General features: G+C 37.4%; 47 protein-coding genes and 2 other annotated features (1 of these 49 only partly in view). Of the genes, 13 read left to right on the forward strand and 34 right to left on the reverse strand.

Features of this window, described 5'->3' with window-relative positions; genetic code table 11:
- From BLT_RS0117765 to BLT_RS0117795, 6 genes are all read right to left on the reverse strand, one after another.
- Positions 1–1,278: the 5' portion of an ABC transporter ATP-binding protein gene (locus tag BLT_RS0117765; RefSeq protein WP_017729093.1), read on the reverse strand. The gene continues 465 nt to the left of window position 1, outside the view; only the first 1,278 of its 1,743 coding nucleotides appear in the window; the start codon lies at positions 1,276–1,278; its stop codon lies off the left edge, out of view.
- Positions 1,279–1,484: 206 nt separating this feature from the next.
- A complete protein-coding gene (locus BLT_RS23385; protein WP_017729094.1) occupies positions 1,485–1,646 on the reverse strand; it encodes a Fur-regulated basic protein FbpA in 162 nt (53 codons plus the stop codon).
- A gap of 612 nt (positions 1,647–2,258) precedes the next feature.
- Positions 2,259–3,734: an aldehyde dehydrogenase family protein gene (locus tag BLT_RS0117780; protein WP_017729096.1), complete on the reverse strand. Its 1,476-nt coding sequence runs from the start codon at positions 3,732–3,734 to the stop codon at positions 2,259–2,261.
- 17 nt (positions 3,735–3,751) lie between these two features.
- Complete coding sequence (locus tag BLT_RS0117785; protein ID WP_017729097.1) at positions 3,752–4,852, reverse strand: NAD(P)-dependent alcohol dehydrogenase; 1,101 nt, start codon at positions 4,850–4,852, stop codon at positions 3,752–3,754.
- Positions 4,853–5,207: 355 nt separating this feature from the next.
- Positions 5,208–6,467: a benzoate/H(+) symporter BenE family transporter gene (locus tag BLT_RS0117790; protein WP_017729098.1), complete on the reverse strand. Its 1,260-nt coding sequence runs from the start codon at positions 6,465–6,467 to the stop codon at positions 5,208–5,210.
- Positions 6,468–6,615: 148 nt separating this feature from the next.
- Entirely contained in the window at positions 6,616–8,175 is a 1,560-nt protein-coding gene (locus tag BLT_RS0117795; protein ID WP_017729099.1) for a class I adenylate-forming enzyme family protein, read from the reverse strand.
- Between the two features lie 1,201 nt (positions 8,176–9,376).
- Here BLT_RS0117795 and BLT_RS22310 point away from each other — a divergent pair.
- The 3 genes from BLT_RS22310 (at position 9,377) to BLT_RS0117810 (ending at position 12,316) form a co-directional block, all read left to right on the forward strand.
- Positions 9,377–10,639 (forward strand): benzoate/H(+) symporter BenE family transporter, encoded by a 1,263-nt coding sequence (locus BLT_RS22310; protein ID WP_017729100.1) that lies wholly within the window; start codon positions 9,377–9,379, stop codon positions 10,637–10,639.
- A gap of 276 nt (positions 10,640–10,915) precedes the next feature.
- A complete protein-coding gene (locus BLT_RS0117805) occupies positions 10,916–11,458 on the forward strand; it encodes a PadR family transcriptional regulator (protein WP_017729101.1) in 543 nt (180 codons plus the stop codon).
- 480 nt (positions 11,459–11,938) lie between these two features.
- A complete protein-coding gene (locus tag BLT_RS0117810) occupies positions 11,939–12,316 on the forward strand; it encodes a hypothetical protein (RefSeq protein WP_017729102.1) in 378 nt (125 codons plus the stop codon).
- A 127-nt stretch (positions 12,317–12,443) separates the two neighbouring features.
- Here the strand turns inward: BLT_RS0117810 and BLT_RS0117815 are convergent, their stop codons facing one another.
- From BLT_RS0117815 to BLT_RS0117840, 6 genes are all read right to left on the reverse strand, one after another.
- Positions 12,444–13,472, reverse strand: a complete 1,029-nt coding sequence (locus BLT_RS0117815) for an ABC transporter substrate-binding protein (protein WP_017729103.1) — start codon at positions 13,470–13,472, stop codon at positions 12,444–12,446.
- Between the two features lie 32 nt (positions 13,473–13,504).
- Positions 13,505–14,266, reverse strand: coding sequence for an ABC transporter permease (locus BLT_RS0117820; protein ID WP_394295521.1), 762 nt, complete (start codon positions 14,264–14,266; stop codon positions 13,505–13,507).
- Entirely contained in the window at positions 14,196–15,041 is an 846-nt protein-coding gene (locus BLT_RS0117825) for an ABC transporter ATP-binding protein (RefSeq protein WP_017729105.1), read from the reverse strand. Before BLT_RS0117825 ends, BLT_RS0117820 begins: the two co-directional genes overlap by 71 nt.
- Positions 15,042–15,341: 300 nt before the next feature.
- Complete coding sequence (locus tag BLT_RS0117830; protein ID WP_026105189.1) at positions 15,342–16,436, reverse strand: PRK06851 family protein; 1,095 nt, start codon at positions 16,434–16,436, stop codon at positions 15,342–15,344.
- 83 nt (positions 16,437–16,519) lie between these two features.
- Positions 16,520–17,290: an SDR family NAD(P)-dependent oxidoreductase gene (locus tag BLT_RS0117835; protein WP_017729107.1), complete on the reverse strand. Its 771-nt coding sequence runs from the start codon at positions 17,288–17,290 to the stop codon at positions 16,520–16,522.
- A 588-nt stretch (positions 17,291–17,878) separates the two neighbouring features.
- Entirely contained in the window at positions 17,879–18,976 is a 1,098-nt protein-coding gene (locus tag BLT_RS0117840) for an NAD(P)-dependent alcohol dehydrogenase (protein ID WP_017729108.1), read from the reverse strand.
- A gap of 202 nt (positions 18,977–19,178) precedes the next feature.
- Here BLT_RS0117840 and BLT_RS0117845 point away from each other — a divergent pair, with 202 nt between their 5' ends.
- From BLT_RS0117845 to BLT_RS0117855, 3 genes are read left to right on the forward strand one after another with little or no spacing between them, the layout of a single operon-like run.
- Positions 19,179–20,612, forward strand: coding sequence for a spore germination protein (locus BLT_RS0117845; RefSeq protein WP_017729109.1), 1,434 nt, complete (start codon positions 19,179–19,181; stop codon positions 20,610–20,612).
- Between the two features lie 12 nt (positions 20,613–20,624).
- A complete protein-coding gene (locus BLT_RS0117850; protein WP_017729110.1) occupies positions 20,625–21,692 on the forward strand; it encodes an endospore germination permease in 1,068 nt (355 codons plus the stop codon).
- Positions 21,693–21,705: 13 nt separating this feature from the next.
- On the forward strand, positions 21,706–22,857 hold the full coding sequence (locus BLT_RS0117855) for a Ger(x)C family spore germination protein (protein ID WP_017729111.1): 1,152 nt from the start codon (positions 21,706–21,708) through the stop codon (positions 22,855–22,857).
- A gap of 100 nt (positions 22,858–22,957) precedes the next feature.
- Here BLT_RS0117855 and BLT_RS0117860 read toward each other — a convergent pair whose 3' ends face one another.
- A complete protein-coding gene (locus BLT_RS0117860; protein ID WP_017729112.1) occupies positions 22,958–23,854 on the reverse strand; it encodes a LysR family transcriptional regulator in 897 nt (298 codons plus the stop codon).
- A 560-nt stretch (positions 23,855–24,414) separates the two neighbouring features.
- Between BLT_RS0117860 and BLT_RS24130 the strand changes: the two genes are divergently transcribed.
- Entirely contained in the window at positions 24,415–24,567 is a 153-nt protein-coding gene (locus BLT_RS24130; protein WP_017729113.1) for a hypothetical protein, read from the forward strand.
- A gap of 543 nt (positions 24,568–25,110) precedes the next feature.
- Positions 25,111–26,493, forward strand: coding sequence for an NADP-specific glutamate dehydrogenase (gene gdhA / locus BLT_RS0117875; RefSeq protein ID WP_017729115.1), 1,383 nt, complete (start codon positions 25,111–25,113; stop codon positions 26,491–26,493).
- Between the two features lie 141 nt (positions 26,494–26,634).
- Here the strand turns inward: gdhA and BLT_RS0117880 are convergent, their stop codons facing one another.
- The 4 genes from BLT_RS0117880 to BLT_RS0117895 form a co-directional block, all read right to left on the reverse strand.
- A complete protein-coding gene (locus tag BLT_RS0117880; protein WP_017729116.1) occupies positions 26,635–27,234 on the reverse strand; it encodes a response regulator transcription factor in 600 nt (199 codons plus the stop codon).
- Positions 27,231–28,367, reverse strand: coding sequence for a sensor histidine kinase (locus BLT_RS0117885; protein WP_017729117.1), 1,137 nt, complete (start codon positions 28,365–28,367; stop codon positions 27,231–27,233). The genes BLT_RS0117880 and BLT_RS0117885 overlap by 4 nt, the downstream gene beginning before the upstream one ends.
- A gap of 295 nt (positions 28,368–28,662) precedes the next feature.
- Complete coding sequence (locus tag BLT_RS0117890; RefSeq protein ID WP_017729118.1) at positions 28,663–29,715, reverse strand: fatty acid desaturase; 1,053 nt, start codon at positions 29,713–29,715, stop codon at positions 28,663–28,665.
- Positions 29,716–30,351: 636 nt separating this feature from the next.
- Positions 30,352–30,831, reverse strand: coding sequence for a glutathione peroxidase (locus BLT_RS0117895; RefSeq protein WP_017729119.1), 480 nt, complete (start codon positions 30,829–30,831; stop codon positions 30,352–30,354).
- 184 nt (positions 30,832–31,015) lie between these two features.
- Here BLT_RS0117895 and BLT_RS0117900 point away from each other — a divergent pair, with 184 nt between their 5' ends.
- Together BLT_RS0117900 and BLT_RS0117905 are read left to right on the forward strand one after the other, a co-directional pair.
- Positions 31,016–31,366 carry an ASCH domain-containing protein gene (locus tag BLT_RS0117900; protein ID WP_017729120.1) on the forward strand — a complete coding sequence of 117 codons (351 nt, stop codon included), beginning with the start codon at positions 31,016–31,018 and terminating at the stop codon, positions 31,364–31,366.
- Between the two features lie 7 nt (positions 31,367–31,373).
- A complete protein-coding gene (locus BLT_RS0117905) occupies positions 31,374–31,814 on the forward strand; it encodes a hypothetical protein (RefSeq protein ID WP_017729121.1) in 441 nt (146 codons plus the stop codon).
- 112 nt (positions 31,815–31,926) lie between these two features.
- On the opposite strand, the gene BLT_RS0117910 is transcribed toward BLT_RS0117905, so the two are convergent.
- From BLT_RS0117910 to BLT_RS0117925, 4 genes are all read right to left on the reverse strand, one after another.
- Positions 31,927–32,313, reverse strand: a complete 387-nt coding sequence (locus BLT_RS0117910) for a YbaN family protein (RefSeq protein WP_017729122.1) — start codon at positions 32,311–32,313, stop codon at positions 31,927–31,929.
- Positions 32,314–32,581: 268 nt separating this feature from the next.
- Positions 32,582–32,878, reverse strand: coding sequence for a hypothetical protein (locus BLT_RS0117915; protein WP_017729123.1), 297 nt, complete (start codon positions 32,876–32,878; stop codon positions 32,582–32,584).
- A 209-nt stretch (positions 32,879–33,087) separates the two neighbouring features.
- Positions 33,088–34,995 (reverse strand): threonine--tRNA ligase, encoded by a 1,908-nt coding sequence (gene thrS, locus BLT_RS0117920; RefSeq protein WP_017729124.1) that lies wholly within the window; start codon positions 34,993–34,995, stop codon positions 33,088–33,090.
- Positions 34,996–35,052: 57 nt separating this feature from the next.
- Positions 35,053–35,277 (reverse strand) — a binding site (T-box leader).
- A 41-nt stretch (positions 35,278–35,318) separates the two neighbouring features.
- Positions 35,319–35,543, reverse strand: a binding site (T-box leader).
- Between the two features lie 568 nt (positions 35,544–36,111).
- Positions 36,112–36,477 (reverse strand): hypothetical protein, encoded by a 366-nt coding sequence (locus tag BLT_RS0117925; protein WP_017729125.1) that lies wholly within the window; start codon positions 36,475–36,477, stop codon positions 36,112–36,114.
- Positions 36,478–36,623: 146 nt separating this feature from the next.
- On the opposite strand from BLT_RS0117925, the gene BLT_RS23390 reads away from it, so the two are divergent.
- A complete protein-coding gene (locus BLT_RS23390; protein WP_236611112.1) occupies positions 36,624–36,965 on the forward strand; it encodes a PH domain-containing protein in 342 nt (113 codons plus the stop codon).
- Between the two features lie 593 nt (positions 36,966–37,558).
- Here BLT_RS23390 and BLT_RS0117935 read toward each other — a convergent pair.
- The 13 genes from BLT_RS0117935 to BLT_RS0117985 all read right to left on the reverse strand — a co-directional run bounded on the left by BLT_RS0117935 (position 37,559) and on the right by BLT_RS0117985 (position 54,836).
- Positions 37,559–41,971, reverse strand: coding sequence for a hypothetical protein (locus tag BLT_RS0117935; protein ID WP_017729126.1), 4,413 nt, complete (start codon positions 41,969–41,971; stop codon positions 37,559–37,561).
- The gene (locus BLT_RS0117940) at positions 41,955–42,698 is read right to left on the reverse strand and encodes a DUF6063 family protein (RefSeq protein WP_017729127.1); all 744 of its coding nucleotides are present in this window, start codon (positions 42,696–42,698) and stop codon (positions 41,955–41,957) included. The genes BLT_RS0117935 and BLT_RS0117940 overlap by 17 nt, the downstream gene beginning before the upstream one ends.
- Positions 42,685–44,199, reverse strand: a complete 1,515-nt coding sequence (locus tag BLT_RS0117945; RefSeq protein WP_017729128.1) for a hypothetical protein — start codon at positions 44,197–44,199, stop codon at positions 42,685–42,687. The genes BLT_RS0117940 and BLT_RS0117945 overlap by 14 nt, the downstream gene beginning before the upstream one ends.
- Positions 44,181–45,194 carry a Wadjet anti-phage system protein JetD domain-containing protein gene (locus BLT_RS0117950; RefSeq protein WP_017729129.1) on the reverse strand — a complete coding sequence of 338 codons (1,014 nt, stop codon included), beginning with the start codon at positions 45,192–45,194 and terminating at the stop codon, positions 44,181–44,183. Before BLT_RS0117950 ends, BLT_RS0117945 begins: the two co-directional genes overlap by 19 nt.
- 431 nt (positions 45,195–45,625) lie before the next feature.
- Positions 45,626–48,100 (reverse strand): FtsX-like permease family protein, encoded by a 2,475-nt coding sequence (locus BLT_RS0117955; protein ID WP_017729130.1) that lies wholly within the window; start codon positions 48,098–48,100, stop codon positions 45,626–45,628.
- Positions 48,093–48,935, reverse strand: a complete 843-nt coding sequence (locus BLT_RS0117960) for an ABC transporter ATP-binding protein (RefSeq protein ID WP_081599694.1) — start codon at positions 48,933–48,935, stop codon at positions 48,093–48,095. The genes BLT_RS0117955 and BLT_RS0117960 overlap by 8 nt, the downstream gene beginning before the upstream one ends.
- Positions 48,871–49,302 carry an ATP-binding cassette domain-containing protein gene (locus BLT_RS24575; protein ID WP_017729132.1) on the reverse strand — a complete coding sequence of 144 codons (432 nt, stop codon included), beginning with the start codon at positions 49,300–49,302 and terminating at the stop codon, positions 48,871–48,873. Before BLT_RS24575 ends, BLT_RS0117960 begins: the two co-directional genes overlap by 65 nt.
- Positions 49,299–49,403, reverse strand: coding sequence for an ATP-binding cassette domain-containing protein (locus BLT_RS24865; RefSeq protein ID WP_081599697.1), 105 nt, complete (start codon positions 49,401–49,403; stop codon positions 49,299–49,301). Before BLT_RS24865 ends, BLT_RS24575 begins: the two co-directional genes overlap by 4 nt.
- A gap of 314 nt (positions 49,404–49,717) precedes the next feature.
- Entirely contained in the window at positions 49,718–51,751 is a 2,034-nt protein-coding gene (locus BLT_RS0117970) for a TRAP transporter permease (RefSeq protein ID WP_017729133.1), read from the reverse strand.
- The gene (locus BLT_RS0117975) at positions 51,748–52,257 is read right to left on the reverse strand and encodes a DUF1850 domain-containing protein (protein ID WP_161603257.1); all 510 of its coding nucleotides are present in this window, start codon (positions 52,255–52,257) and stop codon (positions 51,748–51,750) included. The genes BLT_RS0117970 and BLT_RS0117975 overlap by 4 nt, the downstream gene beginning before the upstream one ends.
- On the reverse strand, positions 52,211–53,182 hold the full coding sequence (locus BLT_RS0117980) for a TAXI family TRAP transporter solute-binding subunit (protein ID WP_017729135.1): 972 nt from the start codon (positions 53,180–53,182) through the stop codon (positions 52,211–52,213). Before BLT_RS0117980 ends, BLT_RS0117975 begins: the two co-directional genes overlap by 47 nt.
- A gap of 252 nt (positions 53,183–53,434) precedes the next feature.
- Positions 53,435–53,626, reverse strand: a complete 192-nt coding sequence (locus BLT_RS23400; RefSeq protein ID WP_152414402.1) for a transposase domain-containing protein — start codon at positions 53,624–53,626, stop codon at positions 53,435–53,437.
- Between the two features lie 127 nt (positions 53,627–53,753).
- A complete protein-coding gene (locus BLT_RS0117985; protein ID WP_017729136.1) occupies positions 53,754–54,836 on the reverse strand; it encodes a CdaR family transcriptional regulator in 1,083 nt (360 codons plus the stop codon).
- Positions 54,837–55,007: 171 nt separating this feature from the next.
- Here BLT_RS0117985 and BLT_RS0117990 point away from each other — a divergent pair, with 171 nt between their 5' ends.
- Positions 55,008–56,165 (forward strand): glycerate kinase, encoded by a 1,158-nt coding sequence (locus BLT_RS0117990; protein ID WP_017729137.1) that lies wholly within the window; start codon positions 55,008–55,010, stop codon positions 56,163–56,165.
- A 120-nt stretch (positions 56,166–56,285) separates the two neighbouring features.
- A complete protein-coding gene (locus BLT_RS0117995; RefSeq protein WP_017729138.1) occupies positions 56,286–57,638 on the forward strand; it encodes a GntP family permease in 1,353 nt (450 codons plus the stop codon).
- The last annotated feature ends 33 nt before the right edge of the window (positions 57,639–57,671 follow it).

Raw genomic sequence — 57,671 nt, forward strand, 5'->3', positions numbered from 1 at the left:
CTCTTTAATTGTTCCTGAAAAAAGCAACGACTCTTGAGGAACATAGCCAATTTTATCTCGTAAGCTTTTTTGTTCCAGCTTACGAATGTCGTTCCCATCAATCAAAATTCGGCCAGCTACTGGATCATACAGACGGGGAATTAATTGAAATAAAGTGGATTTTCCCGAGCCGGTAGCTCCTAATATTGCAACCGTTTCTTTTGGATGAACAACAAACGAAATGTCCTCCAGTACATATGTCTCCATCTTTGGATACTTGAAAGAAACGCGTTCAAACTCAATCGCTCCTTCTTGTATGTTTACAGCCTCAGCTGCACCTTCTTCATCTACAAGATCAATCTCTGTATTTAATACCTCTGTAATCCGCTCAGAGGAGGCTCTTGCTCGCGAAAAGACAATAATAATCATGGAAAATACAGTCAATGCAGAGGTCGTTCTTGTCGCGTAGTTAACAATCGCTACCACCTCACCCACATGAGCACCGCCAGCTTGGACTTCGAAGCTTCCAAACCAAAGAACAGCCATAATGCTTACATTCATGAGCAATAATAAAAGTGGCATCGTCACTTCCATCCAGCGAAGAGCTCTGACTGTTTTTTCCTTTAATTCCTCATTTGCTGCTGTAAAACGAATGCCTTCATGGTTTCTTCGCAAAAAAGCCTTTATGAGTCGCATTCCCATTAAATTTTCACGTGTTACCTGATTTACACGGTCTAGCTTTTTCTGAACTTGCGAAAAAAGGATTGTTCCTTTTCTCATCATCCAAATTAAAAAAATAGTTAATAGAGGGACAGTACATAGTAAAATAAGCGCAAGACGGGCATTGACAATGAATGCCATCGTCATCCCACCGATGACGATTAAAGGTGCACGCATCATAATACGCAAGCTCATGAAGATCGTATTTTGAATTTGCGTTACATCATTTGTAAGCCTCGTGATAAGCGAGGAGGTGGAAAAACGATGAAAGGTCGTAAAGGAAAAGGTTTGAACCTTCTGATAGATACTGCTTCGTATATCAAACCCTGCGCTTTGGCTCACATGTGCTGCATAAAAAGAGTTGAGAATACCGGCCAATAACGCAAGAAACGACAAAGCGAGCATGATGCTGCCCCATTGCATCACAACAGCTATGTCTCCTTGCATAATTCCGTCATCAATGATTCGTGCTAACAATAATGGATGGACGAGCTCTACCGCAAGCTCGATAAGCATAAGAGCCAAAGCGATTACCATTGGAACCTTATAAGGCTTTAAAAAAGAAAACACATTCGTCATGGACGCCTCCTGGTACATTTATGCACGTTAAAAAACATTTTTGACAATGGTTATGTACTTACCATTTAGATAATCGAAAGAATTAATAATCATAATTTTAACATCATTTTGACTATTTTGTGTAACCTCTTTTTTTAAACCTACATATGACTATTTTTTTTCTACAAATAGCAAAAAAGGCGCCTTTTTCAGACACCCTTTTCTCTTTATGTGTTTTGACTTTGCTTCAAAGAAAGATAGATTCGCTCTATTTCAGATAACGTCAATTCGAATAAATGACGATCGTTTACTTTATAAACCCCAAGGTCAATGACTTTTTGAATCAATGTATCTCGCTGCTTCTCTTTATCCTCTTTGTGCTGATTCATTTTTGTCCTCCTTCTTCCAATTAGGATCATTCCCAATTAAAGAAGACTGTAAACCTATAGATATTTTTCCAGAATAGAGAAAAGCTTTTTTATTACCGACTTTTTATCTATGAGCGACCCTTTCAATTGCTCACATTTTACCTGTTGATAAATTCTGATTATCATAAATTTAGATTTTATCACGATCGTAAAAAGAAGAGTTGATTTATGGCGAAGACCCACCATTTCCCAACCTATGTTCCCCTGGTACATTTGGCGGAAATCTCGATGCACGTCAACTTATGATTGGCTCAACGTTATATCTACCCGTACAAGAAGTGGGCGCCCTCTTTTAAAGGTCGATAAGCGACTAACAATTCATCATAGAGCTCTCGTCTTTGTACCTGTTCTTCCTCAATCTGCTTTAACGTAAGTCCCGTCCATCCTAATACAATGGCGTGTGTTAATGATTAATAACGAATCTATGAATGGCAAGTTCCTCTTGACAATATCGGAATTTTACTTTTTAAGGATGAAATATTTTCCAGACTATTTGAAACACAAAAAAATGGAGCCAAAATTGACCCCATAACAGAAAGACACTCTTTTTATATATTTGTATATTGTTTTAAATTAAGAGAACGGGAATTGACGTGGCTCTCTTTGGATAGACATCCATTTCACGGTTGTAAATTCTTCAAGAGCAGCCTCCCCACAATATCTACCTAAGCCTGATAGCTTTTCTCCTCCAAATGGCATTGTTGGTTCAACGTTCACCGTTTGGTCATTTACGTGAATCATACCTGTTTCAATGGCATGAGCCACTTCAATACCACGCTCAAGCGAACCTGAGAACACCGCACCACTTAATCCAAAATTACTTGAATTCGCAATTTCAATCGCTTCCTGCTCACTATCAACAGGAATAATTGCAGCAACTGGACCAAAAATTTCATTTTGTGCAACAGCCATATCATTTGTAACCTCTGAAAGGACAAATGGACTCATTAATTGTCCATTTACTTCCCCTTTAATTTCTACTTTTGCCCCTTCACTAATACTCTGTTCAATAAGCTTAACGATTCTTTCAACTTGTCGCTCATTAATTAAAGGTCCAATATTATTTCCATCTTCAGCAGGGTTTCCGACTTTAACCTTAGCTGTAGCCTCTTTGAATTTTTCAACAAATTGAGGATAGACTTTCCGATCGACCAAGATTCGGTTTGCTGAAATACAAATTTGCCCTTGATGGAAAAACTTACCGAATACTGCTGCTGAAACTGCTTGATCAACGTCTGCATCATCAAGCACAATAAAGACATTGTTTCCACCAAGCTCTAAAGCTGCTTTTTTCAGGTGCTGACCAGCAAGGGCCCCAATTTTCTGTCCTGCAGCTGTTGAACCAGTAAAAGAGATAACGCGCGGGATTGGGTGCTCAACCATCGCATCACCGATTTCTGCAATATCAGCAACAATCACATTGATTAATCCTTCAGGTAAGCCTGCATCTTCAAAAATCTTAGCTAGCAGCAACCCACCAGTAATCGGCGTTTGAGAATCAGCCTTTAGCACGATTGCATTTCCTGTTGCAATTGCAGGAGCTAGGACACGAATTGTTAAATAAAATGGCCAGTTCCAAGGTGTAATCGCTCCGATAACACCGATAGGATTCCGGTAAATTCGATTTTCCTTTCCAGGAATAATCGAAGGATGAATGGTGCCTTCCATTTGGAATGGATATTTCGCTGCTTCTCTTGCGTCTCCAATTGAAGCATCCACCTCTACATTTGCCTTCACTTGTGAGCTTCCGCTTTCTTCCACTAATAATGTTACGATCTCTTCACGGCGCTCATTAATAATTTCAGCAACTTTTTCTAATAGAGCCGCTTTTTCATAAGCAGATACCTTTGCCCACTTTGCTTGTGCTTCTTTTGCTTTTTTGTAGGCTTCATCAATATCTTGTTTGTTTGCAAGCTTAATTTCAGCAAGAGCCTCACCATTATAAGGATTTTTCACTGTTTCATACCGGTCACTTGAACCTTCTTTCCATACTCCACCAATCGGTAACTTACTCCATGAAGGGTATTTTACAGCTGAAACTTTTGCCATTATCGCCCACTCCTTAATTAGCTAATTTTTACAATCGGTTTAATTGTGACACCTGTTTCTGAATCCTCCGCAGCCTGATTAATATCCTCAAGATCGTAATATTTCACTAGCTTATCGAAAGGAAATTTTCCTTGCTTATATAATTCAATTAATTGTGGAATAAAGATTTGCGGAATACTTGAGCCTAGCAATAAGCCCGTGACTTTCTTTTCAAAAAGAATCGTGTTCACATCAAGACTTACTTCTGTTCCTAAGGCAGGTGCACCAATGATGACGGTCGTTCCAAGCGTTGCAAGACTATCAACGGCTTGACGCAACACTTCTGGACGACTTGTCGTTTCAATTGAATAATCGGCTCCTCCTTCAGTGATTTTGTGAATTTCTTCCACAACGTTATCAACATTTTTAGGATTAATCGTATGTGTTGCTCCCAATTCCTTCGCAAACTCAAGTCTGCTATCTTGAACATCAACCGTAACAATCGTTCCACAATGTGCCACTTTTGAAGCCATTAAAGCACTTAGTCCTACGGATCCGGCTCCAAAGATAACCATACTTGACCCGATTTCTGGTTTTAACTTGTTCAAAACCGCACCACTACCTGTTTGAATACCGCAACCGAGAGGACCTAACAATTCAAGTGGTACATCCTTAGGTACATTTACAACATTTCGCTCTGATACAACCGCGTATCCAGAAAAGCTTGACTGACCGAAGAAATTGGCCACATCTGTCCCATCTTCTTTATGAAGTCGGCACGTACCATCATGCATTGTTCCTGTAAAATTTAATTCATAGAACGTTTGGCACGCATACGGTCTTCCAGTCATACAACTTTTACAATGGCCACACGACGCAAAAGAAAGAACAACATGATCGCCAGGTGTCACACTTGTCACACCATCGCCAACCTTTTCAACAATACCTGATCCCTCATGTCCGAGCACAGCTGGCAATGGAACAGGATAATACTGATCACGTACAATTAAATCAGTGTGACAAATCCCAGCAGCAACAATTCGAACGAGTACTTCACCTGGCTTAGGATCGTCAACCTGTAATGTGTCGATTTGAAACGGTTCGCCTTTTCCATGTGTAAATGCAGCTTTTGTTAACAAATAGTCCCCTCCTTATTATTATTGATTATCTTGATAACGCTTACAAAAAAATCACTTTAAGGATGACTTTTTCGTTTCATTTTTTATCATAAACAGTTGTGAATATATACTGTTTTAAAATCTTATTTTCTTTATTTTGATTTTTTTATATCGGAAAACATTGCATAAGAAAAATCATTTTTTTTGCAAAAATCGCGGTATTTCTCTAAAAATCTTCATTTTTCATCACACTTTCCACAAGAGTTGAAAGAGCCTTGTAAAGTGATCATAGAAAAGAGTTGATATTCTACAATCCAAATACCAACTCTTATAGAAAAAATCAAATAAACGTGTTTATACTAGTGGATTTATTCCATTAAGCCGTTTCACCTTCAACATTTGGTTTTGTTAATTCATCGTCGTCTGTTGTATTAGACTGAAAATGCTCCTTTTCAAGGATGAGAGAAACGACAACCCCACCAATAATCGCCCAAAATGGAGAGCTGATATTAAAAAAGCTAATACCTGACATAGCGATGATTAATGCAAAAAATGCACCTTTCTGAAATTTACGTTCTGAAAACGCTGTTTGTAATGAGCTTAACAAAACACCTATCATAGCAAGACCAGCTACAGTAGCAATTAAAACACCTGGCATCGCTGTAACAAATGGAACAACAACGCCTGCTAGCAGTCCAAATGTGATAAAAATAAGACCATTCACGATAACAGCAGCGTAGCGACCTTCTTTTTTCTCTCCTGCCTCATCAGAAGCACAAATGGCAGTCATTGATCCTGCAATGTTTGCGTTGTGCCCTCCAAAAAAGGACGTAACAATCCCACCAATGCCGCTCCATATTGTCATACTATTTACTGGAGGTTTATACTTTTGTTCCATTAAAACGCCTATGGCCTGAGCATTTTCAGCTCCAATAACTAGTAGTGCAAGAGGTATCGCAATAGAAACAATGGCATCAAGACTAAATGTAGGAGCAACCAATTGAGGTAGGATAAAACTACTTTGCATTTCCCCCACTTGAAATTGATTTAAGACTATTGCTAAAAACGCTGAAACTGTAAAGGCTGACACAACAGGAGGAATGCTCGTAAAAAACCTTGAAGACAACAAAAAAACGAATATAGCTGTTCCTGCGATGATAGGAGCTACTTCTATGGCTACTATCATATCCGTTCCGAATCGAATCATTGCTCCCACGATCATCGCCATAACAATCGGTATGGGGATCCAATGCATGATTTTTCCAATTAATCCTGTTACACCTAAAAACAAGACAAAAACCCCCGCAAGTAAATAGGCACCTGCTGCTTCATTTAATGAAAATTGACTGAGAGTACCTGCTACTAAAACTGCACCTGGGATTGAAAAAGCACCGGCTATAGGTTGTCGATATCGCAAAGCTAAGTATAGGCCTAAAACACCCCCGAAGAAATAAATAGAAAATATCCAAGAAATTGCTTGACCATGAGTTAACCCCCCACTAGCTGCTCCACCTATGACAATAAGTGCTGGTCCGGTGCAACCGAAAATTGCTGCGATCGTTCCTGCGCTAACTGTTTTCAAATTCAAATGACTAGGTAAATCCCTCAAGTTCGACCGAACATTTTTATCATTCACACTCACACCCCTCCTTGGATTAAAATGAATCTTTTAGTAAAAATCATAACAATCAGTTCTTATGAAGAATTGGTCACTAAAAAAATAGAAGACTGTATAAAACAGCCCTTCCAAAGAAACAAATATTAGTTTCTATTCCCTATCTCTGCTATCCTCCTATTTCATTTTCTTTTTTTACTAATTCATAGTCTCCTTCTCTAAGCTTTCGACGAAGAATTTTCCCTACTGGACTTTTCGGTATTTGTTTAATAAATACGTAGTTTCTTGGTCTTTTAAAGTTTGATAAGGTTGGATTACTTTTGCAAAATTCATCTAGTTCGTGAGCAGTGATTGATAGATCTTTCGGTACGATATATGCAGCAACGATTTGCCCCCACTTATCATCATCTTCACCAATAACCGCAATCTCAGACACCTTTGGATGCTTCGACAAAACATCCTCAACCTCTAACGGATGAATATTCTCTCCACCAGAAATGACCATGTCATCAACTCTACCTACGACATATAAATCTCCATCTTCATCCATCATTCCTAAATCTCCAGTAAAATACCAGCCATCCCGAATCGCTTTTTTTGTTGCGTCAGGTCTATTCCAATAACCCTTAAATGCTTCAATTGAATCAAGGTTTGCGATAATCTCACCAGCCTCACCTTGTGGCACAAGATCGTCAGGCAGTGACGTCCCCTCTGCATCTGCTTTAACAATCCGAATATCTTGATGCAGTCCAGGTTTACCTGCGCACCCTGGTTTTTGTAGTACATTTGAGCAAATTGTAAATGTATACACTTCCGTACTACCATAATGATTCACAAACACCTCTGGATTTAATAGTTCTACACATTTTTCAGTAAGCGCAGTCGTCATTGAAGCTCCCGCGTATCCAATTTTTTTAAGTTTTGCTAGATTATAATTAGAGAAATCTTGATGATTTAAAATCTCATGATAGAGTGTAGGAACTAAATAAACACAGGATATTTCTTCGTTACTTAATATCTCAAGTGCATCTTTGGCATCAAAGTCTGGTAATACAGCATATTTCCCATTCAAGAACGCGATTGACAATAATGATCTCATGCCCATTGTATGATATAGAGGCATTGTACCTAATGTACTTTCTCCGTCCTGATAGTAGTTTTGCACAATATGAGCCATCGCTGCTGAATACTCATTTTTGTGACTTCTCGGTACCCCTTTTGGCTTACCTGTCGTACCTGATGTATATAACATCAAAGCAATATCATTATCTGAAATAATTGGTTTTTTGTAATAACCAGGACTTCTTACTACTAACTCTTGGTAGTAAATATCTGCCCCTTCTGCTCCCTCTAACCCTATTAATACTGGCTTTTCTTCGAAGGCTGCTTGTAGTACTGCAGTTTGACTCACGCTCTCATAAACGACCGCTTTTGATTTTGCATCATTCACACAGTACTCAACCTCTTTCGAAGATAAGCGATAGTTAATTGGCGTATAAACAGCCCCAATTTTTTGTATTGCCCAGTAAATGATAACGTTTTCAATTCTGTTTTTCATTAAGACAATGACGCGATCGTGTTGCTTGATCCCTATTCTTTGAAAAGATGAAGCCACTTTTGTTATTTCATTGTCTAATTGCTCATAGGTATACCTTTTTTCTCCCTCAACCACAGCGATACGATTTGGATAACGCCTGACTGCAAAATCAAACATCGTTGAAATATTCACTTTTTAATCCCTCTCTTTGTTATTTATTTGTTGTCATGATAAGTGTATGTGAAATTACCATGTTAACGTTTCTTCCATGTTTTTCAAAAAACGTAAGAGTAAAAATAATATTGGCAGTGAAATGTAGATTCTACCAAACTTGTTTCATTGGACACCAGCAAACCTAGACCATGTTCGCTTGCTAATAAATCCTACCCTCTCCTTCATAGATTAATAGCTTATTACATTTTTCCTAGAGAGATTTTAAGTATTTTATTTTTATTGTTTAAATATTATGATTTTTAAGGATATAAGTAATTTCTTTGAATCCGTAAACAATCTTCCTAAGTCAACTATCCCCAAGTGAATTTTCCCTCCCTAATATCACTAATCGCAGTGAGTAAAGAAAGAAGAGCCCTTTGCTTTTGCTATTTACAAACGACTCAAACTTACTTTTCGAATTACTTAGAACGATAAAATTACTTATCAACAACAGAATATTCTAGATATAATGTTGCGAAATGAGAGCTAAAAGGGGATTTAAAACAAAAAATCATTATGTTAAACAAAAAAAAAGCAAATATTAAACATTCACACTCCTAGAGTCTGATAGGTTCAACTTATAAACTATAGCCTCTCTTTCGTTTCATCATTTAGTGCCATAAAAGCATTGAGATGGTATACAATTCTACTCATTCACTACTTACTAAAAAACATAAAACACAACAAAAAACCCAATTATTTTAAAGAACAACTTACTAATTTTCTCGTTTTAAATAATTTGAAAATTCTAGTATTGCATTTCAGAAAAAGTATAGTATAGTTACAAAATATAACGTATATATCATATGACGTATACACACTATTGATAGGGGGGTTTTTTGTGTAGAGACGTATTTCTTTAGATTAGTTTTTATGGGAAGGTGATTACTGAGCAAGCACAGATTTTGTCTCAATTGACCAGTTGTATTGATAAAATGGTATAAGTTGAAGCCCTAGTCTAAAGTAGAATAAAAAGAAAGCGCATACATTAAAATTTGTCAATCTCTTTATCTACTTACTACAGAGGAGCATACTATCTGTGTCTGCTCCTTAGACAAAATGAATTTAAAAAGGTCCATATCCTTCTAACCACTACACATTTAAATAGCACAAAATTATACGTATCTTAAATGGAATAATGTCAATCTTCTAATTAAAAATTAAAAAGGGGGTTCATACAATGAGTATTGAAAGAGGCACGAATGTTAGGGAAAATATTAAAGATTTTTTTAGTAATTTAACTCCTGCTGCACTTGGAACTGGACTTGTAGCTGCACTATTCAGCATTATGGGACCAGGTATAATTGTAATGAATGCAGCTAATGAAGGAAATCTTCCGATGGATCAGGCTGTTTCTTGGTTATCTATTATCTATATAACTGGTGGTATTTTTACGATTATTTTGTCATTTCGTTATCGTCAACCAATTGTTGTCGCTTATAGTATACCTGGCGCAGTTCTAGTAGGTAGCGCATTACAACACATCCCTTTTAATGAGGCCATCGGTGCTTTCATTGTGGTTGGAGTAGTCGTGACGATTCTAGGTCTATCAGGACTAATTAAGAAGGTTATTGAACATATACCTCTTCCAGTCATGTTAGGGATGATTGCTGGTGTGCTTCTCTCTTTTGGGATTAAAGCAGTTCAAGCTGCTGTTGAGGCTCCAGCTGTTGCAGGTAGTGCTTTTATCGTATTTTTTCTGTTGTTAGCTATGAAAAAATTTTCTCAGAAATTCCCACCGATTTTAGGTGCTATCATTGTAGGTGGGATCATTGCTACAGCACTTGGTCAAACGAACTGGGGAGCGATACAGCCTTCGCTTGCTCAGCCTGCCCTTATAATGCCTGCATTTAGTATTCAAGCGATTTTAGAGCTCTCTTTGCCTTTAATTATACTCGTTATTGGTGTGCAGAATATGCAGGCTGTTGGCGTTCTTTTAGCTACAGGGTATAAGCCTCCAATTAATGCTATGTTTACTGTTCCTGGTATCGGCACATTAATTAACTCAATATTTGGAGGACATCCTACTGTGATAGCTGGTCCTAGTACTGCCATGGTGTCTAGTGAAGCATCAGGTAAAGATAAAAACTTGCGCTATGTAGCTTCTGCTTTTGATGGACTTCTTTGGATTTGTTTTGGTTTAGTAGCAGGAATAGTTATAGCTATCTCAACTGTCGTTCCTGGTCAACTACTCTCCGTGCTTGGTGGTCTTGCAATATTTGCAGTGTTTATAAGTACTTTTGCTGGAGCATTTTCCGGAAAATTTAAAAATGGTGCAATGGTAGCTTTTCTTATCGCTGTTTCTAATATAACGTTACTTTCAGTAGGTGCCGCATTCTGGGCTCTATTGGTAGGATTTATCGTATCCATATTGCTTGATCGTGATGATTTCCGCAAACATAAAGAGGAAATAACAGAAGATAGAAAGGAAAACATTGCATAAAACACCCTTCCATTTATTTGTAAATAAGCTTCATTACTACTCCTTCATACTATAACGAAATGAAACAAAGCCTTGGGACGATTAGTCCCAGGGCTTTTTCGATCCTATTATTCCTTTATTAATATAGTGTCTCTACATTGTATATTGCTGTTATTTGAGTTGATGATTGACAAAAGAAAAAAAATAGTACTATACTGAACTACGAATAGTTAATTTTGGAATTTTAAATTTAAAATAAGTGTACACGCTACGTTTAGTTAATAGGAGGAAGTCAACATGAGTCTCAAAGCATGTATCCTGGGACTTCTTTCGCTGCAGAACATGACCGGATACGAATTGAATAAAACGTTTGAAAGTTCTATCTCTTATAACTGGAGTTCAAGTAGAACGCAAATTTACACGGCCTTAAGATCACTCGATAAAAATGGCTTAGTCGAATCAGATCTGATCGTACAGCATACAAAGCCAAATAAAAAAGTGTATCGAATTACGTCCAAAGGTCGTAATTTTCTTGAAGAATGGCTATTATCTCCTACAGACTCTAGCTTCGCTAAAGATGAATTCCTTATACGTGTGTTTTTTGCAAATCATCTAGATAATAACAAGGCTTTATTGATTTTGGAACAGAATCTAGCTAGTATGGAAAGTCAAGTTCAGAAATTGAACGAAATTCGGACCGAAATTACCAATCAGGCTAGTTCGGACCCCTTTCAATTAATGACCCTAGACCTTCGAGTTGCAGGACTTAATGGAATGATAACTGAAACTCGTCGACAAATGAAATTGCTTCAAAGTAACTCTCAATATCTGAGTGAATAAGCTGTGGACAGTCAAAGTCTAAAAAATCCCTGCGAGGTTCTATCAGGGGATTTTTTACTTTCCTTTATTTATGACAAGCGCCTCCTGTATGAGAACCTTTCCTAGCATTGCGTACAACATCTACATTTTGATCGCTATTAGCTACCTGCTACAACAAGTAAGGCTTGTGATTTCTCGGCTAAGTAAGTGTCTCTCTTGTAATTGACAGTAATAAAACGATGTTTTTCATAACTTCACGAATGCCCCCTCTCTTTATCTATATTTCTGTCATTCTGTCTCAAATTTTGCCCATATTGCCTTTTCTCGTTCTATCACTTGAATTTTCTCTTACCTTTCCTTACTACCATAATTGCCTATTAAACCTTTCTTTATTTTTGTCGGCTGTCTTTAGGCTGCCGCCCTGTCACTCCACCTCTCATTACATAGGTTATAAGGTAGGTATGTATCCCGACTAAAAAATTGTAAAGGAGAGCTCCCCATATGAATCCGTATCACTTTTATTCTGGATATGCTCCTCAGCAAATGGACTATCTTGACTATCATTACAATCAATACAATCCTTACATGCAACAACTCGAGCATGAGCATGGAGAATTCGAGAGACAACCACCTCAGAATATCGAAAGACGCGTTAGAGAGCTTGAAAGACAAAATGAACGACAAGTTCAGGAGCTAACTCGGCAAAACCAGGAAATCGGACGGATAAACCGAGAAATTAACCGAATTAACCAGGAAATCATTCGACTAAATCGAAATGATGAACGTCATACTCGGCGCCTCAATCGGTTGAACCAAAGACTACGATCCGTAGAAAACAGACTAAATATTCCATTTACAGCTACGGAAGATGGCTTTTAGATAATCTAAATTAAATGATCATAAAAACGCAACAGATGCTTTTCATCAGCTCCTGTTGCTTCGATTTCAACAAAACCATATCGAAGCTCTTTTGCTCGATATGGTTTTGTTTTTCAACGATTCTTTTTTATTCTAAAACATTTTCAAGGTGGCTCAAATCAATAAATCCTTCTAGATCATCTGAATCTGTGTATCCAGCTTCCATCCCAATCGTCGCCATTTCTTGAATCACTTCTTCATTTACTTCATAGGTTACAGTCAATCGTTCCATCGCAGCTGCAAGTTCATCGATATTAAGCTCCTGACCTGTTAGTTCTTTTAAATGGTCAACAACAAGCTGCTGGCTTTCAGCCGGCTCATCTTGGATAAATTGAACTGCTCTGAGATGAGCCTCTAAATACTTTTCAACCATTTCAGGGTGTGATTCTAAAAGTGAGTCACTTGCAACGACAACCGTATTTGTTGATTCTTCGCCCCATGCAAACTCATCCCAGTCAAGAAGCGTACGGCCGCCTGCTTGTGTTTCTAACACTTGTCCCCATGGCTCTTGTGTAGCTGCACCGTCTACATCCTCTTGTAAAAACAATGTTGATGTATCAGCTGGAGCTGCAGCCATCATTTCTACAGTACCGCCACTTGATGTTGGTTTTAAACCTACTTCTTGAAGTGCTTTTCTTAACATAATGTCTTGCGTGCTTCCGATTACTGGGATCGCAATACGTTTTCCATCTAAATCAGCAACTGTCTCAATGTCACTATCACCGCGAACAACAAGAACCGCTCCACCATTTACAGCACCAGATACAATGTGATAAGAAGGATCGCGTAAATAGAAGTTCATAGCAGGACCAGGTCCAACCGTTCCAATTTCAATTGCATCTGTTGCCATACCTTCCATGAACAAGCCACCGTTATTAAACGTTTGTGTTTGAATCTCTACATCCTCACCAAACGCTTCGGCAAAAAATCCTTTTTCAAGTGCAACAATTGTCGCAATATGTGTCAAGTTTGGAAAATAACCAATCTTCACTTCTGTTTTTTCCTCACTTGCAGAATCTCCTTCTCCACCATTACCACTTGATCCGCAACCTGCTAGCACGACACCTAGTAAGGTAAGCAAGCTAATAAATGTTAAAATTGTTCTTTTTTTCAACATAATCTTCTCCTTTTAATTCAATTTAACAAATATTAAATACGTTTTACGCCCCATTTTTCTTGTACACGGCGTTCTAAACGTAAGAATACAGCATTATCCATAATTGTACCCACAATCGCAATGACAATCATGACAGAAATGACGAGGTCCATTCGACCAAGTGCCCGACCCATTTCAAGCAAATGACCAAGTCCTTCACCGGCTCCGAGTAGCTCCCCAGCCATTAACGCTCGCCACGCAAATGCCCATGCAATGCGAAGACCTGTAATAATATGCGGGATCGATGCTGGGAAAATGACGGTACGAACAAAGTGAAAACCACTTGAACCTAATGTCTTTCCAACTCGTTGATACAAATTAGGGACATTTTTAAAGCCGGTGCTTGCACTGACTGTCATGGTCCATGTGGCACCAATCGTAACAATAAACAAGATCGCCGTATTGTTAAGTCCAAACCAAACAATCGCTAATGGAAACCAAACAATACTCGGAATCGATTGAAGCGCTGTAATTAGAAAGCCTAATGTATCATCGACAAGCTTATAGCGCCAAATAAGGTACCCAAGAAAAATCCCAAGGGTAATTGCGATCATGAACCCTATTACTAGTCTTCCTAAACTTTTATAGATTGCGACTAAAATCTGGCCGTCTACCAGTCCGTTGAATAATGTTTGAAACACCTGTGTCAACGAAGGAAACATAAATGACGGATATATACCAGTCCTAGATGTGACTTCCCATATCACCGCTAGAGTCGCGATGAACAGGATTCTCCTCGCCCAAACTGTAATCATCCCCCATCTCCTCCTTTAACACCTTTTCTATCTCTTCTTGCAGAACAGCTAATATTCGTTGCTCAAGATCGAACATCACGTTGTCAGTCATAATTCCACTTTGCATTGTATTCACCGTAAATTCTTTTTTAATATATCCTGGTCGAGTACCCATAACGACAATTCGTTGCGATAGCTTGACTGCCTCGCGAATGTTATGGGTGATAAAAACGACCGTAAGCTTCGTTTTACGCCAAATGTCAATAAGCTCTTTATGAAGCGTCATTCTTGTCTGTTCATCAAGAGCTGCAAAAGGCTCATCCATTAATAAAATGTCCGGCTCCATTACAAGCGCTCGAGCAATCGCAACCCGTTGCTTCATTCCTCCTGATAATTCATGGGGATACGCATCTTTGTATCTGCTTAGATGAACCATTTTCAAAACATTTAACGCTTTTTCTTCCGCTTCTTTTTTTGACATTTTTTTAATTTTTAGACCGTACATTACATTATCAAGCACAGAAAGCCATGGAAATAATCCAGATTCTTGGAAAACGACAATTCGATCGGTTCCTGGTCCTTTTATTTTTTTTCCACGTACCAGCACTTCGCCTTCGTCTTCTTTCTCTAAACCAGCGATTAAGTTTAACATTGTTGTTTTCCCGCACCCTGATGGACCAAGAATCGAAACAAATTCTCCTTGTTCAATGTTTACACTTATATTATCTAGTACTTTCAACGTACCTTTTTGTTTATGAGAAAACGACTTATTGACATTTTTAATTTCGATGTGCACTCTTACCACCACCAATTCATACCAAAACGGTATGTTTTATAGACTTTATCATAGTTAAATAGATTTGGTTTGTCAATAACAGATTTTGTGACAGCTTGTAACAAAAAATATGGTGAGCATTCAAGCGACTGAAAAATCTAGACTTCGCATAGTTAGGCCAAACAAAATGACAGATACATTTGCACCTGTATTTACTCAACTTTTTGATCGTAATATTAAAAAGACCTCTAGTTAATCATGTTAGACTAAAAAAAGGACGATCCGCCGCTAGCGTTTCGTCCTTTCCGCTATATTACTTGATTAACGTTGAATGAAGTCTTCAATTTGACCAATTATGCTTTCCTGGATTTCTTCAACCTTCAAGAAGTCCATTGCGTCTATATAATAAGCTTCTAGTTCATCACGGAGACGTTTTGCTTCGGCTAAATAGGAAATGGCTTCCTTCATATAGTCTTTGTACGCCTTTGTAGTTCTTTCAATATCATTTGAAAATTTCTCATCCGTTCCAGGGGCAATACAGCGAATGTACATATCAATCATCTCATCATTTTCCCGATCAGGAAAATATTCATGAGGAGCAGTGCTATCAAAAATGGCAATGCCTTTTTCTCTTAAAATGACCATATCCAAGCTATTTGGATCGAAACCACAATGATAGACTTCAACGTCAAACCCTCTCGCCTCTCCTGCTGATGCAATTTTCTTGAGCATTGTTGACTTCCCTGAACCCGCTCTACCCTTGATAAAATAGCGTTTCTCAATATCCTCCGTTAAATTTTGAATAAAGTCAACGGCTCCATTTGGCGTTGCAGCACCTAAAAAGCGGTGCTTTACCTTTGCTTGCTTCTCTTTTATCTCATCACCAAAAAACTCCGCAATCACTTCATCCGTTAATTGATCGGCTGCTGAGAAATCCATATTTGCTATATATATTTTTTCAATCTCATCATGCGCTTTCAAAGAAGCAGCAAAGGTGTCATAGGCTTTTTGAAACAACTTACGTATAGATTCATTGAGCGCAAGAATGGTTTCTTTGTGAACAGAGAGCTTTTTTGAATCCCAGGCAACACCCAAATTTACATACTCATCAATCACCCCAGGTGCTTGTGGTTCAATCACATGGGGGGGCGTTCCATCAACGATTCCTACTTGAAATTGTGGTATGATAACACCATCGATGGAATCGTTATCAGACGAGCAGTGTAAATACTCAATATCCAGCCCTTTCCTTACCATCCTTTCGCCGACTGCTTTCATTAATGAAGATTTTCCCGTACCTGGACCGCCTTTTAAAATAAACAAACGCTCCAATCCTTCTAAGGCAGAATTATACAAACTATAAAACCCTTTAGCCGTGTTGCCTCCAGCATAATAATTGCGAACCTTACCGTTCATTAAATCACCCTTTCCACCCTTTCTACCTAACATATGAAGAATTTCTTATGAGGGTGAATGCCCATTCGCTGATTCCTATTTCATTAATAGTAGACCGCATCTCCTTTGCCTCCTGTTGCAGAAATAACATCCCCAGTTATCGACACAGACAAAGGTGAAGCTAAAAAGATTGCAACATAAGCAATTTCATCTGCCGTTACTAATCGACCAATTGCATTTTTCTTTCCTTCTACGTCTCGTTTTTCCTTTGAAGAGATTCTCTCGGCTACGGTTTCTGTATAGGTCGTTGTTGGGTAAATCGCATTTACATTAATGCCAAACTTGCCGAGCTCCTGTGCTGCTGCTTTTGTTAAATGAACCACGGATGCATTCCGTGCCCCTGCACTCACACTGCTGGCTGTTCTTGCCGCCATTCCACTCATATTGATAATACGGCCCCAATTATTTTTCTTCATGTGCGGTACGACACTGCGCATGCAGCGAAAATAGCCTAGATATTTTTCTTCAAAATCCTTAAGAATTAACTCATCCTTTACATTGTGAAAATCCTCAGGTTCTCCGCCACTTACCCTCGCCCCATTGTTTACTAATATATCAATTCCGCCCATTGCAGCGGCTGCTTTCTCCACTAAAGCTTCAATGGAGTCTGCCTTTGTCAAATCAGCGACAATCGGATGAATTTTACCTCCCGTTTCTTTGGATAAGTGTTCCGCTGTTTCTCGCAAGGTGCTTTCTGTTCTCGAACAAATGGTACATTCCACACCCTCAAGAGCTAATTGGCGAGCAATCGCTTTTCCGATCCCGCGACTTCCTCCTGTAATAAGTGCTTTTTTCCCAGCTAGCTGTAAGTTCATTGCACGATTCCTCCATTCCGCTACCCATCAAAAGAATAATTCCTTGCTTCAACCATATGGTCATATTCTCTAAACACAGCTTGGTTTCCTGTAGAAATTTAACGCCTACCTGTGACATGTATTTTCATTAGTCTGTCAAACTGTTAAACGATAGGTTTTTTATGAAGGAAGTTCCTATTTCTTGTCGTATACTATAACTATCGGTGACAATGTCCAACTCAAAATTTCACAACCAACCCCACGATGTGTGATGACAACCCTTGCTTAAGGTGATCTCCCAAAAGATTCGAATGTCTTAAAGTCAATTGTGAAAAACAATGCTGGTAGTATCGGGTTATACGCAGAGGTGATAAAAAAACGGAAGAATTAACATCGGATATCAAATTCAAATCAACGAAAAATAACGCATAATGAAGATAAGAAAATCGACCTCGATCCGCTTGCCCCTGTAGCTATACAGCTTTAAAAGGTTATCCTTTCTTATTTTTTGAAAAAAACCCGTTCAAAATGATGATTGAACGGGTTTTTCGTATTCAAATCTAAAAGGAAACATAAGACGGCAACGACTAGTTTATTAAGCTTGTACGATTAAGCAAGCTTAATAATTGGTTTAATGGTTGTTCCTTCTTTTGAGTCCTCAATCGCCTGATTTATTTCATCAAGTGTATAATACTTTATTAATTTATCAAATGGGAATTTTCCTTGTTTGTATAATTCAATGAGCATCGGAATATACAGTTGAGGAACACTCCCACCCATCAAGAATCCAGTGAGTTTCCTCTCAAATAACAGCGTATTCATATCTAAGGTTACTTCTGTTCCCAGTGCAGGTGCTCCTACTTGTACGACTGTTCCTAATACTGCTAGAGAGTCCACGGCAAAACGTGTGTTTTCTGGACGTCCACTTGCTTCAACCGCATAATCAATGCCCTTGTTTCCTGTAATGTCCATGATCGTCTCCACAACATCTTGTTCCTTTGCATTGATCGTATGCGTAGCTCCTAATTCCTTTGATAATTCAAGACGGCTATCCTGAATATCAACCGCGATGATCGTCGCACAATGAGAAACAGCCGCTCCCATCAACGCACTTAAACCGACTGCACCAATGCCAAAAACTGCGAGGCTAGAACCAGGAGGTGGTTTCAGCCTATTTAATACTGCTCCACTTCCTGTTTGAATCCCACAACCAAGTGGTCCAAGCATTTCAATAGGAACATCTTTCGGTACTTTGATGACGTTACGAGCATTTGCAACAGAATAATGTGAAAAGCTTGATTGACCAAAAAAGTTCGATAGGTCTTGATCCCCCTTGTGCAATCGACACGTACCATCCCCCATTTTGCCTTCAAAGTTTAAGCTATAAAATTGCTCACATGCATAAGGTTTACCAGCTAAGCAATTGGGGCACCCACCACAAGAACTATATGACAACACAACATGATCACCAGGCTCAATGTTCGTTACACCCATACCCACTTTCTCTATAACGCCAGATCCTTCATGTCCTAGCACTGCAGGAAGAGGCACAGGGTACGCTTGGTTTTGGGCCAGAATATCAGTATGGCAAATTCCTGTCGCGACAAGTCGAACTAAAACCTCGCCTGGCTGTGGATCATCAACCATAATATCGGTTATTTGAAAGGGCTCCCCCTTACCCAATGTAACAGCTGCTTTAGTTAACATTTCGATTCCTCCTAGTCGTTATAATTCTGTACATAAAATATGTTAACCACCAATTGTGATTATTATTTACAAACGAGACTAGGCAGCATAAATGCTATTCTTGCAATACCTATGAATTCAGTACATGAAACGAAAATAATTGGGGAAATTATATCAAAAATCAATGTTTACCTAAAAAGTGAGGAAGTGAGGAACTGAGAAATTGAGCTTATTCAGAAAAAAAAACAGCACTGTTACTGTGAATAGTATTCTTGAACAATTTAAAGACTGTGAAGACTTAGAGCATGAATTTGTTTCTGATCTAAATCTTCACTTACTATTTTTCGCTTATTTAACAGATGATTTCAGTTTCGAGCAAAAAATAACAAGACCTTTCTTTGATCATCATTCAAACAAAGAAGCATTAAGCGACATATTAAAACGCTCAATTTATGTACCATGCTCTGACCTAAAGGAAGCTGTAAGAAAAATCTTAGAGGGTCATGTTGCGATATTTTTTGAAGATACACTCTATCTTACTGACGTATTCGGTCCTCAAACGCGGGCGATCGAAAAATCAGAGAGAGAAACGACAATTGTAGGTTCTCTAGAAGCTTTTAACGAATCAAATGTTACGAATTTATCCCTCATCAGGAGACGATTAAAAAGCTCAGATTTAAAAGTTCTGAAGTTATCCGCAGGTGAGATAACAAAAACAGATGTTCTCATTTTATATCTTGAAAATATCGCGAATAAGGTTTTTGTTGAAAAATTAACAGAACGTATTAAGTCTGTAAATACAGATTATGTCCTTGATTCAAACATGTTTGTGCAATTAATCGATGACAACCCTTACTCCCTGTTTCCACAGTTTTTAACAACCGAACGACCAGAGCTAGCAACGTCGAAGCTCGCACTAGGAAAGGTCATCGGTTTAGTTGAAGGAAGTCCGTCCACTTTTATTGCACCAACGAATTTTTTTGAATTTTTTCAGTCACCTGATGATATCAGTCAGCGTTGGGGACTCGGTACGGCAACAAAGATTTTACGTTATATCGCATTTTTTATCACCTTAACATTTACTGCTTTATATGTAGCCGTTACAACCTTCCATTATGAAATGATTCCAGAAACACTGTTAATATCTTTGGCAGAATCAAGAAACCGGGTCCCTTTTCCACCTTTAATTGAAGCATTTATCATGGAATTTACAATTGAATTACTTCGAGAGGCCGGAGCAAGGCTACCAGCTAAAATTGGTCAAACGATCGGAATTGTAGGTGGAATTGTGATTGGTCAGGCTGCAGTCGATGCAGGACTTGTTAGCAATACCTTGATCATTGCAGTTGCCATTTCAGCCATTTCGTCGTTTGTTATGCCCAATTATCTTCTTAGTGCCGCATTAAGAGTCGCTCGCTTTGGTTTAATTGTGTTAGCTGGGGTATTAGGCAACTTAGGCTTAACCATTGGGATTGCTTTTTTAGTCATCCATTTATCAAAATTAACGAATTTAGATAGCTCCTACCTTCTTCCAGTAGCACCAAATTACTTTAGAGACTGGAAATCGGCTTTTATTCGGGCACCTTTTTCTGAGATTACGAAACGACCCGCCCAATCTGTTTCTCAGAATGTTCGCAAACACAGAATGAAAAAGTAGAGAAGTGATGAGATGATTACGGAAAAATTACCTTCATATCAAATTATACTTTTAATGTACATGCTTCAATCAGGGGTTATATTATTCAGCATTCCTCGTTTAGTGTCTGAAACCTATGGAACGAACGGATGGTTAGTACTACCAATTTATTTTCTTATTGTTTCATTTAACATTTGGTTAATTTCTTTAGTGTATCGTTTGAGCAAAGGAGAAGACGTCTTTTTACTGATTAATCGTATTTCACCAAAATTGATAAGGAATCCGATTTATTTTCTTGTATCTCTATTTTGGGTATGCTTAGGAATCATACTTGCAAAAAAATATACGTTTATTATCCAAACCCTTTCATTTCCCACTACTCCTACCTATTATTTGTTAATTGTCATTTTACTTCCAGCTGTACTATTCACTTTAAACAGCATGTATAACATTGTAAAAGGAGCAACGTTATTTTTTTATTTAGGAATATGGATGGTTTTTTTAACTGGGTTCTTTATGAAAGAGATCGAATTATCTCGATACTCAACGCATTTGTTAAGGGGAGGAGATGCTGATTTACAATCAATGCTTGAAATATATGTTGGTTTCACAGGATATGAATTTTTTTTGTTCTTGTTCCCCTATTTAGATGAAAAGAAAAAGCCTTTTAGAGCGATGTATATCGGCCATGCGTTCACTAGCTTCATTTACATTTATGTAACCATAATATGTATTGGCTTTTTCGGATTTAATCTCATCCTAGATATCATGTACCCTACACTTCAAATCTATAGTAACATTGAGTTCCCTTTTCTCATTCGCATTGAAAATATTGTGTTTAGTACTTTTTATTTCAAGATCATTGTCACAGTGACATTCTTTTTTTGGACTGCACTAACAGCGATGGAGCAAATCTTCTCACATATAAGTAAAAAAATAATACTACCTATCCTTTTGCTATTAGGGTGCTTGATCACAATGAATGCGAACACATCAACCGAGGCAGACAAGTGGTTAACTCAATTTGGCTTTATTCAAATGGGGCTTGCGTTTTTGTTGCCTCTCATCTTGATCATCATATTAAAAATAAAAAAAAGTTGAGGAATCAAACATAATGAAAACGATTATAATCGTATTTGTTGTTGCTCTAATTTGTTGTGGTTGCTCTGACAAAAAGCTCCTTGAAGACGTTGGTTTTATTCACGCATTGGCATTAGATATTCATAAAATCGAGGAGTTCGAAGAGGACGGGGCACTCCAATTCACAGTTGCTATTCCACAAATAGAACCGGAAGCCGAAAAAGATAGCGAAGTGTTAACAACCATCGCTCGAAGTAATAAAGAAGCAATATTAAACGTCTCTCGTCAATCGGAACGAGATCTTGTTACGGGACAAATTCGAAATGTTTTATATGGAGTCAACTTAGCAAAAAATGGTTTACAGGATCAAATTGAAGCCTTGAACCGTGATCCTATTTTTGGTTCACGATTAAAAATAAGTATTATTAACGGACATGCAAGTGAATTACTAGAAAACGAATACCCAGCGCATCCTCGTTCTAGCAAATATATTGACAAATTATTAGATAAAGAAATCCGGAATATGATGGTCCCAGAATCTAGATTATACCAATTTACAAGGGATTTATATGAAGAAGGAATCGACCCAGTAGCTCCCCTTTTAAAACACGCAAATGATGAGATTGTCGCTGATGGAATTGCCCTTTTCAAAAACGATCAATACATAACAAAAATCGACCCGAACGATGCAAGAGTGTTTTTCTTTTTAAAAGGGGGATCTTCAGAAGGAACGCTTCATTTTGATATGGAAGATCCAGCAACAAAAAAGAAAGCACAGCTGCTGTATGAAGGGATTAAAAACAGACGAAAAATAAATGTGAGCAATGATGCAGATGGCGGAAATATACAAGCTGAGATCGACATTAATGTTCGAGGCTCAATCTTAGAATACACTGGTTCATTAAACTTAACAGACGAAAAAGACATGAGAAAACTTGAATCAATGATTGAAAATCATATCAAAGAGGTGGCTTTGAGGTTAATCCGTACAATGCAAGACAATGAAGTGGATAGTATCGGAATCGGTATCTTTGTGAAAAACAGTTTATCCTATGAGCAATGGAAACAATTAAATTGGAGAAAAGCATTTCCAACGATTGACGTTAAGGTAAATGTTAATGCAGAGATTAAAAATACAGGCTTTATTAAAAATGCACTAAAAGTCAAAGAACAGGAAATGGAATAAATACATCTTCCCATTTACTCTTAGTCCTCGATTTCTTAAATGGCAAAGCTTTTCCGTAATGAATGAAAAGCTTTGCCATGATTACACTCCCTTTATTGTTTTAGCCATTCTGCTTACTAAAAAACTCTTTAAGAAACTCAAAAAAAAGCGTTTCAGTTGGCAGCAATTGACGTTCTTTAGGAATGATAAGACCAACTGTTCGAGTCACACTCGGTTCAATAATCGGTATTTTTACCGTAGCGCGTGGCAAAGTATCCATTACGGTTATTTCTGGCAAAAGCGTGATTCCAAGGCTTGCCGACACCAGTCCTTTTAAAGCATCCACATCATCTCCCTCAAAGGATACCTTTGGTTCGAACCCCGCATCTGCACACGCATTCATCACCATATCACGAAAATACATTCCTTCAGGTAATAGGATGAAAGGCTCATCTTTTAATTGACTTAACTTCAATATCGGTTCGTTCGCTAAGTGATGATTACTAGGTAAAAGCGCAACAATATTTTCAGTAAACAAAATATGCCCTTCTAGCTTTTCTTCATCCATTGGCACAGGACCAAGTAAAGCCATATTGTATTCACCATTTACAACTTCATCTACCAAATGATTGTAAATGTTTTGTTTTAATTGAAATCTAGCTTTTGGGTATCGTTCCCTGAAAGCTGAAATCGCCGTCGGTAGTGTATGTGCTGCCATACTAATTGGAAAAGCAATACGGATTGTGCCTCGCTCTGGATCTAAGTGTTCTTTCACTTCACGCGTTGCATTATCGAGCATTTTCATTGCTTGTGTCGTGCTTTCTAAAAACATTCGACCAATTGGTGTCAATCGAACTCTTCGCCCTTGTCTGACAAACAAATCAACACCTAGTTCTGATTCAAGATTAAAAATTTGTCGGCTTACTGCAGATTGTGCCACATGTAAAGCCTCAGCAGCCTCTGTCATATGCTCACGTTTGGCAACTTCCATAAAATACTTCAACTGCCTTAATTCCACAGTCTTTCTCTCCTTCAATCATCTAAAAATGATATTGATATTATCTTCTTTTTGTATTGATCAGATTATACCTACAATATAAAATACACCTAAATAGAAAAATTAACAATCATAATATAATATTTATTTATTATTTCACCATTACTAATTTGCAGTATATATTTCTCAGCTGAAGAAAATTAAAGGGCATTCCTTTTTTGTGAAAAAACAAAAAAATTTGAAGCTAACCTATGGGTGGCACATAATCTGCACTTTCAACTTGAACATTGACCAAATGAATTGTTCAAATTTATTCCTTTGACATGAATCATTATTTAAAGTGAGAATTACAATCGCTCACACACGTATCATTCAAATAATGATTCGGGTCATCTTTAAATTTAATGTTTTTTAAAAAACTCATAATAATAAGGGAGAAAGTAGCTTTGTTTGCACATTCACCTTTTAAGATAATTGAAGATTCCTAATATTGAAATTTATATTGAACGACTCAAAATAGCCTGTACAACATACCAATTATATAAAGAAAAAATTATAACTTTTTTAGTAGGTGAACAACATTGACGAATACTGACTGGAAAGATTGGCAAAAGCAAGTGTTACATGAAGAGTATGTAAAGCCTGAGTTATTAGAGGAAAAATTAAAGAAAAAAATGGAGGAAGTAAATCGAAAATATAACCCTAATTATTATTCTGTAATAACAAATAAATAATCATTTTTTGTTAATTATTTTAAGTGATTCCAGATAATGAGAAATTCTTGAATCCTTTGTTAGTCGGATAATTCCAGCTATACAAGAGCGTTTTCCCTTCTCTTCTTATAACGAAAACCGATGAATTTGTTTCGTTGAAAATCGACCTCTCTTTCTTTAGCTTTAGCTTCTATCATGCTTGTAATCAGCATAGCAATCGGTTTCCACCGCTCCATAAAGCAGGTTCATCGGATGACTCACCTTCCTTAACCCCCTTCAAAAAACTCACCGTTTCAAAATAACAAGGTAGAAATCATGCACTTTCTAATCCCTTCTCTTACATCAATATGCATAATTTTCTATAAATAATTACTATTCTTTGTCTCCAGCTACACTCTCTTTTTCTATTAATCATCTCATTATAGCATTAATCTCATCTATTCTTTATATTGGTTCAAATTGCTTAAAAATTATAAAATACTCCATAACATTAGATTTAACGATGCTGATAGAATATTTATGCAAAATCCTTAAATTGTGAAGCATGGAGGTTCAGAAAAGAGTATGCCGACTATCGTAGAAACAAAACAGACAGACACACAAATTGCAAAAGACTATGTAAACAGAGTGTATGAAGCTGTCATCAAACGTAACCCTAATGAAAGTGAATTTCACCAAGCCGTTAAAGAAATCTTTGATTCACTTGTACCTGTTTTTGAGAAGCACCCTAAATACATGGAGAACGGAATTCTTGAGCGCATTTCAGAACCAGAACGAATGATTACTTTTAGAGTGCCTTGGGTCGATGATCAAGGAAAAGTGCAAGTAAACCGCGGCTTCCGCGTTCAGTTCAACAGCAATATTGGCCCTTATAAAGGTGGCTTACGATTCCACCCTTCCGTGAATGCTAGTATTATTAAATTTTTAGGCTTTGAGCAAATCTTTAAAAACTCTCTTACTGGCCAACCAATTGGTGGAGGTAAAGGCGGTTCCGATTTTGATCCTAAAGGAAAGTCTGATGGTGAAGTGATGCGCTTTACGCAAAGCTTTATGACTGAGCTCGCTAAACATATCGGACCTGATGTGGACGTACCAGCTGGTGATATCGGCGTTGGTGCAAGAGAAATTGGATACATGTTCGGACAATATAAAAGACTTCGCGGCGGCTATGAAGCTGGAATTTTAACAGGCAAAGGTGTTGGGTACGGCGGAAGCTTGACGCGCACAGAAGCTACTGGCTATGGGACTGTTTATTTTGTTGAGGAAATGTTGAAAGACAAAGGTCTTAGCTTCGATGGAAGTACAGTTGTTGTGTCTGGCTCTGGCAATGTCTCGATTTACGCGATTGAAAAAGCGACCCAATTAGGTGCCAAAGTTGTCGCATGTAGTGATTCAAACGGTTATATTTATGACAAAAATGGAATTAACCTTGAAACGGTAAAACGATTAAAAGAAGTTGAACGTAAAAGAATTTCCGAATATGTGGCTGAACACCCTGAGGCAGAATACCATGAAGGCTGTGCAGGAATTTGGTTGATTCCTTGTGATATTGCTCTACCATGTGCTACTCAAAATGAAATCGATGAAGCATCAGCAAAAGTCCTCGTTAATAATGGAGTAAAAGCTGTTGGTGAAGGTGCTAATATGCCCTCTACACTAGAAGCGATTGATATCTTCCATGAAAACAACGTTCTCTTTGGCCCTGCCAAAGCGGTGAATGCTGGAGGAGTCGCAGTTTCTGCACTTGAAATGGCTCAAAACAGCATGAGACTTTCTTGGACATTTGAAGAAGTTGATGCAAAATTACAAGAAATTATGACGAATATTTACCGCAACAGTGTGAATGCTGCAGCAGAATATGGTCATCCTGATAATCTTGTTGTTGGTGCCAATATCGCAGGTTTCTTAAAAGTGGCCGATGCAATGATGGTACAAGGCGTGATATAAGAAATATTCTAAAATTTAAAAAGGTGCTTGTGTTTGAGTAAGTGAAACATAAGCACCTTTTTTCTTTCCTTAATTAATTAATGGTGAAAAAATCCATTTATATAATATTTTTTAAAATTTTATTGTGTGCAAGTGTCGTCTTTATTTAAACCAGCCCTTTTCTTTAAACCGAGCAATCGCTTCAATCCGGTTACTTACTTCTAATTTATCAAGAATGACGGAAATGTAATTACGCACAGTACCATTCGTAATATAGAGCTCACTGGCAATTTCCTTTGTGTTCTTTCCATCAGCGATCAGTTCAATTACCTGTTTTTCACGCTTCGTAAGTGGATTTTCATTTTCATATGCTAAATCAACTAATTCTGGAGCATAAACACGTCGCCCGTCCATAATCGTGCGAATCGAGTTAGCTAACTCCTCACTTGGACTATCTTTTAACAAATAGCCACTTACCTCAGCTTTTCGCGCACGCTCGAAATACCCTGCTCTAGCAAATGTCGTCAATATAATCACTTTGCAAGGATACTCCTTCAATTCTTCCGCTGTATCAAGTCCGCTTTTTAATGGCATTTCAATATCCATGATACATATGTCTGGCTGAAGCTGTTGAACAAGATTCAACGCTTCTTCGCCATTTTTTGCTTTGCCAACAACTTCCATATCTTCTTCCAAATCAAGCAGCGCCCCTAATGCCCCTAATAACATTCGCTGATCTTCAGCAATCACAATTCGAATCACACCAATCCCTCCTGTTTCGTTTGTTGAATGACATTTGGTACTCGAATGTTTAACGTGGTCCCATTTAATGGTCTTATCTCTAGGCTTCCATTCACAAATTCAAGACGCTCCTTCATTCCCCGCAGTCCATTGCCTTTCGTGAAATCAATGCTTTCTGGAGTACCCATTCCGTTATCTTGGACTCTTATAAGCAATTCGTCCGGAGACTGCTTTATCAAAATGTGACAGTACGAAGCTTGACTATGCTTAACAACATTCGTTACTGCTTCTTTTAAGCACATACTTACAACATTTTCCACCAACAATGGTATATTGATCAATTTTGGATTTCCTTCAATCGTAAATTTCTTTTGCGCAGCATTTAACATTTGCTGAATGCGAATGATTTCCTCTTCAAGGTTGGCTTCTCTCATATCTGTCACCATCTCGCGTACTTCTTTTAGTGCCGTTCTTGCCGTCTGTTGAATATCACTGATTTCACTTTTGGCTGCATCAGGATTTGCGTCCATTAATTTTCCAGCCAAATCACTTTTTAATCCAATGAGAGACAGCTTTTGTCCCAGCGTATCATGTAAATCACGTGCAATACGCTCACGCTCTTCAATGACCATAAGTTGAGAAATCCTAAGGTTCGCATCTTCTAATTGACCCTCAAGCTTTTCACGCTTGTTCCGGTTGTAGGTGTTAAATGGCAATAAGATCACACCAATCACACAAATCACAATAAATGGAAACTGAGAGAAAAATAATTCATTTTGGGTAAAAAAGCTGACGTTAACCGCAGCAATCGTGCTAAAAAGCAGAACAACATACAACGTGAAAAACCCAATTTTATTTTGAATGTTCCCGATAAAGAATGCTAAAAACAGCGCAAAATATACGTAGCCAAAAAACAGAGTCATAACAATACTTATCGCTATTTCTATCCCGACCCATACATAGACAAGCCAGCCCTTCGAAATAAAAGATAGGCGGTATGCAATGAAAAATAACACGATCATCAAGATACCGAACGTAATTTCAATCCCTGATGAAGAACGAAAAATAAAATAGAAGGGCAAAATGCAAAAAACAATCCATACATAGACACTTAGCCCCGTGTTTTTTGGGAAAATGTTATACCAACTTTGCATAGAGGCCTCCTTCATGCCAAACCGTTCATTCTGAATAAATACGATCAACGCCACAGTTCTTCTCTTCTTATCTTACACTGATTATCATTGCCATGCCTCATGATTCTTACATATTAACCGTAATAAACAAAACTTGTCTTTTCGCCAAATCCACCATCGCGACAGCCTTAATTGCAGTTATACTTAGACCGTTAAATTTTAACGACTTCGATACTCCGTTGTAAAAAATTTTATGCTTTCCTAACGTACGAAAAAACCTTCAATACAAAGTTGAAGGCTTTTTACATCTTGCCATTTATTTTCCTTGAAGGCTTGCCCCTCGGTTATCGATTTTTACCTCTTGCTTTGCTTGAGTCAGAAGGTGCTTAACTTCTTTAAAGCTAACAAACGTCTTTCTTTTTTCATCATAAAGACGGAAACGAATCGATTTTAAGCTAGAGCCGATCGTAATGGTTGTTGCTTTCTGCAATGGAGGTGTCGTTTCATGTACTTTTTCTAAATGATAGTTCGGTACTCTTGGGCTTAAATGGTGCACGTGATGATAGCCAATGTTCCCTGTCACCCATTGCAATACTTTAGGGAGCTTGTAATAAGAGCTTCCATCGACAGCCGCTTTCACATAATCCCACTCGGTCTCATCTTCAAAATAAGAATCTTCAAATTGATGCTGCACATAGAACAACCAAATACCAAGTAGCCCAGCCACAAATAAAACCGGCCCTTGAATGATAAGGAATGCCTGCCAACCAATCGCCCAAATCATGAGTGCATAGACAGCAACAATCGAAGTATTGATGACATACATATTGATTCGTTCTTTTCGTTTTGCTCCTTTACGGTTCAAGCGGTTCGTTATTAAGAAAAGGTAGAGCGGACCTAATCCAAACATAATGAATGGGTTCCGGTAAAGACGGTATGCCAGTCTTTCTTTGAAGGATGCTGCCACATATTCATCCACTGTCATGATCCATACATCCCCTGTCCCACGCTTGTCTAGGTTGCTGCTTGTAGCATGGTGGATTGCATGGTCTCGCTTCCATTTTTCATAAGGGAACATCGTAATGATGCCCGTAATGGTCCCGAGAATATCATTGGCTTTCTTGCTTTTAAAAAACGAGCCATGACAGCAATCATGAAAAATAATAAAGATCCGAACCACAAATCCTGCTGCCACAACTGCCAATGCAAGCGTTAACCAAAACGATATGGATAAACTTTGGTACGCAAGGAACCAAAGCAAAATAAATGGGAGAAAGGTATTGAGCATCTGTCGTATACTCGACTTAGCGTCTGATTTTTCAAAAGGTGCGACATTCTTCTTAAGCTGTGCTAGTTTTTGTGTACTCACATCTTTCCTCCTTACGTGTATGTGTTACATTTTATTTTTGGAAAACCATTTGACTGATTCTATAATAAATAAGATTTTCAAACGTTAGAAGTCATGAACGTCAAGTAACAGGTATGACATTTGTCATACCTGTACGCTTTTTCTCCACAAAAAAGAAGCCTTCCCCTTTTATTAAGAGCAGGCTTCATGGTTGTACTCTTCCTTTCTAACAAGCTCCTTATTCAATTTGTTCCCTTTCATATGCTTCTTCAGGCAACGCAAATTCTGCTGACTCGATTTCAGTAAAATCCATAGGATAGCTTAACACATCAGGATACAGATCAAAAATACCATTGAAATCGGGTCGAACTTCTGAGTAAGCGGTAACAAAATCACTAAGCCACCTTTCCCTGCCCCTCTTTTTTGTATCGAAACTATAACCAACTCTCGAAAGCTTTTAAATTATTTTTACCATTTGTCTCATTCTCCACCTATTTAATGGAAAATAATTAAAAAAATCATCCTCATTTAATGCTGATCCCTCATAAAATCTGCAAAAGCCTTTGTTTGGAAAGGTCACTGGACTATAGGCTCTCCTCTATTCGCAAATCAAGGTGGGTATCACCCATTTGTGACTCCCTCCTCTTCAGACATTGACTACAAAAGACGTTCAATCTCGGCTTTTAATTCGCTCGGCTCCGTTTGCGAGGAAAACCGCTTTGCAACCGTACCATCTTTTGTAATCAAAAACTTTTCAAAATTCCATTTTACATCTTTTTGACCATACGTTTCTTTTGTTTCTTCCGTTAAATAATTAAAAAGTGGATGAGCGTTCTCGCCATTTACGTCTACTTTTTCGAACATGGGGAACGTAACGCCATAATTCTTTTGGCAAAAGGATGCAATTTCCTCATTCGTTCCCGGCTCCTGCTCTGCGAATTGATTGCACGGAAAGCCGAGCACTTCAAATGGCTCATCAGCAAAGGTTTCATAGAGCTTCTGCAAGTCTTTGTATTGTGGCGTTAGGCCACATTTGCTCGCTGTATTGACAATAAGCAGTACCTTCCCCTTGTATTCATTTAGGGGTTGTTCTTTTCCTTCTAAGGTGACAGCAGAGAAATCATGCACAGTCGTCATTGGCGATCGCCTCCTAGAAAATGTTTCCTCTATCGTATCGAACAAAAGAGAGCAGAGCAAGGGAAGAGAGCTCAAATTAAGGGGATTCTTCTTTGAAGCAAAACATCTCTCACGTCATAGGTATTCGTCTTGTTCGATCTATGATACATTAATAAGGATTTAAGAATTGAAGGGAGCTTTATTCATGACAAATCAAGAAGCAAACCATGCACTTCCACCAAAAACATGTACAATTGATCGGCTTGTAACGAAGCCGGATGATGTGAACAAAGTAATTGAAGGTAAGAAAACAGCCACACGTCGTAATGGAAGATATGCAGATATTGGAGAAATCATGGTATTAAAAGACAAAAAGTTCGTAGTTGAACGCGTTTATTCACAAGCTCTTGGTGAGTTAACCGATGAACACGCTCGCCAAGAAGGCTTTAATACGGTAGAGGAATATAAGGAAGCAATCTTGTCCTATCATCCTGGAATGCCATGGCTCCCGCAAATGAGAGTTTGGGTGCATGAATTCAGCCCAGTAAACGGATAACAGACAAATGGATGTTTGGTATCGACTCTTACTCTATACTCATGTTCTTAGCGCCATCGCATCAATTGGACCTTTCTTTCTCCTATTGCCTGTAGTCAAAAAACTACGAATGGCAAACGAAGGAGAAATAAATGCATATCTAGATACCTTTCGTTTTGCGGTCAGAATCGCGAAGCATTCAGGTCATGTGCTAGTGGCAACAGGGATACTGCTTGTGATGCTCGGTCCATGGACTTGGGGGACGCCGTGGATTGTCTTGACGCTGATTATCCTATTTTGTTCATTATTTTTTCTGGCCCGTGCATTTTCTCCAACCATTAGAAAATTCCATGAAAAAGGTCAGGACAGAAGCGCTCTTGCTGATAAACTAAAGCGTTCGATTTTGATTTACATTGTTTTATTAATGGCAATGCTTTGGTTTATGGTCGGTAAGCCAGCCCTCTGGTAAACAACCTTTGATGCTCGTTTACACGGTAAACCTTGTTATTTTTTCATAACAAGGTTTTTGGGCTTGGTCTTTAAAAAACTGCTAATCTAGTGATTTGTACTAAAACCGTGTATTATTGCACAGTTCCTCTTATCGTTTTTATTTTATAGATGAAGTAATAATATTTATATCCGACGATGATGACTAAGATGGTTTTTACAATCAAGCTTTCCGATAGAATGAACGGAATGGCAATCATACAGTCAGCAAATGCGTTAATTGTGATTTTTTGCTGCAGCGTCAATGCTCTTTCTTTCAAAAATCCCTCTAAATGCTTTTTATATAGTGTGGTGCCTTTAAACCAGCGATCAAACCTTTCAGATCCTCTTACAAAACAAGCCGACGCTAATAGTAAGAAGGGAGTTGTTGGGACGAGCGGCAGAATAATCCCAATAATCCCCAAACCGATAAAGAAAAACCCCAAGCATAGATAAATAAATTTCTTTATATTTTTTATCACTCTCACTCCTTGCAAAAAACGTAAACTATATTCATTTCAACAGAAACTGCTAGATCACAATTTACCAATTGATTGGCATTCTGAAATGGCATATGGTTTCAGTTAAATGTAGTGATTTAAAAATAAAATGTGACCATCAAACAATAGAAAAAATCCATGTTTTTTTATCGAAAGCATGGTTTTTTTCTATTGTTAAATTTAGGGGGTATAAACTATGTTAGAAATGTAGTTTATTTTTTTTCGAAAAAAAGCTTTGAAAAAAACCTTACTAATACTTGCCCTTAAAAAAAATAACTGCAACGAATATAACTGCAAAATCTCTGCCAAAAGGCTTAAACCAACTGTCGTCAGGAATAAAATACATTGCCAAAAGTATTGACGATAAGCCCATAATAACATTAACCCAAATTACGTTATGAATTTTTATTTTACCAGATAAAAAGCCAATTATAATAATATAGATTACAGAACCTAAAAACAAAAAAGGTGCTTCTTCACGTTTTACATGTTGCCCATATTCGTAAAAGTGAAACAAGAATGGAGCAGGTATTAAAGTAAGAATCAATCATAAAATCTTCATAAGTCTAACGCCCTCCTTATCAAAAACCTTAACATATATAAATACCATTTTGATTATTTTTTGGGAAATACCTCTTCATACAGATAGGTAAGGGCTAAAGTACCATCAACTTATTATCTAGTAACCTTTGCATTAAAGATAAGGATAAATCCTCAATATGTTGTAGAATAACTGGATTTAGTTATATTTTTCATTTAAATACTACGTTCTTTAATCTGTTTTACAATTCTCTTTTTAAAACTTTCAAAAGGAACACTATCTGATTGTTGATCCCCATATTTTCTAACATTTACTGCATTTTCTTTAACTTCGTTATCACCTAGCACCAGCATATATGGGATCTTTTGCATATGTGCTTCTCTTATTTTGTACCCTAGCTTTTCATTACTTTTGTCAATTTTCACCCTTACTCCTAATTGCTTCAGTTCCGATTGAATCTGTAAACAATAGTCAAAGTGAACTTTTGAGATAGGGATAATTTGGACTTGTATCGGTGCAAGCCATACAGGAAAAGCACCTGCGAAATGTTCGATTAAAATACCAAAGAAACGATCAATGGATCCAAAAATAGCACGATGAATAACAACAGGTCGAACCTTTTCGTTATTTTCATTGACATAAGTTAAATCAAATTTTTCTGGCATCTGAAAGTCAAGTTGGATTGTTGCACATTGATGGCTTCGTTTTAATGCATCTTTAATATGAAAATCAATTTTCGGCCCATAAAATGCCCCATCCCCTTCGTTTAAGTGGTATTTAATTTTTAAATTTTTCAGTACATTCTTTAATGCTCCTTCAGAAATTTCCCAAAGGTTGTCATCACCTAATGAATCCTCTGGACGTGTTGAAAGCTCCACTGAATAGTCAAAACCAAAAGTACGATATACTTGGTCAATTAGATAAAATACTTGTTTAATTTCACTTTCAATTTGATCCTCTCGAACAAAGATGTGGGCATCATCCTGACAAAATGTACGAACCCGAAGCATTCCATTTAAAGCACCACTGTATTCATGACGGTGAACCTGACCAAATTCCGCCATTCGAATCGGTAAATCTCGATAAGAGTAAAGGTTGTTTTTAAAAATCAGCATATGACCCGGACAATTCATTGGTTTCATTGCGAATTTTTTATGCTCAACTTCAGTGAAGTACATATTTTCGTGATAATGGTCCCAATGACCCGATTTCTCCCATAATTGTTGATTCATCATAAATGGAGTACGAACCTCATCGTAAGAAGCACTGTTTTGAAGTTCACGAGAGAAATTTTCTAATTCATTTCGAATGATTTGTCCTTTTGATAGATAAAATGGCATTCCCGGTGCTTCCTCAGAAAACATAAATAGCTCCAATTGTTTCCCTAATTTACGGTGATCTCGTTTGGCTGCTTCTTCTAAGAAATTTAGATATTCATTTAAATCCTTTTTCTTTTTAAATGCCACTCCATACACTCGTTGCAGAACTTCATTTTGACTCTCACCTCGCCAATAAGCACCTGATACACGAGTTAATTTAAAGGCTTTGATGAAACCAGTAGATGGAAGATGCGGACCTCGACAAAGATCAATAAATTCTCCTTGTTGATAAAGAGTTATTTTTTCACCTTTTGAAATGTCCTTTAATATTTCTAACTTAAATGGCTCACCTTTTTCTTCAAATAACTTTTTCGCTTCTTCATATGAAACTTCCATTTGCTTTATTTCTAAATTCTCGTTTATAATGTTCTCCATTTCTTTTTCAATGGCAAGTAAGTCATCAGAATTCAAACTTTGTTCCAGCTTTAAATCATAGTAAAATCCATCTTCAATGACTGGACCTATCCCTAATTCCACATGTCCATAGAGTCTCTTCACAGCTTGCGCTAATACATGCGCTGAAGAATGTCTTAAAATATGCAATCCTTCTTCCGAATCTAAAGTTAAAACAGAGAGTTCCGCATCTTTTTCTATCTTGTAGCTTAAATCGACCAGTTGTTCATCTACTTTCCCTGCAACTGCACTTTTACTTAAACTTGAACTAATGGACTCTGCTACACTTTTTACGGAAATGCCTTTTGGAAATTCCTTTATTTTTCCGTCTAGAAATTGAATTTTAATCATAACAATAAACACTCCTTTTAAAGTAATAAATAAAAAAAACACACACTCATCCCTATGGCAAGGGACGAGTGTGTTTTAACCCGTGGTTCCACCCAATTTCCCATAAGCTAAGAAATAACTTATGGCTCTGGTGCTGTAACGTAGCATGGACGATATTGGATACTTAAGTTCCCCAATACAGCTCAAAGGCGGTAAGTTATTTTCCTAAGTTAGGAAGTTCGCAGCTTATTCTTCCCTCTCTGAAAACCGTAAAATAATTCATGTCCTTTTCATCGCAATCATTTTTATATAATTGTAAAACAAAAAACGCACTCATCCCTACGGCAAGGGACGAGTGCGTTATACTCGTGGTTCCACCCAATTTCCCATAAGCTAAAAGGTAGCTTACGGCTCTGGTGCTGTAACGTAGCATAAACCGGTATTGGATACTTAATTCCCCAATACAACTCAAAGGTGGTAAGATACTTTCCTGCGTTAGGAAGATTTCAGCTTTCCTTCCCTCTCTGGAAACCGTAAAAAGTAACTCATGTCCTTATCAGTGCTTTTTAAATTTAAACAATTAAATTATTTTATACATTACTATAAATTCTCATAAACAGCAACACTTATCTTATCTTCTTAAATAAAGACTGTAATTTCAATTAGCCTTACTTGACATAATGTAGTAAAGTGGACCTTATCGTCAAAACACAAGTTTCAAAAAAAGCAGTGGGTCTAAGCTAATAAAAATTTTAGTGGAATAATAAAATACCCTTTACAAAGGGCACACTTTATTGAAAAGTTGGGTAGGCTCTAATTTGAGTAAAATTTGCATGCTAATAAGGCGAATCTTGTCGTACAATAGACATAGGAGTCTTCCCTCCTTCGAATTTGTTTGGTCACTTACAAAATTCGACTTTTGGAGAGGAACTCCTTTTTTATCCCTTGAACCCTTGGCTCATAATATGAAATTTATTTACTTAATTAAGTTTATGTTTATGTAAAAATTTTTTGATCCTGTCTTTGAATGTTTGTTAACTCGTCACTTCTTTTACTATAGTATCCAAGCAAAAATAGAATTAATTGATAAGGCTGAGCATACACAAAATATAGAGGAATATTGTAATACTACCATAGCTAATTACAACCCATGAAATCATTAGAGTAATTAAGGACTGGGGGTACGGCTGGACAAGAGGTTATACAAGCTCCTGCAATTAACCTTGCAACTGTTAAATCTATTAAAAGTACTCCTGAAATACAAAGAGCAACCTCATTAAAACCTAGAGTTGAGAATCCTGGTTCATTTCCAGTCGCATTCTTTAAAGTATTCAGTTCTTCTTGAAGTACATCATTACTAACATAATCTATATCTGTAACTTCACTTTGCATTAAATTCCCGTCAAAGTAAGATGAAATAACAAATTTATTATCTTTACTTTTCGTAATCAAAGTTTCTGAATAACTTATAACTTGATTATCGGAATCAAATACTAAAGTCACATTGCTTATAAGACTATATTGAGCTCCTTCTACTTTTCATACTGAGTGCTGTATCAATCTTTTTTGCTGAATCATTATTTAATTTACCATTACTGACTGTACCAACTACAATAACTACAATTATCATATTTATTTTTTCTTTAGGTTTGGTACTATGGTACAGAACTTCTATTAAATATATTTTTCATGAAAAATATTTATTAATAAAAGGCGGTCCATTTAAGAGAAGAATTTCATATGAGACCATATCAAAAGTTTCTCCAACAACAGATAAACTCACTGGTTTCCGTATTACACCATCTGACAAAGGTATAGAACTTTCTTTTGAATCAAAAACTAACATGAAATTCTCATTGGAAAATAAGAGTACTTTCCTCTCTGAGTTAAGAAAAAGATGTCCTAATGCAGACATATCAAAAGATCATGAATTTAAATCACTATTTCTTTATCGTATCCCACTAACATTTCTGAACTTTACGACAAAATAGCCCACTATAATTTTTTATCTGTACGCTAGGATACGGCTTTTACGCTGAAGGAGGCTCTGGAAAATGAAGTCGCGCTAACAAAAGCCTTGACGCAAAAATTAAAGGCCTCCTACGGTGGCTATGCAGAAGGCCGAGAGGAAGCAAGAGAATATTATAAGATTGTCAGTTAAGGGTAGGGCTTTATTTCTTACTTATTCAAGAAAAGAGCGCGATTACTGAGCAAGAAGTAATAGGGTGAAACATATTAGACATGACTAATATGTTTCACCCTTTATTTTATATGACTTTCTTCGATTTTGGTCTTGATAAATTACAAACGGTACGACATTATTTCAAATCCACACCGTATAAGGCGGTTCCATCTAAGTCTAACGTAAGGTTTAATATATCATGAATAGACTTTTGAGCCCTTGCTACTTCTGCCTTCACGGCTCGGGACTTTCACCCTGTAGATTGTACCCATGCTGGGCGCACCAAAAATGGGAGCATAACCAATTAATATAGTTTTGCTCCCATTTTACTAACTGCGCATCGTTGCTTTGTTTGCTAATATGGAATTTAGCATTTCAAACTTTTCATTATCATCAACACGACTACTCAAACAACACCATTTGCTCCATCTCTCCAAGTCTACCAATTGATATTGGTTCATGGTCTTGGAAATAGGCATGATGTAACCATTTTTCTTTCGTCATGACTTTTTTCGTAGCGTCCACTGATTCTCGCAAGCGGCAACTATAAATAACAGGGAAAAAGTCTTGCAGAAATTTCCCTTCTGCATGAGCCGTTAGAGCAATGATTTGAAATCCTAATTGCTCGGCCACAAAGAACACTGGGCTTAAAACATGATCACTCGAAGCCTTTCCAAACGGATTGTCCAAGATGACAGCTCTGTGACGTTTCATGTTTGGTTGAATATGCTGTTTTTTCTCAGCGACATAATTTAAGATCCCTAAGAAAAGAGTCATGTTCTTACTCCATTTTTCGCCCCCAGACCAAACGTTACTTTGTTCCCATGAATACGATCTTGTTGTCACCTTGTTATCATTTGTCACCTTACGACAGTTCACTTTCATCCCTTCATTCTTCATCACCATTTGAAGCAACTGCTTGGATTGAAGCTTCATTTCGATTTCTTTTCGTACTTTCCCCTCATCTTGAATTCCTTGATCATTTTTAAAATGATCGGATTCAAGCTGCTGGAGTACCCTTTCGAGATGATCACGAATTCGAGTTTTTCCGTCTTCCTCTTCCCATTCTGGAATCGTAAATGTGAAAATCTGTTTCCAACCATCTCCAACTTTTACTCTTGTCTTTTTAGGGATCAGCTTCAATTCTTCAACCAGCGTTTTTAAGTGAGCATGAACCTGATTAATGAACGCTTGAAGCTCGGCATCCTTTTGACGGATATGTTCATTTGCATAATTGGTGGCTCTTTCCACACTTGCGAGCATGTTTTTCTTAAAATCAAGTAAATCTTCGTACGTTCGTTTGTGTTCAATCCCATTTTCAGCCATCCTTCTCATTTTCACATCCGTAATCGTCTGACAAAATTGTCTAAAGGATTGCTTTTCACGGTCGACCTTCTCGCATTCTTTTTCTACTATTTCTCTTGCTTGTTCAAGTACCTTAACGATCGAGTTTACAAATTGTTTCCGATTATAGGAGAATTCTAGGCTTTCTTCTGAACGTAACGACATTGCGACAATACCTGGTGCATTAAAGTGATGCTTTTCAATAAAACGTTCTAAACCTCGTTCTGCTTCTTCAATACTAGATAGCTCATGTCCTATTCTCTTCTTCTCTTGCTCTAGGTAGCTTTTGCTTTCTTTTAGCTTTACTTTTTGTCTCTTTAATTCATTTTTCACTTCTTCTAATGGTGAAGTAAATTCATCAATCGCTTCATCAGGATAATCTTTTTGAAATTGCTCGATCTTGGTTTGCCATTTCCCTTTTTGATTTTCTTTTGCGGACAATTTATTATGTACATCTTGTTTTAGGGACGTTACCTGATGCTTTAGCCGTTCGATTTTTCCCCATAAACCCTTCAATAACTGCTTACCGTCACTTGGAAAAAGAACCTCTTCATCAAGCATACTATGCTCGATACGAAGCTGTTCCATAGCCCTTTGAGTACGTTCAATGCCCTCCTTTGCATTTGCCAATTTCGCCTTCCATTCATTGTAACTCACACTCATTTCGCGAATTTTATATTCTAGGTTACGTACTTTCTCTTGAATCGTCTTTTTGCTCTCATTTGTATACAGTGGAATGAGAGATTCGATCGCAAGAAAGTCTTCATCTCGTTTTAAAATCAATAATTCCGTTTTTAAAGAGCGAATTCGCTCTTCTAACCCTTGCTTTTGTTCTATGAACGATTCATATTGATGTTTTGCACTCTTCGTTTCTATTTCAACGGTCTCAAGCTGTTCTTTTAGCTGCATTTCCTTCTTTCTAGCGTCTTCTACCTCTCGACTGTATTGGAGATAAAGACTGCCTTTATCAATTTTCCACTCAAGTCCTTTCATTTCATCCTGATGCCTTGCAACCGTATCTTTTAGAAGCGTATGCTTGGAGCGTAACTCGACGATCCATTTTTCTTCATTTTGAATTTTGAGAGTGAGTTGCTCTAGTTGATTTAATAGCTTTGAGCGTTCATCACTTAACTGGGTTATTTTTTCATAGGAATGTTGTTCCATAAATTGTCTAAATGCTTCATGGATTCTTTCCCAAGCTTTGATTTCCTTTTCTTTTTGCTCTCTTGAAATGGTTGTTTCCTTTGCACTTTTCGTGATTTCTTTTTTCCATTCTTGAAAGGATTCATCTTCCATTCCCTTGCTCCAATGAAGAGGTGCTACCCACGAACTTCCTCCTTCTCCTTGATGAACGCTAACAGCTTCTTCTGTTGTCATTACATGAATCGGGAATTGAAGTCGATCCGCTACTCCGTTTAATTTTTCTTGCAAAGGCGCCTTCGATTTATTTGTTGTAATCAATGTTAATGACCAAAGAGGGTAGCTTCTTTTCTCCTCATAATCACTCTTTTCTAAAGACTGCAAATACTCTATCCCTGTGATTAAATAATCGAACTGATTTTTCCAAGATTTTAACTGAGACTCCACAAATGCATCTCCGAAGAAGGTATCTTGCTTACCGTAATCATCTGCAAATCGATGTGCAACTCGCTCTACATATAATAGTTGGTTTCTTTCATGCCTTAGTCTTTCAATTGTTTCTTCTATTCTAGAAGCAATCGAGATCTCATTTTCGTAAACGTTCTCAAGAGCTGCCCATTGAGGACGAACAGAAGTCAGTTTTGAAATCAAGACTTTCTGATCTTGTTCCATCGCACGAAGCTGATAAACAATCGTTTCATGCTCACGCTCTCGTTTGCCTTTTTCCTCTTGTAGCTCTTCTTTGCGAGCTTGCGCCTCACTGTTCTCCATATGAATTTGCTTTTCCTCTTGACGTAATCGAATGATCTCCTCATCTAAAAATTGAAAACGATGATTCCAGTTTGCGATTTCGTTTTGTACACGCTCCTGCTTTGGATTGGCTAATAGCTGCTGCTCTAGCTTGTCCATATCCTTTGCTCGAGTTTCAATCCGACTTTCAATGCTAGAAAGATCCTTTTGTTTTTCGGTTTCTTTTTCTTGCAATTGGTTCAAACGATGTTCAGCTTGTTGAAGCTGATTTTCGATCGGATTAAGCTCAAAGGACACACCTTTTAACTCTTTCTCGATCTCCTCAATTTTCCCCATAAAAAAACCAAGTAACCTTCGCTTAGCCTGTTCTAGTTGCTCCTCAAGCTCCTGAAGATCCTCCACCTGATTCAACTTCTCTATTTCCTCTTCTATATACTTAAGCTGGTCTTGGAAATTTTTCTGTTCCACCTTAAGCTCCGCCAGTTTAAGGGAATAATAGTCTATTTGATTCCCATCAAGCTCTTCCTCTAGCTCGGATTGTTTCGCAAAAACCTGTTCGTAGTCTTTCGTATAGGTATGAAGGGTCAATTCCTCAACTGCAATATCATAAGAAGCAGACCTTACATCATGCTTACGTTCTTTTTTCTTCCATTCCTCTAGCTTCTGTAAGATAGACGTTTGTTCATCCATCGCCTTTTTCTTTTGCAGTTGGGTTTCTTCCCATGTGCCTTTAGCTTTTTGCTTTGTTTTTTCGTATGCTCGCTTGCTATGATGGAGCTGCTCAAACGTATGAACAAATTTTTCCAATTCCACTTGAATTCGTTTGTTTTCTTCAATTGTCTCTTTTAGCTTTTTATACTGCTTAAAGCTTGTATGCTGTTTTTCAAACATGTCAGCAAACATTTGGCTATTATGTCCAGCAATTGAATTTTCTACAGTCGGAATTAATAACCGATCGAACAATTGATTTGTACTTTTGCAATCATCAAAGAAAGCCTCGACTCCACCTTCCGTACTATTTATTTTTACGACACTTTCCCACTCGGTGGAAATAATATGATACTGTTCTTCAAGAAAGCTTCGATACTCTTTAATCGTTTGGAAGGTGTGAGCTAAGAAAGAACGGTCACGCATTTGGCTATAATAATCTTGCATTTCTCCTCGTTCAGCTGTTCGTTTCAACTCTGTCCCATCTCGCACAAAGGGAATGCCCTCAATTCCATTTGGGTCATTTGCTTCATATTCATAGACGTAACGTAATGAATCGAGGCCATGCTTGGTCATATAAAGGGTAACAGCCGTGACCACGTAGCGTCTTGGCTGATCATTGGTAATCCATTCGATCGCAATATGAGCAGGTGCGTTTTCAAGGACCAATGTCTTTTTGATTTGCCGCTCTGCTAAATTCGTATGGGGAATAATCGCCTGCAAAGCTGTCTGAATTAGGACTGTTTTTCCGCCACCATTTTCAAGTAAAATCGCTCCATTATGCCCATCAAATAAAAACGTTTCATCGTTATAGCGCTTGTTCCCTTCTTCATACACAACATTTGTTAATCGAATTTTACTGATCGCCGGCATATGATTCCGTCCTTTCAAATCCGTAAATAAATTCAAAAATTCCCTTATTATACTCAACTTCCATAAAGAATCGTTGAATGATCGTTTTCGCTTTTTCCGTTAAAGTGATTTCATCATTTCCGATCTCTTGAACCAGCTCTTGATCGACGAGGAATCTTTTCACCGTATCAATAAAGCTTAACCGACTGATTGTATTACCACTTTGCTTCTTCGCAGTTTCTTTGATATCATTCATATCTTCCCATTTTTCAATGATTAAAGACCAATTATAAGAAAATTCTTTTTCGAATTCTTTCAACTCCTTCTCGTCGTGCGACTTCAATTGGTCAATTCTCTCCTGAATAAAATAAACCCATTCATCTAAACGAATAAATTGTCTCGTTGGCTCTTGACTCTGATACGTATCATAGAAGCTACCAAAAAGAATAATCGTCGAAAAATACAACAGATAAATATCTTCGTTTGTAGCACCAGAACGCAAATAATTGCGCTTTATCCAGTCATTGCTCACATGAAAAGGTGAAAGCTTCGTTCTCGGTACTAAAAACATTTGCTCACTCGTTAAAACAATGACACAATCCACTTCATAGCTAAACGTATCAAGAAGGGCACGAATTTCATCATCAGCTTTATATTGCTGAACCGCTTCTACGTCTGCAGCTCCCTCACGTGCTAGCTTTGTATAAAGCTTAAAGGCTTGGATCACTTTAGTCTCAGGAAAGTTCATCCACTTCTCCCTCCAATTCCAAGATCATTTCTTGAATCGAATACCTCTGTACTTTTTGAATGATCCCTTTTCCTTCTTTTATCGTAAGCGTTCGATCCCCGGTGAGAACGAGAGCATCTCCAAGAAGCGTCTTCCCTTCCTGTTCATCTACTCTTCCTCGAATGATTGGCGAGCGTTGATGGAGAATTAACCAAAAATCATAGAAATAACGCTGTGCATAGATGGAAGATTGATCCTTTTCATCAAGGAAATCGATAAAGGCAGAAAGCGCGCCTCCTTTTTCCGCTTTATAGGCCTCTAGGAAAAGCTTCATTAGTTCTTTATATTTTTGTGAAAGCCACTTGCGGTACTGATCTTCTGCTTGCTCCTCGTTCACTTCAGTAAACCCTTGTTCCACTTTTTCGTCTCGTTCTTCGGTAATGTTTTGCTCAGCTAAAATGGCTAATGGTGACCATTGTTCATTCTCCTCGACTTTTAAAAAAGGATGGAGAACCCCTTTTAATGCCTCTAATGGAAGAGGACCCGATACGATGCGAGAAACTAAATCTTGATCAAAGTTAAAAGACTGAATGCCGGTATAATACAAGGACTCTTGAGCTGTAATAAGGGTTGTGTTTTTTAACGTAACCGTTTCATCTAGCAAACGAGAATGATCATAATGAACCGCTTCAAGCTCCTGATTAATTTTTAGTACATAGCCATATGTTTTCTTTTCCTTCTGATGGACATCTTGGGAATAGAGTCGGTCTCTCGTTTCTTTTACAAACTGTCGTAGCTCCTTGAACTCCTCATCTTCTCGCTCAAGTCGCTCATAAATATCCCCAAGAAGCTGCTTATACCGCTCAAAGGTTTCCTCTGACACAATGCTCCGTTGAATCTCGTGTTTCAGCCTAACCATACGCTCCTGTAATGTCTCCACATCAATTCGCATCTCATTTATTTGCCTGAGAGCTCCTTTAAACTCCCCCTTATCCAACTGCTTTCTTAAGATAAGTTGATTAATAGATAGCTGAAACTCACTGTAAAATTCCTTCGTTGCAAACAGTAACTCAAGTCCATCTTCATCCAACGTATAATACTGAGTGTTCGACTTAACATCAAAGCCGTTTGCCTTTAAAATTGAATATTCAATCGATTGTTCTTCCTTTGTTTCCCAATCATAATAGAGATAGCTTCGTTTCTTACCATGTGTCGGACGAAAGGTTTGGATGATTGTCCTTGCAAGTTCTTCATATTTTTCTTCTGGTAAAAGATATCGTTTTTCTGAAATGTTTTTTAGAAATTCAGCCAATTGGCCTACACCTGTCTTCGATTGGCGCATGAGCTTTTTCTCAAAAAAGAACAATAATGTCAGCAGACCAAGCCCTTTCATATCGATACTCGTACCGTCTAGATCTTGGTCACGCTTTCTCGTTAAATCATATAATGGATCAAAAAGAGCAAGCCTCCTCATCCTCTCTCTGTATCCACTTGTCAGCTCATTTATATCAGGACTTTCCAATCGGACTCCCTCCAAATCTTCTGTAATTCTTTCGTCTGTAATATTTCTTGAGGATAATACTTGCCTTCAGCCAATTGTTTATTAATCTTATCCTGCTCCTCAGGGAGAAAGAAGCTTAGAAACGAGTTTTGCGCTTCGATGCTCTCTTTCTGATACTCTTTTCCTTTAGCAGACGTTTTCTTTAAACAAGCACGATAGAAAGGTAATGCCAGCTTTGCTGGCTGTCTCTTCGTTAAAGCATACCAAATCAACAAGCCTTCTCGATCAATGTCACCAAAATAAAAAAACTGATGTGATCCATCGATTGGGTATTGAATTGAAAACTGCTCAATGCTTTTTATCACTGATTTTCCTTTTCCATAGATAAGGGTCGAAAACTCTGTTTCGGGTAAAGCTGGTAGCAAACCTTGATAAGTTGTCTTATTTTCAACAATTAGATGGAACTGAGTGTTTTTATGAATATTTATCGGATTTATCGCAAACATGAGGGGATCAGAAACAGGAATAATACGAAGCTTATTAAAGACGCCAATTCGCTCAAGTAGCTCCTTACCACCTTTTTCAGCTAACCATTTTTCATCTCCAACTAACTCAAAGCTTCTTTCAGGTGCAGGAGCTTGTTCAGCTGGAAAAGAATTATTCTTTATGTATTCATCCACTTTTTGTATATAAGGTAGGTCATCTTGCCAAATCGAAGGAACTTTGCGGTAATAGTCATCAAGATTTATAGAAGGATGAAAAACATTTCGATAGCGCTGAATCTCTCTATGATGATCAACTGCAAGCAAACCCTTATCAATGCGATACTGTAAAGCAAGGGACGGGGCTCTAACTGTACGTCCTTTTGACTTCACCATCACTAATACCTCTTCTGATTCTAAGGATAATATCGTATTCGAAAACTCTTCATATGTATTGATGTAAGGTTTTAATAGTTTTTCAAGGTCGGTTAACGTAATGGTTTTTTTAGGATAAGTGGTTAATAACTCTTTCATAAACGCGCCTGTCACTCCCCGAAATTTGTTCGTTTTTGTCGAAAGGCAGATAAAATCAGTGAGTTTCTAGCTATGATGTTTTAGATTAAAAAAGCCTAGTTCCTTTGTGAAAAATGGGCTTTTTAATCCTTATTTTATCATTAAACGGTTGGGGAGGAACAGCGTTTACAAAAGAGAGATTGTGTCAACCATGTGTGGGAGGAATATTTCTCCAATGATAGTTGATGCATAGCATTCGCTTCGGAAACATACTTCGCTTTCCGCGGGCGGCTGGTGAGAATCCTCGTGCTTACGCATTGTGGAGGCTCACCCTTGCCTTTGATCCCGGAGGAGTCTACAGCTATTTCCGCCACTAAGGTTGTGCTTGTTCGCATTTTCAATCATACACGTAGTTATGTCCCAGCCTCAAAATATTTTGTATCAGCTTTTAGTTATTTATTATCCTGTGTAAGTTCAATGGTGATTTTCCTAGAAGCAATTGTTCCTCCAAAGGGGATAAACACAATGAATGACAATACGATTATAATGATGATTAACAGCAATACTAAATGGGGATTAAATAAAACCGAACTTGAATCTATTAGACCTAGTGTATATGTTAATATAGTTCCATTTGCAAAGCCGAGGATTATACCTAGTGAGACATACAATAAAACTTGTGTGAGTATAACCTTAACGATCCCCTTCTTATCTAGTGAAATTGTTCTTAGGATCGCAAACTCTTTTCTTTTTGAATGAATATTATTGATAAGTGTATTAAATACTCCTAATAAAACACTAATCAGCATAATGATGATTGTTACAATAAATATAGCCCATCTTTGTAACAACATTTCATTTGCTTGTTCTAAGGACTTTTCCAAGCTATTAACCTGTACTTCAGGATAAATACTCTTTATATTCTCTAACTCTTGAATTGCGAACTGTTCATCGTTAGTGGTTATAAAAGCGCGTTCAAATGATATTTGTTCCTCTTTAAAAGCAGAGCTTCTCCAATCAATAATCCCTTCTCGACCAAAAAGGTGGTTCGGAAATTCTTCAATTATTGATGAAACGGTAAGAGTTCCAGCTGTATCACTATCGATTACATCATCTATAATTAAAGATACACTGAGTTTGTCACCGATCTCAATGTTATTTCTCGCTGCAAAGTCATTTGTTATAATAATTTGCTCTGGGGAAGTATAAGAAATATCAGGTAGTAAACCTTGTTCCTGCATTTGGGTTATATCCACTAACGCATAATCAATATAAGTTGAATTATTTATGACACCTAAATTCGCTATGCTTTGCGTGCTGACTCCCTCAATGGACGGATACTCTTCTATGATTTGACGAAATTCAAAACTGTTGATAGTAGAGTTATCATTAGCTCGGCTTGTGATTACAATATTCGTTGGATATTGGTTTTTAAGGTATTCTTGTTCATTAATTTGTATAGTACTAAATAAACTTGAACCGAATATAACAATCATGAGCAATGTACTGATGATCACAATAACAAACGTGTTCTTTTGCACTTGTGGAATAAGGTTTTTAACTGCTATAAAAGACGTTTTACCAAACACCTTTTTCATTACAGGCAACAAAAGATGTAACAATTTAGACAGGTACACTTGAAATAGTATAAATATAGAGGCAACCAACATAAATGCACCTAATAGTAACGAAATATCAATAGAATTAAAATATCCTATTAATATAAGCAAAACACTAAATAAAATTAATGTATATCCTATTATTGTTTTTTGTTTAACTCCTTTAATATTGCCTTTTTCGTTTTCTTGAATAATTTTTATAGGTAAAGCCTTACTTCCCCTATATGATGGAAAAATCATGAAAAGTTGTATGACCACCATGCTAATCAGCGTATATAAAACAGCTAGTGAATAATTAAACCCTAAATCGTTTATAGGATATGAAAATAGTACACTTATCCGGTTCTTTAAAATTTCATGACTAAACAAAGCAAGTAAAAACCCTAGAATAGAACCGCATATATTAATTAAGCTGCTTTGGAACAGAATAATTGTAAACATTTGTCCCTTGGTAGCGCCCATTGAACGCATAATTGCTAATTGATTTCTGTATTTGTACAAGAACATTTCAAAGTTTGAAATGATAAATAAAGAAGCTATGATTAGAATAAGAATTGATAAAACAATCATAAATTGATTTAGCATTGAAAGGTTAGATACTAAAAATTCATCTTCAGCTGCTACATCAATTCTCAAATCTGTATCTAATTGACGTATCTCATTTGCTAAAGCATAAACATCAGATTCAGGTTGTGCTTTAATTAATAAATAAGTGGCTTCATTATAAACTCCTCTAGTATCAAAGATAATTTCTTTCAATGAATTCCTAGATAAAATGATATTATCGGTTGTTAGTCCAGCTTCTTCTAAATTAGAAATTACCTCTTTTACTACAAAGCTCCTTCCTTCTATCGAAACAGTATCCCCTATAGAAACATTTAACGATTCGGCCAATGACTGATTTAAGATTACCTCGCTATTATCGATATCTTCTTCGAAATGGTAACGACTTTTTACTAATGAATCATTCTCTGCACCAACAGTGTATACGGTAGCCCCTAGTTGATCTATATATTGGTTCGAAATTATAACACTTGAATACTCGGATACACCAGTAAGGGAACTAATTTCATTTATAAAATCTTGGTCTATCACTTTTTCTTCATGAAGATTATAGCCAACAGACAAATCCATATTCCCGTATAGCTGCTGAATCTCTTGAACAAGTGATTCTTTGGCATTCGAAGAAAAGACAACCATTGTTATTATCAAAGAAACTGATAACATAATGCTTATTATGGATGAAAGAGCAATAAACCTATTAGCTTGAAAAAATCGGAGTGCTAATCCTTTTATTGACTTAATCATGAGGCTTCACCAAAATGCGTCTGAACTTTTTTAAAATTTCATCCATACTCTTTGGACCCTTGGTTTCTTCATAGGTATCAACAATTTGGCCGTCATGGAAGAAAAAGACACGATCAGCATAGGTGGCCACATAAGGATCATGTGTAACCATGATTATGCTTTGATTGAATTTTTCTTTCATGCTAACTAGTACATTTAAAATATCTGTGGATGTATTAAAATCAAGATTACCTGTCAATTCATCAGCTAATACAATCGGCGGTGAAGTGATTAATGCCCTTCCGATTGCAACACGTTGTTGCTGACCTCCTGAAAGTTGTATGGGTCTATGGGTTTTCCATTTTGAGAGACCGACAATCTCAACGATTTCACTAACCTTTTGGTTTATTTGTGATTCATTCACGCCTTTTAAAATCAATGGCAATGCGATATTTTCTTCAACTGTTAAGTCTTTTAATAAATTAAAAGATTGAAATATAAAGCCTATATTGTCGCGGCGGTAATATGTGGCTTGGGGTTCACTAAACATACTATCAGAAGACTGACCATCCAGTATTACTTCCCCACTACTTGGTTGATCCATCGCTCCCAATATGTTCAGTAAGGTGCTTTTACCAGAACCACTAGTTCCCATAATTGCAAGTAGCTCACCTTTATATAAATTAAAGGATACGTTTTTTAGAGCTTTAACTCCTTCTCCTGCACCTGGATAAGTCTTGCTGAGGGATTTAACCTGTAATAACGCATCTTTTTGATTTGTTTTGTTAATCTCAACCAACTCCCATTGTTTGTTTTTCCTCTTGATACCATTTGGCTTGGGATTTATACATTTCATAATAAATGCCCTTTTTACTCATAAGTTCATTAAAATGACCTTCCTCTACTATCTCTCCATTTTCCATTACAATAATCCGATCAGAAAATCGGGTAGGGCCAATACGATGTGATATAGTTATTGAAGTTATATTTTTAGACAGTGCATGAAAAATTTCAAAAATCTTCATCTCTGTTATGGGATCTAATGCTGCGGTAGGTTCATCTAAAAGAATAAGATCTGAGTCTTTCAAAAATCCCCTAGCTATTGCAATTCGTTGCCATTCTCCTCCAGATAATTCTGTGCCATCTGGCATTTCTTTAGTTAAATAAGTATCTAAGTTATTCATATAGTTTTTTACTTTTTCTTCTAAACCTACTTGGTTCAAGATATTAAATAATGCTTTGCTCCTTTATTTATTTCGTATAACCCTAACAAACAATTTGCAAGAGTCGTTTTCCCAGAGCCGTTAGCACCAACAATAGAAATATTTTCTCCCCCTTTTTATAGAAAGTGTTACGTTTTTCAAAACCTCCATATTAGATTTGGTATATTAAAACGTTGCATTCTCAATAGAGAGATCATCAATATTATCAATTTCTATTGTATCATTTCACTTCCTTTTTTTTTACTTCATAGTTCAGAATTTTCAGTGAAGCATTATTGTATATTGCTGTTCAAATATGTTTCCTAGATTACCACCTATAGAAGCAAAGTAAGCGTCAGTAAAAATAAAAAGCTAGAAACGAGGATAGTTTATGATCTTCGTTTCTAGCCTTGCAATATTCAATAGCTTCCTTTCATTAAATAGAGCTTTCAATATTTACTGACGAATCATTTTCTTTTTTAGCTTTCATGTAGTTCAATGCATAGATGACAATGATAATCCCAATCCCAATAAAGTTCGTAATCATTTCTGGAATAATGGCTATGATAGAAGCCGCTCCAAGTATGATTCGATTGATGACACCCAAGTTGGTCTTAATATATCCTTCTACTGCAGCGCTAATGGCGATAACCGCAATTGTCGAAGTAATTAAAACTAGCACAATATCTGAGACAGATGCAAAGGCGAATTCTGTTGCATTAGCTGGTAGTCCAGTCGCATCAATTAACAGCATAGCGTGATCATAGACAAATATGAATGGAACAAGGAACCCTGCTACAGATAATCTGATTGAGATAATACTTGTTCGCATTGGGTCTCCTCCCGCCAGTCCAGAGGCTGCAAAGGAAGCTAGGGCTACAGGTGGCGTAATGTTGGCGAAGATGCCAAAGTAGAATACAAATAAGTGTGCTACGAGAATGGGTACATCAAACATCGCTAAAGCTGGAGCTGCCATTATCGCTGTAATAATGTAAGCAGGAATTGAAGGCAAGCCCATTCCTAATACTAATGAAGCAAACATCGTTAAGATTAACGTTAAGAGTAATGAACCTTGACCAAGACTAGTAATCGCTGAAGTTAAGGTAGCGCCGAAACCTGTTAAGTTGACGACACCAATGACAATACCAACAACACCACAAGCAATAATCGTTGATAGAGATTGTCTTGTTCCAGTCTCTAGTGCTTTAATAATATCTTTTGGATACATTCTTGTATGTTTTCTCATCCAAGATACAATAATCGTTACTAAAATGGTATAGAAAGCAGCATATGAAACAGGTACGCCAGCAAAAAGCATAACGATTAAACTAATAAGTGGAATTATTAAATGCCAGCCTTGCTTCATTACTTTTTTCACTTCCGGAAGATCCGCTTTAGGTAATCCTCTTAAATTAGAACGACCTGCACGATAATGCACTTGCATAATACTCGTTATAAAGAAGAGAAAGGCTGGAATAATGGCTGAAAGTGCGATTGTTCCATAGGAAATACCCGTCGTTTCCGCCATAATGAAGGCACTGGCTCCCATAATCGGTGGTAGTATCTGTCCACCAATCGATGAACTCGCTTCAACAGCACCTGAGAAGTTTTTGTCGTACCCTATTTTTTTCATGAGCGGGATGGTAAAAGCACCTGTACTAACAACATTTCCAACAGCTGTACCATTAACAGAACCCATAAAGGCACTTGAAAGTACAGCAACCTTTGCTGGTCCACCTTGTTTATGGCCAGCTAAAGCAAGCGCTAAATCATTAAAAAATTTCCCCATTCCTGATTTTGCGAGGAATGCTCCAAACAAAATGAATAGGAAAATAAATTGCACGGAGGCACCAATTGCTGTTGAAAATAACCCTTCCGTTTTTGTAAACATTTGACCAAAAATATCAGCTAAATCAAATGGTCTAGTTAGAAGCATTCTAGGGAGCCATTCTTGATGACTAAAGAAAGGGTACATTAGGAATAAAAATGCTAGTATTGGCAAAATCCAACCGGTTACCCGTCGCGCTGCTTCAAAGACTAAAATCACAGTTAGAATGGCTACTAGCACATCGGTTGTACTAGCAATCCCACCGCGTGTTGTCACAATATCTTGATACACATAATATAAGTAGACAAAAGAGCCAATGCTTAGTGCAAATAAAATCCAATCATAGAATGGCACCTTTGTACGGTTCTGCTTTTTAAAAGTCGGATAAAGTAAGAACACCAATGCCATCGCAAATGTTAAATGAAAACTACGTTGTAAAAGAGTTGGAAGTGGATTAAATGTAATATAAAAGTGGAATAGTGCATAGCCGATAGTTAACAGGCTAAAAAACCATACAAGTCCTTTGTTCCCCCATCTTCGTGTATTTGAATCGGTATCATATTTTTCCAGTACTTTTTGAACCTGTTCATCTGGAATTTCAGCATCGGTAATGGCTGCCGGCTTTAGTTTTTCACTTTTCAAAGAAAATCCCCCCTTATAAATTCCCAAATTGGTATATCGTTTGTTTTAATGATGACCGATTCGTACTGTTCGAAATATTCGTATAAAGGTAGTTGGCGGTCACCGAAAAACAGGGTGGTTTGTACATGTTTAGAGATGGTTAGGTTTAATTCTTCATAATCAATCTGCAGTTCAATGGTAATGAAGCCATCTTTGGTTGTCGTCTCTAGCCCCTGATAAGGAGTTCCGGCCCCAAATGTTTTAAAGCGAGTCTCTGTTAGTATGATTTTTTTATGATCTCTCTGGTAATGTTCAAACCACTCCTCTTTTTCAATGGAATGAATCCATCCAAGTACAAACTGATCCTCTTTAATAAAATAAGAAGAATTTTCACCTTTTATTTCTATAATAGGGAGGCGATAAAAGAAAAGAAGAGGGAGCGCAATGAGGAAGGCACTCCCAATCCAAATTATCGTTCTCTTACTGTTCATTAAAGTATTTTTCAGCACCAGGGTGTAATGGTGCAATAAGACCCTCTTGAGCATGTTCAATCGAAATTTCAGAAGCTGCTTGGTGAGAGTTAACTAATGTATCTAGACTCTCAAAGAATACCTTCGTTAGTTTATAAACATCATCTTCACTTAAGGCGCTACGTACGACAAGTGCATTTGGAACGGCCGCGGTTGGAATAGCTTCATCGTTACCATATGTTCCAGCAGGGATTTCGTATGGCATGAAGTATGGATGCTCCTCTACAATAGCGTTAACATGTTCTGGAAGCACTTTTACAATATTAATATCTAACGTTTCAGATAATTCCAAGACAGAAGCATTCGGTAGACCACTAGTTAAGAAAGCTGCGTCAATTCGCCCTGCATTCAAACCATCAGATGCTTCAGCGTAACCAAGATAATCTACTTGTAAATCATCATACGTAATACCATTTCCATTTAATAAAGCACGGGCATTTAGTTCTACTCCAGATCCTTGATCACCAACAGCAATTCGTTTTCCTTTTAAATCCTCAAGAGTTTCAATTCCAGCATCAGTTCGTGCTACAATTTGAACCACATTTGGGTAAAGGTTGGCAATCTGTGAAATCCCTTCTATTGGCTCTGAGAAACTCGCTTCCCCATTTAAAGCTTGACTTAATGCGTCACTCATAACAAAAGCCATTTCTACTTTATCATCGGCCATTAAATTTAAATTCTCAGCCGAAGCTCCTGTTGTTTGCGTGCGTGAGTTCACATTAAATGTTGAGGAATATTTGTCAGCAAGCGTTGTACCAATAATGTTATATGGACCCGAAGCTCCCCCTGTTGCAATGGTTACAATATTTGCTTCTAATCCCTCTCCATTCGCTTCATCATTCGAGCCAGATTCGCCGCCACAGGCCGCAAGAATGAGAACTAGTAGACAAATAATAGGTAAAACAAACCTTTTCTTCCTCATATAAAGTCCCCCTTTTTATAAAGTTACATTTTTTAAAACGTTTTCATTATATTTCTCGGGCATTATTTTGTCAATTTTATTTATTTATATTATTCTGATTTTATAGTTAAATGAAGCTTTTTGCTTCCCATGCTTCATAATTTTATTCCAAATAAGCTAGAAATAGATAACATTTGTAGTACACGATGGTAGCTAACACAATTGCAATTGTTCTATTATTCAGCTCCTATTTAGATATCTAGATGTAGGCTTTTAAGCATATTTTTTAGTGCTTCTCTTTTCAAAGTAAGCGTCAAATAGTCCCCGAGTTGGAAGACGATTCGACCAAGGAAGTAATTGATCAATGGCGTTCTCATTACTTGCATCTACATTGGGAAGCTCCTCGAAAATGCACATCAAATATTGATAAAGATTAAGCCCATTTTCTTTGGCTGTGACATCTATCGACCGTTTTGTTCAGGCAAAGCTTTTAGTCGGTCCCTCGCGGCACTCCTTACTTATTTTCTTAGCTAGAGTATCGCATGAATAAGCTTAGAGGAGAAGGTGTGGTCTATTTGACGTTTACATCACTTCATTCCATCTGGCGTAACCAAATCGCTAATTGCAAGGGGAGAACGTCTTTTAGTTCTCGGGGATTATAGCCGGTAATTTCTTTCACCTTATTTAGACGATAAATCAGTGAATTTCGATGGATATACATACTTTTAGCACAATCTCCGATGTTTAAATTAGATTGGAAAAAGTGTTCTAACGTATCAATTAGTTTTTCAGATAGGTTATTTAAAATGGATTCGTAGTATCTTTTTTTAGTTTCCTTGTCTACCTGATAAATAAGTGCTTTTGTTTTAATATCAGTATAAGAAATAAAAGTTTTCTCACTCTCCCCTAAGGTGAGGGCATGCACGGCTTCTTGGAATGAAAGTTTAATCTCATCTAATGAAGAAACGGAACTACCAGAGCCAACACGAGCGGTGAGTTTTTTTAAGTAAAAGTTATCGATAATTTTCGTTAGTTTTTTTTGAACGATTTCTGTCTGACTACCAGTTGTTAAGATGTAAATTTGATTCATTCCTAAAAAACCGATAAAGGTTTTGTGGAAAGAGAATACTTGTTCAAAAATATCCATTAACTGACTTCTTTTTAATGATGACGAAACATCGAGCAGTGCTACTTGATAAGGTGGTTTGATTGTCATTTCAATTAATTCCAATTTTTGTTGAATCGTCTTCAAATCATAGCTATCTCTTATTAACGACTCAAAGATTTGATCTTTGAGTCGTTGCTTCCATTCTAATTGTTCCATCAAATAAGCTTGTCTTAACATAATTTCTGTATTCATTTTGACAAGTTCGCCAAATTCGCGTATTTCCTCGGGCGCACCAGTGATTCCGATGACTCCTACAATATCGTTTTGAAATTCTATTGGTAAGTTGATACCTGGAAGAGAACGATTCCATTTTGAACGTTCTTCTGGATAGATAACTAATGTGTGGCCAGTTTGGAGGACTTCAATGGCTCCATCATGAACTTGATTAATTCGAGATGGATCGGCAGAGGCAATAATTGTCCCTGTACTATCCATAATATTAATATTTCTATTTAAACGAATGGTCATTTGTTCGACAATATCTTTGGCAATTTCTTGGGTTAACATAATGGCCTCCTATAACATCATCATTAAAATTTTTTGATTATTTTAATTTGTTTGTTATCTACGAATAAAAATCAAGCGAAATAGACAGTTTTTTTTGTTTATAACAAACGATGATTTAAAAAGGCACGCATGTTTATAATAATTATAAGAAATAGGTTAGGTGGGAACAAGATGAAAATTGTCATTGCACCAGATTCTTTTAAAGGAAGTCTGTCGGCTGTAGACGTGGCTTTCCATATGGAGAAGGGAATTAAGAAAGCGTTTACAGAGGTAGAGACAGTGTTAGTTCCAGTTGCAGATGGTGGAGAAGGAACAATGGAAAGCTTAGTAGCTGCTACAAAAGGAAAGGTAATTGATGTTACCGTAAAAGGACCACTACTAAAATCAGTTAAAGCAGCTTATGGTGTTTTGGGAGATGGAGAGACATGTGTGGTAGAAATGGCAAGTGCCTCTGGTTTAAACCTTATTGCAGATGCTGAAAGAGATCCGATGCTAACAACGACATACGGAACAGGAGAATTAATTAAAGCGGCACTAGAACAAGGGTACCGAAAATTTATTTTAGCAATTGGTGGAAGCGCTACTAATGATGGTGGCGCTGGAATGCTACAAGCTTTAGGAATGCGTTTATTTGATCAAGAGGGGAAGGTAATTGGTTTTGGTGGTGCAGAACTTGGTCGAGTCGCCCAGTTAGATGATGCGGAATTCGATTCTCGTATAGCCGAATCAGAATTTTTAATTGCTTCCGATGTTCAAAACCCATTGATTGGTCCAGAGGGTTCCTCTTATGTTTTTGGTCCACAAAAAGGGGCAACAGCAAAAATGGTTAAACAATTAGATGCTTATTTAACACACTGGGCTGACTTAATTGAAGAGAAACAAGGAGTACGCCTTCATGATAAACCAGGAGCCGGAGCAGCAGGAGGAATTGGCGGAGCGTTTCAAGCTTTTTTCCCATCGACCATGAGGCGTGGAATTGATATTGTCATTGAATATACAGACTTAGAGAAAAAACTAGCAGGGGCTGATTTTGTTTTAACAGGGGAAGGACAAATTGATTTTCAAACTGCTTCAGGAAAGGCACCAATGGGGGTAGCCGAAGTGGCACAAAAGCAAGGGATTCCGGTCTTTGCAATTGCGGGTTCCATTGGAGGGGGAATTGAGCAACTCTATCAATATGGGATTACAAGTGTTTTTAGTTTAGTAAACGCTCCCATGACGTTAGATGAGGCCATTTCAGGTTGCGATCAATATTTACAATTTACAACCGAACAAATAGCTCGCACGTTTTTTGCTTCATCCTTAAACAAAAAATCAGCTAGCCTCTAAAGTCAAAAAGCGACTTTCTAGAAAGCTTGTTTAACAAGCTATCAGTATATGGAGTTGTGATTACTAGCGGAGTAGGCTAAAGATGATTTTTAGTGGCTTTATAATAAAGGGGGCTTATAAATGTTATTTTTAATTATTGTTTTAGGTGTTCTATTAATTGTCGTGGCAACGAGCAAGTTCAAAATTCATCCTTTCTTATCATTATTATTAGGAACCTTATTTGTGGCCTTTGCCACCGGGATGTCTTTTGATTTAATTATTGAAAGTATTAATGGTGGATTCGGTAATTTAATGACCAGTATTGGTCTTGTGATCGTCTTTGGAACAATTATTGGGGTGATTTTAGAAAAAGCTGGTGCTGCTTACAGAATGGCAGAAGTTGTCTTACGTGTAATTGGGCCAAATCATCCGCAACTCGCGATGAGTATTATTGGATTTATCGTTTCAATTCCGGTTTTCTGTGACTCTGGGTTTATTATTTTAAATAGTTTAAGGAAAGCGTTAGCAAAACGAGCAAAAATCGCAATGGCTTCGATGTCAGTTGCCTTGGCTACTGGTTTATACGCTACTCATACATTAGTTCCGCCAACGCCAGGTCCAATAGCTGCTGCTGGTAATATTGGAGCAAATGCTTATTTAGGGACGGTCATTCTAATCGGTTTAGTAGTCGCCATCCCCGCCACACTTGTCGGTTATTTATGGTCCGTAAAAGTAGTAACTAAAATTGAAGTGCCAGAGGATGTAACCGCAAATGGTGAGGAGTTTGATTATGACAAGGTTGTAGCCTCTTTTGGAAAAATGCCATCTACATTTTTAGCGTTTTTACCGATTGTGTTGCCAATTGTTTTAATTGCGCTTGGTTCTGTCATTTCTGTCCTAGGGTGGGAAGGTTGGTTTGCTGAACTGTTTATCTTCTTAGGAAAACCTGTTATGGCATTATTACTTGGGGTTATTGCAGCTTTACCTTTATTACCAAAATATGATGAAGAAACGTTAACAGGTTGGGTTGGGAAAGGATTAGCTGATGCCGCTCCGATTCTATTAATAACAGGTGTTGGTGGTGCTTTTGGAACGGTTATCAGAAATTCAGGAGTAGAAGAAATCATTCAGGGCTGGGACATTGCGGGTATTTTTACAGGTGTTTTATTTTTATTAGTGCCGTTCTTAATTGCCGCAGCTTTAAAAACAGCACAAGGTTCATCAACAACCTCACTTGTTATCACATCATCATTAATTGCTCCAATGTTGCCAATTATGGGAATAGAAGGAGCTGTTCCGTTAGCATTAGTTGTCATGGCGATTGGTGCTGGTGCGATGACCGTTAGTCATGTGAATGATAGTTACTTTTGGGTCGTTACCCAGTTTACGGGTATGCAAGTAAACGATGCGTATAAAGCTCAAACAATGGCGACGTTGCTACAAGGGTTAGCGACTATTATAGTGACGATGGTGCTGTGGTTATTATTAGTTTAATAGAGTTGAGACTGTTGGAATTTAAATATTCCA

It is taken from the genome of Halalkalibacterium ligniniphilum, from assembly GCF_000334155.1.
Lineage (GTDB): Bacteria > Bacillota > Bacilli > Bacillales > Bacillaceae_D > Halalkalibacterium > Halalkalibacterium ligniniphilum.

Bases quoted from the DNA above. Each gene is read 5' to 3' on its own strand.
- BLT_RS0117990 (WP_017729137.1), top strand. From the start codon at position 55,008: ATGAAAATTGTCATTGCACCAGATTCTTTTAAAGGAAGTCTGTCGGCT.
- BLT_RS0117985 (WP_017729136.1), bottom strand. From the start codon at position 54,836: ATGTTAACCCAAGAAATTGCCAAAGATATTGTCGAACAAATGACCATT.
- BLT_RS0117950 (WP_017729129.1), bottom strand. From the start codon at position 45,194: ATGAAAGAGTTATTAACCACTTATCCTAAAAAAACCATTACGTTAACC.
- BLT_RS0117820 (WP_394295521.1), bottom strand. From the start codon at position 14,266: ATGATTACAGTTTGGGCGAGGAGAATCCTGTTCATCGCGACTCTAGCG.
- BLT_RS0117960 (WP_081599694.1), bottom strand. From the start codon at position 48,935: ATGAAATGTATAAATCCCAAGCCAAATGGTATCAAGAGGAAAAACAAA.
- BLT_RS0117840 (WP_017729108.1), bottom strand. From the start codon at position 18,976: ATGTTAACTAAAGCAGCTGTTACATTGGGTAAGGGGGAGCCCTTTCAA.
- BLT_RS0117830 (WP_026105189.1), bottom strand. From the start codon at position 16,436: ATGAACGGTAAGGTTCGCAATTATTATGCTGGAGGCAACACGGCTAAA.
- BLT_RS0117835 (WP_017729107.1), bottom strand. From the start codon at position 17,290: ATGAACTTACAGCTAGCTGGGAAAAAAGCACTTATTACAGGAGGAAGT.
- BLT_RS0117855 (WP_017729111.1), top strand. From the start codon at position 21,706: ATGAAAACGATTATAATCGTATTTGTTGTTGCTCTAATTTGTTGTGGT.
- BLT_RS0117780 (WP_017729096.1), bottom strand. From the start codon at position 3,734: ATGGCAAAAGTTTCAGCTGTAAAATACCCTTCATGGAGTAAGTTACCG.
- BLT_RS0117885 (WP_017729117.1), bottom strand. From the start codon at position 28,367: ATGCAAAGTTGGTATAACATTTTCCCAAAAAACACGGGGCTAAGTGTC.
- gdhA (WP_017729115.1), top strand. From the start codon at position 25,111: ATGCCGACTATCGTAGAAACAAAACAGACAGACACACAAATTGCAAAA.
- BLT_RS0117935 (WP_017729126.1), bottom strand. From the start codon at position 41,971: ATGCCGGCGATCAGTAAAATTCGATTAACAAATGTTGTGTATGAAGAA.
- BLT_RS22310 (WP_017729100.1), top strand. From the start codon at position 9,377: ATGAGTATTGAAAGAGGCACGAATGTTAGGGAAAATATTAAAGATTTT.
- BLT_RS0117955 (WP_017729130.1), bottom strand. From the start codon at position 48,100: ATGATTAAGTCAATAAAAGGATTAGCACTCCGATTTTTTCAAGCTAAT.
- BLT_RS0117995 (WP_017729138.1), top strand. From the start codon at position 56,286: ATGTTATTTTTAATTATTGTTTTAGGTGTTCTATTAATTGTCGTGGCA.
- BLT_RS0117980 (WP_017729135.1), bottom strand. From the start codon at position 53,182: ATGAGGAAGAAAAGGTTTGTTTTACCTATTATTTGTCTACTAGTTCTC.
- BLT_RS0117905 (WP_017729121.1), top strand. From the start codon at position 31,374: ATGGATGTTTGGTATCGACTCTTACTCTATACTCATGTTCTTAGCGCC.
- BLT_RS0117815 (WP_017729103.1), bottom strand. From the start codon at position 13,472: ATGTTGAAAAAAAGAACAATTTTAACATTTATTAGCTTGCTTACCTTA.
- thrS (WP_017729124.1), bottom strand. From the start codon at position 34,995: ATGATTAAAATTCAATTTCTAGACGGAAAAATAAAGGAATTTCCAAAA.
- BLT_RS0117850 (WP_017729110.1), top strand. From the start codon at position 20,625: ATGATTACGGAAAAATTACCTTCATATCAAATTATACTTTTAATGTAC.
- BLT_RS23385 (WP_017729094.1), bottom strand. From the start codon at position 1,646: ATGAATCAGCACAAAGAGGATAAAGAGAAGCAGCGAGATACATTGATT.
- BLT_RS0117805 (WP_017729101.1), top strand. From the start codon at position 10,916: ATGAGTCTCAAAGCATGTATCCTGGGACTTCTTTCGCTGCAGAACATG.
- BLT_RS0117940 (WP_017729127.1), bottom strand. From the start codon at position 42,698: ATGAACTTTCCTGAGACTAAAGTGATCCAAGCCTTTAAGCTTTATACA.
- BLT_RS0117900 (WP_017729120.1), top strand. From the start codon at position 31,016: ATGACAAATCAAGAAGCAAACCATGCACTTCCACCAAAAACATGTACA.
- BLT_RS0117895 (WP_017729119.1), bottom strand. From the start codon at position 30,831: ATGACGACTGTGCATGATTTCTCTGCTGTCACCTTAGAAGGAAAAGAA.
- BLT_RS0117810 (WP_017729102.1), top strand. From the start codon at position 11,939: ATGAATCCGTATCACTTTTATTCTGGATATGCTCCTCAGCAAATGGAC.